Genomic DNA, 55,814 nt, shown 5'->3' with positions numbered 1-55,814 from the left:
CGTCGCCGAGCCGTCCTCGATGCCGCGGAAGAAAGCGTCGACCTCGGCAGGGTCGGTGAGGAGCGCGACCCCCGAATGCTTGGTCTGGAAGTTCGGATCCGCGATCGGCAGCGGGAGGTTCGTGCCGCCGTTCATGGCGCCGCGCATCGTCAGCCCCGCCTGGCCGAGGTCGATCATCCCGGTGCCCGGGTCGGTCGAGAGCGCGGCGGATCCTGCGCCTGCCAACCGCATCTGCGCCACGGGGTTCAGCAGCACGCCGGGGGAGGAGACGCGGTTCATCAGGGCTCCGATGAACTGCTGCTGGCGTCCCTGGCGACCGATGTCGGCGGTGGGGTCGAAGTAGCGGGCGCGCACGAAGGCCAGCGCCTGCTCGCCGCCGACGTCGTGGCAGCCCGCGGTCATCTTCAGCCCCGACTTCTCGTCGTCGACATCCTGGTCGATGCACAGGTTCACGGTGCCGACCGCGTCCACGATCCCGGCGACGCCGTCGAAGCCGACCTCGACATAGTGGTCGATGGTGAGACCGGTGAACTGCTCGACGGTTTTGACCAGGAGTGCGGGGCCGCCGAACGCATAGGCCGCGTTGAGCTTGTACTTCCCCTGCCCGGGGATGTCGACCAGCGTGTCGCGCGGGAGGGAGACGAGGTAGGAGCGGCCTCCCGGCGCCTTGTGGAGGAGCATCATCGTGTCGGTGCGCTGGCCTTCGGTGCCGTCGTCCTGGACCGTGTCGCCGCCGCGGGCGTCGGACCCTGCGATCAGGTACGTGGTGCCGGGAGTGTTCGCTACACCGGAGAGCGCGTCGACGTGCGTGATGCGGGAGTTCGCCCAGAGCAGCAGTCCGCCGGCCCAGCCGATCGAGAGCACCAGCACCAGCACGAGCAGTGCGGAGGCCAGGCGCACGGGGCGCGGCAGTCGGCCCCAGCGGCCGAGCCGGCGCCCGGCGCTTCCCGCGCGATGCGAGCCTGCTGCGCCATGGGAGCGCCGGCGGGTCGGGACCGCTTCGCGATCGGGCCCGCCGAGCTCCTGTCCTTCGTCCGCAGGGCCGAGCCCGCTCGCCGCGCGCGCGGCGGCCGACTGGGTCGAGCGGTGCCGGATCGGCTGCGCGCCTAGGCGCTGGTCCGACGGGGCGCTCCCGCGCGCGATCGGCCGGGCGCTGACACGGGGGTCCGACGGAGCCGCGCTCCGGGCACCCGCAGGAGCGCCCCCGCCGCGGGGGAGCGGACGCGTGGGCGAGGGATCCGAGTCCGCCCGGGCGGACGTGCGCGAGCTGCTCCCTCCGCGCTGCTCGGGCGAGGCCACGGGACGCACGGCACCACCGGTGCGCAGTCGCACGGGTCGGCGCGGCGCGCCCGGGCGCGCCGGACGCGCGGAGGAGGCGGGGGAGTCGTCGGATTCCTCGACCATGGGCAGGTCCTCACGATTCAGGGGCATCGGCGGCGGGCGGACTGCGGGAAGGGGCCGATGCGCTGCGCGAGCCACAGTAGTCCCCCGGCGCTGCGGAGGCAGGGATCCTCCGTAGAATCGAGGGCAACGACCCCGGCCGCGCCAGCGCGCCCACGACAGGAGAGCCACGTGAAGTCCCTCGGAAGCGAAGCCGGCACCCCTCGAGTGCTCGCCGTCGTCGTCGCATTCAACCGGCCCGCGCTCCTCCAGGAGTGCCTCGACGCACTCGCCGCGCAGTCGCGGCGGCCCGACGGCGTGGTCGTGATCGACAACGCCTCGACCGATGACACCGGGGTCGTGGCCGATGCCCACCCGATCGGCGCGGACGTGCTGCACCTGCGCCGCAACGTCGGCGGCGCAGGCGGATTCGCCGCGGGGATCGCGCGCGCCCTCGAGGTCCATGGCGCCGACTGGGTGTGGGTGATGGATGACGACACGGTTCCGCGCCCGGGCGCCCTGGAGGCGCTGCTCATCGCCGAGGCCGCGAGCCCCGTGCGGCTGTCCGTGCTCAGCTCGCGCGCCGTGTGGACCGACGGCCGGGATCATCCGATGAACCGCTCGCGCACGCGCCTCGGGGCGAGCGCGCAGGAGAAGGCCGACGCCGCCGCGGCGGGGGGCCGGCCGATCCGCACCGCGAGCTATGTCTCCGTGCTGCTGCGCGGAGAGGACGTGCGCCGACTGGGGCTGCCGATCGCCGACTACTTCATCTGGTCCGACGACTTCGAGCACACCGGGCGCCTGCTGCGCCGCGGCCGCGGGATCCACGTGCCCGCCTCGGTCGTGGAGCACCGCACAGCGGTGTTCGCCAATGCCCAGGCCTCGCCGGGCGGGCGCTTCTACTACGACGTGCGCAACCGCCTGTGGGCGCTCTTGCGCACGCGCACCTTCACCCCGCTCGAGCGGGCGCTCTACGGCGGACGCACGGCGCTGGGGTGGATCCGCCAGTGCGCACGCCACCCGGAGCTCCTCGGGGTCGGGCGCCGCGGCCTCCTCGACGCCCTGCGGCGCGGGCCTCGCCCCGCGGTGCAGGTCCTCTCCGCCGATCCCGAGGCCGCAGAGGCCGTGCGCCGGATCGAGCGGGCGGCGGCCCGGTGACGGCTCCCGTGCAGCTGCCCGTTCCCTCCGAGGGCGAGGTGACCGTCCTGATGCCCGTGTGGCGCGGCGACCGCCCCGAGCGCTTCGCACAAGCGCTGGCGTCGGCCACGATCGAGCAGACGGAGCCGCCCGCAGAGCTCGTGCTCGTCATCGACGGCCCCCTCGGCGAGGGGCTGGAAGCGGTCGTCGCGCAGGTCGAGGACGGCGCATTCGGCCCGGCCAGGGTGGTGCGCGCGAGCGCGCACGAAGGGCTCGCCCGCGCCCTGCAGCGGGGGCTCGAGGCGTGCCGCACCGACATCATCGCCCGTGCCGACGCCGACGATCTCTGCCGGCCGCAGCGCCTCGCCCTGCAGCGGAGCGCGATGGAGCAGGGAGGACTGGACCTCCTCTCGAGCGCGATGCAGGAGTTCAGCGACTCCACACCGCGCGGGGGCGGGGCGCTGCGCACCCGGCCGCTCGCGCACCAGGAGATCCTCGACTACCTCCCGCGCCACAGCCCCTTCCACCATCCTGCGGTGATGCTGCGGCGCTCCACGGCGCTGGCCGTCGGCGGCTACCGCGCGCTGGACTTCCTCGAGGACTACTGGCTGTGGGAGCGGATGCTGCTGGGCGGGGCGCGCAGCGCGAACCTGCCGGAGGTCCTCGTGGACTACCGGGTGGACGCCGATCTCTTCGCCCGTCGGGGCGGCTGGCGCATGTTCGTCTCCGACCTCCGGCTCCAGCGCATCTTCCGCGCCGACGGGCTCATCGGGCCGGGCATGCTGGCGCTCAATCTCGCCCGGCGCGCCGCCTATCGCTTCGCACCCGGATGGCTGCGGAGGATCGGGTACCGGCTCGTCGTGGAGCGCATGCGCTGAGACGGTTCTCGCGCTCGCGGGCGTGAGGAGCCGTGTCGCGGTCCTGGTGCGGGAGCGCTGGGCTAGGGTGAACGGGTCTGCAGCCCTTGATCGAAAGGCACCCGCGTGTCCTCTCCTGACCTCCTGATCGTCGGATCGGGCCTGTTCGGCCTGACCCTCGCCGAGCGCGCCGCGAACGAGCACGGCGTCAAGGTGACCATCATCGACAAGCGCTCGCACGTGGGCGGCAACGCCTACTCCGAGGCCGATGAGGCCACCGGCATCGAGGTCCACAAGTACGGGGCGCACCTCTTCCACACCTCCAACGAGCGCGTGTGGGAGTACGTCAACCGGTTCACCACGTTCACGGACTACGTGCACAAGGTCTACACGAACCACAAGGGCGTCGTGTACCCCATGCCGATCAACCTCGGCACGATCAACCAGTTCTTCGGCGCCTCCTACAGCCCCGACGAGGCGCGCGCCGCGATCGCCGAGATGGCGGGCGAGCTCGCGGGCAGCGATCCGGAGAACCTCAACGACAAGGGCATCTCCCTGATCGGGCGCCCGCTCTACGAGGCGTTCATCAAGGAGTACACGGGCAAGCAGTGGCAGACCGATCCCAAGGATCTGCCCGCCGGGATCATCTCCCGCCTCCCCGTGCGCTACACCTACGACAACCGCTACTTCAACGACACCCACGAGGGCCTGCCCACGCAGGGCTACACCGCGTGGCTCGAGCGCATGGCGGACCACCCGAACATCGAGGTCCTGCTCGACACCGACTACTTCGACGCCTCGCAGCCGCTCAACAAGGACGCCGTGCGCGGCCAGCTGCCTGTCCTCTACACGGGACCGGTGGACCGCTACTTCGACTACGAGCTGGGCGACCTGAAGTGGCGCACGATCGATCTCGAGACGGAGCACCCGGAGACCGGCGACTTCCAGGGCACCTCCGTCATGAACTACGCCGACGCCTCGGTGCCGTTCACCCGCATCATCGAGCCGCGCCACTTCCACCCCGAGCGCGACTACCCCAAGGATGCGACCGTCATCCAGCGCGAGTACTCCCGCTTCGCCGAGCGCGAGGACGAGCCGTACTACCCGGTGAACTCCACCGAGGACCGCGAGTCCCTCCTGCGCTACCGCGAGATGGCCGACGGCGAGCCGCGCACGCTCTTCGGCGGGCGCCTGGGCACCTACCAGTACCTCGACATGCACATGGCCATCGGCTCTGCGCTCTCCATGGCCGACAACAAGCTCGCCGACCTGCTGCGCCGCTGACCCGCCCTTCCAGGAGGAGAACCCCGTGACCCACCCCGCTCCCGCAGAGGCGACCGCGCCGCAGCGCGTCCTGCAGCGCCTGATCCTGCCCCTCGAGCCCACCCCGGACATCATCCCGCTGTATGTCGAGCAGGAGGCTGCGCGGACCGCATCGGCCGAGTCGGCCGCGGGACTGCGCGGTGAGCAGGATTCGCGGAGGCCCTCCGAGGGCGGTGCCCAGGACGCGAAGGTCACCGTGGCGCCCAAGGGCGTCGACGTCGACGAGGTCGAGGACCGACTGGGCCTGACGATCCCCGGGCACTCGATGCGCTCCTTCGGCACCTACTTCAATGCGTTCCCGGCCGCGTACTGGCGGCGCTGGACCCCGGTGCGCGAGGTGCGCCTGTCCATCACCACGAGCGGCCCCGGCCGGATCATCGTGTACCGCTCCAACGCCCGCGGCGCGAACCAGCGCCACGAGGTGGTCTCCGTCTCGGGGGAGGCGACCACGGTCCTCACCCTGCCCGTGAAGGCCTTCGGCGACGGCGGCTGGTACTGGTTCGATGCGTATGCCGGATCCGAGTCGCTGCAGGTGATCGGTGCCGAGTGGACGGCCGATGCCGACCTCGCCCGCGAGGACGGCCTCATCTCCCTCGCGATGACGACCATGAACAAGGTCGAGTACTGCCTCGAGAACATCGCCACCATCGCGGGCAGCGCGGACCTGCGGAAGGTCATGGACACGCTGTACGTCGTGGACCAGGGCACGGACCGCCTCGCAGACCACCCTGAGCAGCTGCGTCCCCTCCAGGATGAGCTCGGCGACCAGCTCACGCTGATCGAGCAGGGCAACATCGGCGGCTCGGGAGGCTTCTCCCGCGGTATGTACGAGACGGCCCAGGCGGGACGCTCCGCGTACGTCGTGACCTGCGACGACGACATCGTCCTGGAGCCGGAGACGCTGATCCGTCTGAAGACCTTCGCGGACTTCGCCACCAGCCCGATGCTCGTCGGCGCGCACATGTTCGACCTGAACAACCGCAGCGTGCTGCACTCCTTCGGCGAGAAGGTCGACCAGTGGCGGACTGTCTTCGCGCTCGCCCAGGAGGACGGCGAGATGTCGCACGACTTCTCGTACGGCTCCCTGCGCACGACTCCGTGGCTGCACCGGCGCGCCGACGTGGACTACAACGGCTGGTGGATGTGCCTGATCCCCGTTCAGGTCCTGAAGGAGATCGGCCTGTCGCTCCCGGTCTTCATCAAGTGGGACGATTCCGAGTACGGCCTGCGGGCGAAGAAGGCGGGCTATCCCACCGTCAGCCTCCCCGGCGCGGGGGTGTGGCACGTGAGCTGGTCGGACAAGGACGACGCCCTGGACTGGCAGGCGTACTTCCATGAGCGCAACCGCCTCATCACCGCGCTCCTGCACTCCCCGTACCCGCGCGGCGGGCGCATCGTCCGCGAGTCGGCGTTCGGGGACATCAAGCACACGATCTCGATGCAGTACTACACGGAGACCGCGCGTCTGCTGGCCCAGAAGGATGTGATGGAGGGTCCCGAGGGCCTCCATGCCCAGATCGGCACCAAGCTCCCGGAGATCCGCGCGCTCGCGCAGCGGTTCGAGGACGCCCAGGGCGATGCGGATGCCGCGGCGTTCCCGCCGGTCTCGATCCAGAAGCCGCCGAACAAGGGCAGGCCCCTGCAGGAGCCGCGGCGCGCCCGCCTGCCGCTGTGGACCGCCACCTCGCTGGTCAAGCAGCTCGCGGTCGCTCCGCGCGAGAGCGCGCGCAGGAATCCTGAGGCGGCCGTGGCCCAGCAGGATGCTCGCTGGTGGCGCCTGGCGAAGTACGACAGCGCCCTCGTCTCCAATGCGGAGGGCACGCGCGTCTCCTGGTACCGCCGCGATCCCGGCGAGGCGCGGGCGCTGCTCGCCGAGGCCGCCCGCACCCACCTGGATCTCTACCGGCGCTGGCCCGAGCTGCAGGAGCGGTTCCGGAGCGCTGCCCGGGATCTCACGAGCTTCGAGTCGTGGGAGCGGACGTTCCGCGACAACCCCGCCCCGGAGCGCTCGAGCGATCCCGCGAAGCCCGCCGCCGGGAGCCCCTCGAAGTGAGCGCAGACGTCGGGTCCCCGGCGGTCGGCACGATCTCCCGCTCCGAGCGCGCCGAAGGCTGGCGCGCCCCGGGGCAGGACTCGGGCTGGCTGAATCCGCTGAAGGAGCGGTTCCTGCTCGAGCTGCTCGTGCGCAAGGAGCTGCGGGTCCGCTATCGCGGCAGCGCGCTCGGGATGCTGTGGAGCTACGTGAAGCCCGCCGTGCAGTTCGTGGTGTTCTTCATCGCGCTCGGCATCTTCATCGGCCTCTCCCGGGACACGCCCGCGTACGCGGTCTACCTGTTCTCGGGCATCGTCGTGATCAACCTCTTCGGCGAGGTCTTCGGAAACGCCACCCGCTCGATCACCGGCAACTCGGCCCTGGTCTCGAAGATCTACCTGCCCAGCGAGCTGTTCCCCTGGTCGAGCATGATCGTGGCGCTCGTGCACTTCATCCCGCAGCTGCTGGTGCTGCTGACGGGATCGCTGCTGTACGGCTGGCGGCCCTCCGTCACGGCGCTGGTCGCGTTCATCCTGGGAATGGTGATCCTGCTGGTATTCACCATCGGGCTGGGACTGCTCACGGCGGCGATGAACGCCGCCTTCCGCGATGTCGAGAACTTCGTGGACCTCATCGTCATGGTCGCCACCTGGCTCTCGCCGGTGCTCTACCGGGTCACGATGGTGCAGGATGCGATCGGCGGGACGATCTGGTGGTGGCTCTACCAGCTGAACCCGCTGACCATCGTGGTCGAGCTGTTCCACACGGCGTTCTGGCGCTACATCCCCCAGGTCGCAGAGAGGGCCGCCGTCGATCCCTCGCTGTCTGCTCCAGGCGAGCCCTTCGGCCTGTGGTGGGCAGGGCTCCTGATCGCCGCGGCCACGTTCGTCATCGGCACGGTCGTGTTCGAGCGCTCCAAGCGCCGCTTCGCGCAGTCGCTGTGAGAGGAGAGAGCGCATGAGCCCCGCCCTGCACGACGTCCCCGAATCCGCTGCAGTCCCCACCGAGCGCGAGATGGTGCGCATCGAGAACGTCTCCAAGCAGTTCTCGCTGCGCCACAACCGGCGGCTCAAGGAGCTGGTCTTCTCGGCGCTGCAGAAGAAGAAGCTCGCCGACACCTTCATGGCGCTGGACGATGTGAACCTCACCGTCCGCGCCGGCGAGACCGTCGGGCTGATCGGATTCAACGGCTCGGGGAAGTCCACCCTCCTGAAGACCATCTCCGGGGTCCTGTTCCCCGACACGGGCCGCGTGATGCTGCGCGGCCGCGTGGCGGGGCTGATCGAGGTGGGAGCCGGGTTCCACCCGGATCTCTCGGGCCGCGAGAACGTGTACCTCAACGGCGCGATCCTCGGCATGACCCGCGAGCAGATCGATGCGAAGTTCGATGACATCGTCGCGTTCAGCGAGATCGAGGAGTTCATCGACACCGATGTGAAGTACTACAGCTCGGGCATGTTCCTGCGCCTGGCCTTCAGCGTCGCCGTCCACACCGAGCCCGACATCTTCCTCGTGGACGAGATCCTGTCGGTCGGCGACGAGCCGTTCCAGGCGAAGTGCCTCGCGCGGATCCGCGAGCTGCAGGAGGCCGGGCGCACCATGGTCGTGGTCTCCCACGAGCTCGACATGCTCGAGCGGCTGTGCACGCGCATCGTCGTGCTGCGCAAGGGGAAGGTGGTCTTCGACGGGGAGCCCGCCGAGGCGATCCGGGTGCTGCGCGCGAGCTGAGCCTCAGCCCAGCGGCCGGGCTCCCTCTGCGTCTGCCTGGGCGGCGCTGATCGCCGCCCTCGGGCCGACGATCCCTCGGCCCGACTGGAGCGCACCGAGGGTCGCACCGGGCGCTGCGAGGCCGTCGGCCTCGACGAGCAGGCGCGTCCCCGGATCCTCCGCCGCGGGGCCGCTCCAGTACCCGAGCGGCACGGTGAGGGCATCGGCGCACGCGCGCACCTCGCTCACCCAGTCGTGGGCGAGGGCGGGCAGGGGGGAGGGGTGGCGCCGGGAGAGCGAGCGCAGCTCGAGGAGCATCGTCTCCTCCGCTGCATCGACCTGCTGCTGGCCGAGCTGCCCGGGGTCCGATGCGACGAGCAGGTGCGCGGGATCGGCGACGGTCGCGTCAAGCGGGTCAGCGGCCGCGCCGTGCTCGCCGATCACGACTTCTCCGCCCAGCCCCCAGGCCGCGATCGCGATCACCAGGCGCTTCCAGTGCGGATCGAGGGCGAGCACGACGCGGTCGCCTGGGCCCAGGGCGATCTCCTCGGCGAGATGGTTGACGGACTTGATGATCCAGTTGGCCAGCACGTGCCCGGAGAGCTCCACCCGGCCCTCGTCCCCGTGCCAGACGAGCGCCGGGCGCGGTCCGAGGGCTTCGAGCGCGGCGAGAAGCTCCTGCAGCGGGGCGGTGCGGGAGGGGGTCATGTGCTCTCCTCGGTCGTGCGGTCGAGGCCGGGCGGCGCATCGATCCCCACGATAGCGATGGGTATCGCCCCGAGCGGAGCGCCGAGGGCTTCGGCGCCGAGCGCAGTGCGGATCCTCTCGGCGAGAGCGCCGGCATCCGCCCAGTCCCGGGGTGCGTCGCTCGCGGGGTGCACGAGGACTCGCACGCGCGTCCCGACCCGGTCGTCTCGGCCGGCACGGTCGTCTCCTCGGTCTCCTCGGTCTCCTCGGTCTCCGTCGACCCCGGTGCCCCGAGCGGGCCCCTCGGCCGGGCAGCTCTCGAGCGCGGCCCGTGCGCGGAGGCGGGGGAGTGCGAGCGCGGCGATCTCCAGGGCCCGGGCGATGCGGATCGCCTCGGGCTCCGGATCCATCGCGGCCACGGGCTCGCGGGAGGCGGGCACTCCGAGGGCCTCCCACACGGATTCGAGGCTCGGCCTCGGGAACCAGTCCCCGGGGCCGCTGCGGCTGAGGCTGCGGGCGCCCACCTGATCTGCGAGCGCGACGACCGCGCCCGGCACTCCGCGCACGAGCGCCGCAGGGATGCCCTCCGCCTTCCCCTTCACGAGATCGGCGGCGGCCGCGAGCTCGTCGGCCAGCGAGCGCATGGTGATCTGCAGGGCGCGTCCGCTCGCGTCGGGCTGGCCGCGCAGATCCTCGAGGGCGCGGATGCCGGCTGCGCCGAGCGCGATGTCCGAGACCCCCACGCGCCAGATCCGCGAGCTGGTGTCGGTGAGCACCACTGCGATCTGCGCATCCGTCGCCCGGCGCAGCGCGCGGGCGAGGTCGAGTGCCAGCGCGTAGGGGTCCTCCGGGAGGAGCAGCAGGCCGCCGGGAGCGTTGGAGCCGTCGATCCCGGCGGCCGCCATCACCGGCCCAGCCGGCACTTCGACGATCGAGGTGACGACGTCCCCGTGGCGGCGCCGCGCGACGCGCCGCACGCTCTGGCTCTCGATCGCCTCCTGCTTCTGCGCGGGCGGGATCGTCAGGCCGAGGGACTTTGAGACGATCTTGGTGGAGACGCACAGCACGTCGCCGTCCTCGAGAGCGAGCCCGCTGCCGTGCAGCCCCTCCAGGAGCAGGGCGACGAGGTCCGCCCCGGCGGTGACCTCGGCGATCCCGCGCACCGGCAGCACCTGCACGCCGTCGCCGGCTCGCGCCGTCGGGAGACGGGGGGAGTGCTCTGCAGTGGGATCCATCGCGCCTGACCTGATCGGGGGTCCGCGCGCTTGACGCCGCGGAGTTACACAGGTGTATTTTAGGGACAGCCCTGCGGTGCTCCATGCCGCGCGGCGGGGCGCCCGCCCCTTTGACGAACGTGCGCCCTGAGGAAGGATCCATGCCGATGGAACGCAGTCGCGACGAGAGCGAGACCGGCTCGGAGTTCTCGCTCCTGGCTCTGGTGGCCGACGGCGAGGACGCCGAGGTCTCATGGCAGGAGCGCGCGCTGTGCGCGCAGACGGATCCCGAGGCGTTCTTCCCGGAGAAGGGCGGCTCCACCCGCGAGGCGAAGAAGGTCTGCGTCTCCTGCGATGTGCGCTCCGAGTGCCTCGAGTACGCGCTGGAGAACGATGAGCGCTTCGGCATCTGGGGCGGCCTCTCCGAGCGCGAGCGCCGCAAGCTCAAGCGCCAGGCGGTGTGACCGTCCAGGGTCTCCCGGCGCAGGGCCGATCCGTCTCGGCGGTGGTCCTGCTCGGTGAGCTGCATCGGGCCGATTCCCTCGACGCGACGATCGTCGCGCTCGCGCACCAGTCCGAGCCCGCGGACCGCGTGGTCGTCGCGGCGGCCGCACGCCTCGACCAGGAGGTCGAGAACCTCCTCACCGAGGCCTTCGACGCGGGCCGCATCGACGAGGTCCTGCGCATTCCGGATGCCCCCGGAAGCTCCCGTCAGGGCGCCTTCCTCTCCGGCGCGGTGCGCGAGGTCCTGCGCCTGCTGAGCGCACCCGCGGACGCACCGGAATCCGAGCTCCCCGAGCAGCCCGAGCTGCAGGGGGCCCCCGACCTCCCGGACGATCCCGAGCGCAGCGAGGCCGCCGATCCTCTGGCCCCGCCGCGCGCTCGCGGCGGCCACGAGCGCGTCATCGACCCCGAGGTCGCGCTCAAGGAGATGCGGCGGGAGGCCGGCTCGCTCGCCCAGGTCCCCGTGCGGCTGCGCGAGGGCGAGTCCGCGGTGGGCTCCCGCGCGCGCGGCCGTCGGCGCGCCCGCGTCGGCGCGGACAGCTGGCTGTGGCTGCTGACCGCCGACGCGGTGCCCGGCCACGAGTCCCTCGAGCAGCTGCTGCGGGAGCTCGACGGCTCGCCGACCACGGCGGTCGTCGGCTCCAAGCGCCTCACCCCGCGCCCGGACGACGAGGGCCCGCTCTTCGCCGAGGACGATCCCTGGATCGAGCCCGCGGCGGGCTCCGACGAGGCCGACCAGCTCCTGGACGTCGGCCTCACTCTCACGCACACCGGCCGGGTCATCACGGGAATCGATCCCGGCGAGGTCGACCAGGGCCAGGCGGACTGGCGCGAGGACGCCCTCGCGGTCGCGCTGCCGGGAATGCTCGTGCGCGAGCACACCCTGGTCCAGGTGGGCGGCTTCGACCCCGCGCTGCCGACGCCCTGGGCGGAGATCGATCTGTGCCAGCGGGTGTGGCGCAGCGGGGAGCGCGTGGCCGTCGCCGGCCTCTCGCGCGTCCTGGCCGACACGCCGGAGCGCCCGGAGGCGGAGGCGACCAAGGAGTTCCGGCGCGGCCAGATCCTTGCGCGCCTCAAGAGCGCGAGCCTGCCGATCGCCCTGCTGACCCTCGTCGTCCTGGTGCCGCTGGAGACGCTCGGTCGCGTCGTGGCCAGGATCGTCGGCCATCGCCCGGCGCTCGCGCTCGCCGAGATCTCCGGGGTGCTCAGCGCCCTGCCCTCCATCCCCGCGGTCATGGGGCGCGGGATGCGCACCTCGCGTCACTCCCCGGTGCCGCGCCGCCGCCTCGCACCCCTCTACCTCCCCGTCGGCGAGAACCTCCGCCAGCGCGGCGCCGCGCTGTGGACCCGCGTCTTCGCCGACGACGAGCGGTCCCGCCGGATCCGTCGCACGACCTGGGGCATCTCCGGGACCAGCCACGGCGCGGACGACGCCGATTTCGGCCGCCACGGCGTGTGGACCCTCATGCTGCTCGCGCTCTCCGCGATCGTGGGGCTGCTCGCCGTGCGACCCCTGCTCACGCGAGGGCGCCTCGAGGGCCCGCTCCTGCTGCCTCTGTCCCCCGACTGGGAGGAGGCGCGCCAGAGCGCGTGGGCGAGCTGGATCCCGGCAGGCCTCGGGGAGCGCGGCCCGGCCGATGCGCTCGTGCGCCTCGCGGGATTGGCGCCCCTGCCCGGCGAGGGGCTCGTCTCCCTCCTGCTCATACTGGCCATCCCGCTCAGCGCGCTGGGCGCCTGGTGGGCCGCCGGCGCGATCACCCGAGCAGTGGGCGCGCGCCTCGCCCTCGCCGTGGTGTGGGGCGCCGCTCCGCCGCTGCTCGCGGCGCTCATCGCAGGCGCCTGGCCCCTCGTGCTCGTCCACGTGCTCCTGCCCCTGCTGGCGCTCGCCGTCGGGCGGGCCATCGGCCTCGTCCACAAGGTCTCGCAGGCCAGCGTGTCGGCGGCGGCCGCAGCGGGGCTCCTCCTCCTGGTGATCGGCGCCGTGCAGCCCGTCCTCGTGCTGCTGGTCGGGGCGGCTCTCGGCGCGCTCGCACCGCTGGTGCCGGGCAGGCGCCTGCGGCTGCTGTGGGCCGTGATCCCCTCCCTCGCCCTGCACCTCCCGCTGCTCCCGGTCTACGTCGCGCACCCCTCCGCGCTCCTCCATGCGGCGGGGGTGCCCGCCTCCGCGGCGCAGCCCTCGGCTCTGGAGCTGCTGGCCCTGTGGCCGGCCCCGGCACCGCAGTGGAACGGCCTCGGCCCGGTGCTCGGCTCCGGCGCCGCGCAGCTCGCGCCCCTGCTCCTGCTCGTGCCCGTGCTCGCAGCCGCGCTCCTGGCGCCGTTCCTCTACGGGGATGCGGGGCGCGCCGGGCGCTACGGGCTGCTCGTGGCCGCAGGCGCGATCGCGCTCGTGCTGCTGGCGCGCACGGTGCCGACGGCTCTGACCGAGGACGCGCGGGTCTCCGTCCCGGTGCACGCCCTGCTGAGCTGCGTCCTGATCGCCCTGATGATCGCTGCGGCCGCCGCGTACGACGCTCTGGCCCGCTTCGCGCAGCAGAGCCGGCGCCGCCGCATCCTCGCCGCTGTGTCGGGCGCGCTGGTCGCTGCTGTCAGCGTGAGCACGGTGATCGGCTGGGCGCTCGTGCTGCCGAGCGCGCTCCAGGTGCACCGCACCGAAGCGGTCGTCGTCCCGCAGGCGGCGCGCGACGAGAGCGTCTCGCCTGCGCGCACGCGCGTCCTCCTCCTCACGGAGACCGAGGCCGACGCCGCCGCCGGCACCGAGACCGACGGCGAGGTCCTCAGCCCCTCGGCCGGCCGGGTCGATGCCCAGCTCCTGGTCGACGGGGGACCGGTGATCAGCCAGCTCTCCGGCGTCGCCGAGGCGCGGGACCTGGACCAGGTCCTCGCCGGGGCGGCGGTGGACGCCGATCCCGGCTCCGAGGCGCTGCGCGCGGCCAGCAGCCAGCTGCTGTCGGCCGGAGCGCCCGCGGCCCCCACCCAGCTGCGCACCCTCGCGATCGGCTACGTGGTGGTCCCCGGAGCAGCGGAGGACAGTCAGGCGCTCGTGGACGCCCTGGACTCCTCGCCGCAGCTGGAGAAGGTCACCCAGAACGCGTCGGGAGGGCTGTGGCGAGTGGTCGATGCGGGCAGCCGAGCGACCGTGCGACCGCTCGGGGTGGCGCCCGACCCCGCTGCGGATGTCGCGGTCCCCGCCGGCGTCGTGACCGCGAGCGGAGAGATCGCCGCGGCCCCCGAGGAGCGGGTCGTCGTGCTCTCCGAGCGCCGGGACTCCGCGTGGCGCGCCCGCATCGACGGCACGGAGCTCGCGCCGGTCACCGTGGACGGCTGGGCGCAGGGCTGGGCTCTCCCGGCCGGCGCCGCCGGGCAGCTCGAGATCGACCGCCCCTCCCTGATCGCACTGCCCGCCCAGCTGCTCCTCCTCGTCGTCGTCGTGGTGACGGCGCTGGTGGCGATCCCGTGGCGCTCGAGCGGCCCCCGCCGGCGCCGGGACGAGACCTGGTTCGGAGGAGTCCTGTGAACCCTGGACGCAAGCCCGTGCTCGCACTGCTGAGCACCCTGCCCCTGCTCGCCCTCAGCGGCGGCATCCTGATGGCGCCCGAGAACGACGGCACCGGCGGCGGCGCCGCGGTCGAGCGCGTGGTCTCCGCCGCCCAGCGCGGCCCGCAGCTGCTGTCGTGCCCCGGCCCCCTGCAGGTGCCCGATGCCGCCGCCGTCTCCGGCGGTGACGCGCAGCTCGCTCCCGGGGCTCCGAGTCCCGAGGTCGCCGTGCGCGCGATCGCTCTCGAGCCGGAGTCCTCGCTGCTGTTCGGAGTCGTCGCAGGCAGCACGACGCTCCAGGAGGAGGACGGCTCCATCCGCTCTCCCCGGATCAGCGCAGCAGGGGCCGACGGCCAGGATCTCGGCGTCGCCGCCCAGGCCCAGGACCTCGGGGCCTCCGCGACAGCGATCCCGGCTCTGGACGGGGCCGCGACAGTGGACATCCAGGGCTCGCAGGGCACCGGCGCGCTGTCGGACGCCGTCCAGAGCACCACCACCGGGGAGGGGGACTACCGCTCCCTCGCCGTGACCCGCTGCGCGCAGCCCGCCGTCGGGGCGGTCTTCCTCGGCGTCGGCACGAGCGCAGGAGAGAGCGCCGTGCTGGTGCTGCGGAACACGACCGAGCGCCCGGCCACCGCGGCCGTGCAGGCATGGACCGCCGAGGGACCGGCCGACATGTCCGGCCGCAGCCGGGTGGTCGTTCCCGGGGGCGAGGAGGTCCGAGTGCTCCTGGAGTCGATCGTCCCCGGCCAGGACGCGCTCGGAGTCAGCGTGAGCACCGTCGGCGCTCCCCTTGCGATGAACCTGCAGTCCACCGCGCGCGAGGGGCTCGCTCCGGGAGGCGCCGAGGTGCTGAGCTCGGCAGGCGCCCCCTCGACCCGCTCCGTGGTCCCCGGAGTCCTCGCGCCCGAGGGCTCTCCCGCACAGGCCGTCCTGATGAACCCCACCGGCCAGGACGGCACCGCCGAGCTGACGGTGCACGGGGCCGACGGCGCGCTCGCCGCGCCCGCCCCGCAGGAGATCGCGGTGCCCGCAGGCAGCGTGATCACGGTGCCGCTGGACGGCGCCGTCGGCGACCTCGCCGTCGCCGTCCGCTCGGACGTCCCGATGAGCGTCGCCGCGCGATCCACGGTGCGCTCGGAGCAGCCGCTGTCCGGCACCATCGCCGCTCCTGCCGACTTCGCGATCGCGCAGAGCGCCTCCGCGATCGGATCGAGCGCCGTCCTCGCGCTCCCCGCAGAGGGACCGCACGGTGGGCTCAGCCTCTTCAGCGAGACCTCGACCCGCGTGACGATCATCCCGCTCGGCGCCGACGGCGGGGCCGGGACCCCGCTGGTCAAGGATCTCTCCGCGGGTGCCGTGCTGCGGGTGGGGGCGGAGGAGCTGACCGGGACGAACGGGGCTCCTGCGGGACTGAGCATCGTCCCGGACCTTCCCGGCAGCGTCCACGGCGCCTGGGTGCAGACCCAGGCCGATCCCGCGCAGGGCCCCCTGCTCTCGAGCGTCACCGTGCCCGTCGACGGCCCCGAGGCGGCACCGCTCGAGGTGCAGCTGCACTGATCCGCAGCTGCACTGAGGCGCGCGGCGGTCACCCCGCGAGCGGCGGCCGACGATCAGTCGGGCCAGGCGTCCGGGTCGACGTCCTCCGGAGCCATTCCCAGCATCGAGGCGATCTGGTCGCACAGCACCTGGCGCACCATGAGCGCGAGCTCCTCCGGGTCCTCGCTGCGCGTCTCGATGGGGCGGCGGTAGAGCACGAGCCTCGGCGGATGGTCGCGGTCGCTCGGGAAGAGCCGTCCGAGCGTCACGGCGCCTGCCTCCCACGGCGCGGGATCCGTCAGCGGGACGTCCTCCACGGCGATCTCCAGATGCTCCAGCGGGCGGGGGAAGCGCTCGAGGAGCGGCCGAGCCGCATCGAGGACCGCGTCGTCGAAGATGTCGCGGTGGGTGCGGTGCCCCGGGAGATGGCCGGGGACCAGATCGCGGCGCCAGCCCCGCCCGTGCCGGTCCCGGCGGCGCGCGCTGCGCCGCGCGATCGCGCCGGGGGAGGGCTCGACCCCGCCGGGGAGCGGGAGGGGCGGACGGTCTCGGGCGGGGCTCATGGGGGCACCCTAGCCAATGGTCTCGGGGGCAGGATGCAGATCACGCGGGCCCGGTGCGGTCCGTGTCGGGACGGCCGCCTCCCTCCCTGCTCTGCGTAGACTTCACGGGTGCCTGCTCGCGACTGCTCCAAGACCGGATGCTCCCGCCCGGCCGTCAGCTCCCTCACGTTCGTCTACGAGGACTCGACGGTCGTCGTCGGGCCGCTCGGCCGCACCAGCGAGCCGAACGTCTACGACCTGTGCCTGGAGCATGCGGAGCGGATGACCGCCCCGCGCGGCTGGGAGCTGATCCGCATCGCCGGCGACACCGGCGCGGTGGACGACCTCGTGGCGCTCGCCGCCGCCGTCGGCCCGCACGCCGATCCGGCGCCGCATCACCCCGCGCCCGCCTCCGCGGCGGGTCAGCGCGAGCGCACTGCCCCGGGCTCTGCCGCGCATGAGCCCCGCCATCTCCGTGTCGTGAGGACCGAACGTGACTGAGAACCCGACCGAGGACCGCAGCCCTCTCGCCGAGGCCGCCCCCGCCCCTGATCTCTCCCGCATCATCAAGGCGTACGACGTGCGCGGAGAGGCGGGCACCGAGCTCACCGAGGAAGTGGCGCGCGCCCTCGGCGCGGCGTTCGCCGACTTCCTCGACCCGAAGGACATGGTCATCGCGCATGACATGCGGCTGTCCTCGCCGCAGCTCTCGCGCGCCTTCGCCGACGGCGCTGTGCGCCGCGGGGCGACGGTCGCCTTCGCGGGGCTCAGCTCGACCGATCAGCTCTACTGCACCTCCGGCCTGCACCAGGCGGCCGGTGCCATGTTCACCGCCTCGCACAATCCCGCGCCCGACAACGGGATCAAGATGTGCCTGCCGGGCGCGCGCCCCATCAGCCGCAGCACGGGACTGGCGCAGATGCAGGCCCAGGCCGAGGCGTATCTGGCGAGCGGGGAGATCCCCGAGGTCCCGGGCGGGCGCTCGCAGGATCTCGACACCCTCGAGGACTACGTGGCCACCGTGCTGCGCCTCGTCCCGGTCCCGGGCCGGCGCCCGCTGCGGGTCGTGGTCGATGCGGCGAACGCCATGGCCGGGCTGACCGTGCCCGCCGTCGCCGCGCACCTGCCGTTCCTGGACATCGTGCCCCTGTACTTCGAGCTCGACGGCACCTTCCCCCATCACGAGGCGAACCCTCTGGATCCCGAGAACCTCAAGGATCTGCAGGCGGCGGTGCTGCGCGAGGGTGCGGACCTCGGCCTCGCCTTCGACGGCGATGCGGACCGCTGCTTCGTGGTCGACGAGCAGGGCCGCGGAGTGAACCCCTCGGCCATCACCGCGCTGATCGCCCAGCGGGAGATCGCGCGGGCGCGCGCCGCGGGGGAGGAGACCCCCGCCGTCGTCGCGAACCTCGTGTCCTCGCGGCACGTGCAGGAGGCGATCGAGGCCGCCGGCGGGCGGCGCGTGCGCTCCCAGGTGGGCCACTCGCTCATCAAGGCGCTCATGGCCGAGAACAGCGCCGTCTTCGGCGGGGAGCACTCCGCCCACTACTACTTCCGCGACTTCTTCTTCGCGGACTCGGGGATGCTCGCCGCTCTGCATGTGTTGGCCGCGATGGAGGAGTCCGACGGCACCCTGTCCGCGCTCTTCGCCGCCCACGATCCCTACACCGCCAGCGGCGAGATCAACTCCCGGGTCGCCGACGCCGCTGCGGCGCGCGAGCGGGTGCGCGCGCGCATGCAGGACCTCCCCGGAGTGCAGATCGATGATCTCGACGGCATGACGGTGACGCACTGGGACGAGAGCGCGGACGCGGAGGAGAACTGGTGGTTCTCGCTGCGCTCCTCGAACACGGAGCCGCTGCTGCGCCTGAACGTCGAGGCCGCCGCGCCGGAGACGATGGAGCGCGTGCGCGAGGAGGTGCTCGCGATCGTGCGCGGCGAGTCCGAGTGGACGGAGCCCGGGCCGGAGCCGGCCGCTCAGGCCGCCCAGGAGCCTGCTCCGGAGCCCGCCGCGGACCTCGCTCCCGCGCCGGCCTCGGAGCCCGCTGCGGCCGCGCCTCTCCCGAGCCGTGCCGACGTCGTCGGCGGCTCAGCCCTGCCGGACTGGGTGCGAGATGTCCTGCGCTGCCCGCAGTGCGGCAGCGCGCTCGATCTCGAGGCCGCCCGTGTCCGCTGCCGGGACCAGGGCCACGAGTTCGCGATCCACGACGGGATCCCCGTGCTGATCGAGGGCCGCGAGTCCGAAGAGCGGCCCGCGTCCGAGGGCGGCCTCAGGAGCTGAACGGGACGGCCCGCGTCTCGGCGGCGAGCTCGCGCTCGCGGGCATCGGCCGCGCGCAGGCGCACCTCGTCCCGGCGCGAGCGCTCCGCCAGGACAGCCTGGAGGAACTGCTCGGGCTCCGTGCCCGCAGGCGGGGCCGGGGCGACATGCTCGAGGGTGCGCTCGAGCAGGTCGCGCGAGATCGCGCGCCGGGACTGAGGGTTCAGAGCGTCGGCGCGGGGCAGGAGAGCCCGGATGTCCCGCAGGAGCGGAGCGGGAAGCCGGCCGACGTCGGCCGAGCGCGCCCATTCCCGCAGGCTCTCGGGCACCTCGAGGCGCACCGGCGCAGGAGCGCGCATGCGCTCCTGGACCACCATCGTCCCCGCCAGCAGGTCGCCCACCCGCCGGGAGCGGGGATCGATGAGCGCGCAGGTCACGGCGATGACGCCGGTGGTCGCCCAGATCTCGAACATCGCCATGATCGCCCGCAGCAGCGACTGGCGCAGATGCACGGGCCCGCCGTCCAGGCGCACCACGCGCGTGCCGGTGGCCAGGCGCCCGACGCTGCGGCCCCGCAGCAGCGTCTCCGTGAGCACGGGATAGGCGAGGAACCCGGTGATGCTCGAGAGGAGGACGCCGGCCCGGATCAGCCCCGGATCGAGCGCATACCCGGCGCCCAGGATCACCGTGGCCAGCAGCAGCCCGAAGGAGAGCGCGAGGATGATCGCGCCGTCGATGAGGTACGAGAGCATGCGCGTGGCGAACGAGGCGGGCCGCAGGTCCAGCAGCACGGCCTCTCCGGTGACCAGGGCCTCGCGTTCGGGCAGGGCGGCGGCGGGGGGCATGGCCCCAGTCTGACAGGCGTGCGCGCGCTGCTCCATGGACGCAGGGCTGGGCATTCCCATCGCACCGCCGACTTTGGTCGCGGGCGCTGCGCGGAGCGCCGCCCTAGGGTGGAGAGGTGGATACCGATGCCTTCATCGCCGTGCACCAGAGCGACTGGGAGCGGCTGCGCGCGCTCTCGCGCACCCGCGCGCTCGACGGCGAGCAGATCGACGAGCTGATCGCGCTCTACCAGCGCACGGCCACGCACCTGTCCACGATCCGCTCCACCTCGCCGGATCCCGTGCTGACCGCACGGCTGTCGGTGCTGCTGAACCGGGCGCGGCTGCGGATCACGGGTGCGCGCACGCCTCTGTGGGGCCAGGTGCGCCGCTTCTGGTGGGAGGACCTCCCCGCCGCCCTGTACCAGGCGCGCTGGGCAATGGCCCTGTGCGCAGGCCTGTTCCTGCTCACGGCGCTCGTCGCCGGCGTGTGGTTCTGGGCGGACCCGGCAGCGCGGGCGGCGATCCTCAGCGAAGGTCAGCAGCGCCAGCTTGCGCAGCGGGACTTCGTGGACTACTACTTCCAGGGCGAGGCGTCCGGATTCGCCGCCGGCGTGTGGACGAACAACGCCTGGATCGCCGTGCAGTCGGTCGTCCTCGGCGTCACCGGCGTCTGGCCCGTGTGGATGGTGCTGCAGAACGGGCTGAACGTGGGGCTGTCGGCCGGAGTGCTCGCGGCGCACGACGCCCTGGGCACGTTCTTCGTCTTCATCCTGCCGCACGGTCTCCTGGAGCTGACGGCGATCTTCGTGGGCGCGGGCGCCGGGCTGCGCCTCTTCTGGGCCTGGCTGCGCCCGGGGCCCCTGCCGCGCACGTGGGCCCTGGCACGGGCCGCGCGCACCATGATCACCGTCGCGATCGGGCTGGTCGGCGTGCTGTTCGTCTCCGGGCTGCTGGAGGCCTTCGTGACGCCCAGCGCGCTGCCGCCCGCCGTGCGCATCGGCATCGGGCTGATCGCCTGGCTCGCGTTCCTCGCCTTCATGCTGGTGCGAGGGCGCCGCGCGCACCGCAGCGGGATCACGGGCGATCTCGAGGAGGAGCTGGTCGGCGACGCCGTCGCGGTCGCCGCCTGATCAGAGCCGGCCGGCGGCCTTCAGCGCGAGGTACTGATCTGCGAGCAGCTGCGGCAGCGAGCCGGGCTCCGCATCGACGACCACGGCTCCGCTGCGCTCGAGCGCCCGTGCCGCTCCCGCGCGCTCCATCCGGTCCTGCTCGGCCGACGCCGCCCGGTACACCGCAGTGATGTCGCCGCGCTCCCCGGCGAGGGTCTCGAGCGCGGGGTCGCTCACGGAGGCGACGATCAGCGGGTGGTCGGCCGCCACGCGCGCCGCGATGGGCAGCAGCCCCTGCTGCACGGCCGCAGGCTCGATGGGCGTCAGCAGCACCACGAGCGCCCCGCGGCGGGCGCGCCGCCGGATCTGCGCGGCGACCATCTCCCAGTCGGTCTCCACGAGAGCGGGCTCGACGGGCGCCGTCGCCGCGACGACGTCGTGCAGCACCGTGCGCGCCGAGGCGCCGGAGACCGAGACGTGGGGGATCCGGTCGGCGCACAGCACGTCGACCCGGTCTCCGGCCTGGGCGCACAGCGCCGTCAGCAGCAGGGCCGCGTCCATCTCCGCGTCGAGGCGGGGGGCGTCTCCCACTCGCGAAGCGGAGGTGCGGGAGGTGTCCACCACGATGAGCACGTGCCGGTCGCGCTCCGGCCGCCAGGTGCGCACCACGACGCTGCGACGCCGAGCGGTGGCCCGCCAGTCGATCGAGCGCACGTCGTCGCCGTCCACGAAGTCGCGCAGGGAGTCGAACTCGGTGCCGGCGCCGCGTTGGTGCACGGCGGCGAGACCCTCGATCTCCCGCAGCCGCCGCACGCGCGAGGGGAGGTGACGGCGGGAGGCGAAGGCGTGAAGGGCGAGGAAAGTGCCGGGCACGGGCAGGGAGGAGGCGCGTCGCGTGAGCCCGAGCGGCCCCCGCACCGCGCACACGAGGGCCCGGCTGGAGTGCACCCCGCGTCGCCAGGGAGTGAAGTCCTGGTCGACGGCGCGGCGCTCCTGGGCCGGAAGGCGCAGCTGCGCCCGCTGGGCGGTGAGGCCCGCGCTCGGATTCCACGCATCGCGCACCTCGATCCGCAGTGCGCGGCCGGTGGTGTTCGTCAGCAGCAGCCGGCCTGTCGCGCTCGTCCCGAGACGCGTCTGCCCGGGAGCGCGCCGCGTGATCCGCACGCGGCGCGGAGCGGGGGTGAGCAGCACATCGAGGGCGAGCACGAGCAGCCAGGCCGCGCCGCACAGCGCCACGGTGAGTCCGCTGGGCAGCAACACGATCGGCAGCAGCGCCAGCAGGCCCACCAGGGCCCCGCGCACGGTCAGGGACAGGCGCATCAGCGCGGGACCGGGACGCCCGCGAGCGTCGCGGCGAGCACCGAGGAGACGGCGGAGCCCTCGAGCTCGGCCTCGGTGGTCAGCCGCACCCGGTGCGAGAGGGTCGCCGGGGCCATCGTCTTGACGTCGTCGGGAGTGACGAAGTCGCGGCCCGTGAGGTAGGCCCAGGCGCGGGCGGTGCGCAGCAGCGCGATCGCTCCGCGCGGAGAGACGCCGAGGGCGAGGCTCGGGGAGCGCCGGGTCGCGCGGCACACGTCCACGATGTAGGCGAGCACCGGCTCCTCGGCGCGCACGCGCAGCACCTCGGCCTGCGCCGCGTGGAGGGCCTCGGCATCGGCCACGGTGCGCAGTCCCGCGGCGGCGAGGTCCCGCGTGTCGAAGCCGTCCGCGTGACGGCGCAGCACATCGACCTCGTCGTCCCGCTCCGGCAGGGGCAGCACCGCCTTCAGCAGGAAGCGGTCCAGCTGCGCCTCGGGCAGCGCGTAGGTGCCGTCGAACTCGATCGGGTTCTGGGTGGCGATGACCATGAACGGATCGGGGAGCGCGCGCGGGCGGCCGTCCACCGTCACCTGGCGCTCCTCCATGGCTTCGAGGAGCGCCGACTGGGTCTTCGGGGGCGTGCGGTTGATCTCGTCGGCCAGCAGGAGGTTCGTGAAGACGGGGCCCTCGCGGAAGACGAGGTCGGAGGTGGAGTTGTCGTAGATCAGCGATCCGGTGACGTCTCCCGGCATCATGTCGGGGGTGAACTGGACGCGCCGCATCTCGAGGTCGAGAGAGGCGGCGAGGGAGCGCACCAGGAGGGTCTTCGCCACTCCCGGCACGCCCTCGAGCAGCACGTGCCCGCGGCACAGCATGCCCACGACCAGGCTCGTGACCGCCGCGTCCTGGCCGACCACCGCCTTGTGGATCTCCGCGGCGACGGCCTGCAGGCGATCGCGGGCGCCCGCGGCGACGGGGGAGGAGGAGCCGTCGGCGAGGGGCGCGGGCAGAGGGGCGGCGTCGGGGCCGTAGGGCTGATCGCTCATCGGTCGATCTCCTTCTCGAGGTGGGTGAGGTCGCTGGCGAGCCGCATGAGCGCGGCGTCGCTCGTGATCGGGGTGGGGCCCAGCAGCGCACGCAGCTGGGCGTCGGTGGCATCGGTGTGCCCGCGCAGAGCGGCGATCAGCGCGTCCAGCGATTCCTCGCGGCGCACGCCCAGTCGCCCCGCGAGGCGCACGGCGGTCGCGGCGCGCAGCGAGCGCGCGGCGCGGTCCCGGGCGCTGCTGCGCTGGAACAGCGCAGCCCGGCCGAGCGTCAGCTCGCGGGCGCGCACCCGCACCGGGAGCGGCTCGACGACCACCGGTCCGAGTCGGTGCGAGAGCGCGAGCAGGAGGGCCGCGGAGACCAGGACGATCCACAGTCCGATCGGCAGCAGCCAGGAGGGAAGGCGCTCCAGCAGACCCGGGCGCACCTCGGCCATGGGGTCGGAGGCCGAGGGCAGGTACCAGGTCACCGGGGCGGACCGGTCGATGCCGAGAGCGTTGAGCGCGACGGCCGCGTTGTCGCGCTCGCCGACGGTCTCGTTGGCCAGCAGCGTCGCACTGCCGAGGACGGTGATGCGGTCGCCCTGGACCACGACGCCGTCGAAGCAGACGCCGCTGCCGCTCTCGGTGCGATACCGGGTCGCGGCAGGCGCGAGGGAGTCGACCGGACCGGCGGTGATCATGCGCGCGCGCAGGGACGCCGCCCCGCAGCTCCCGTCGGCGCTGAGCTCGGTGGAGTCCGGAAGGATTCCCGCGGGCGCGATGCCCGGGGCGAGCGCGCGCAGCGCGAAGAAGTCGGGCCGCACGAGGACGAGGCGGCCGGTGCCGGCGGCGTGGGCCTGGTGGAGGCTCCCGAGCTGGGCGGAGCCGAGGGCGGAGGGATCGGTGACCAGGACCGTCCGCCCTTCCTCGAGGGCGCCCGCGGCGTCGAGGGTCGAGCGCCGGACCTGGACGTCGCTCCCCGCATCCTGCAGGACCTCCACCACCGCTCTCGAACCGGTGGGGGTGGGGGAGGAGGGCTCGAAGGGACCCTCGCGGTAGGCGCCGCGCATCACGCCGATCCCGACTGCGGCCGCGACGGCCAGCACCAGCAGCGCGACGAGCAGGCGACTGCGGCGTGCGCGCGAGGCGGCAGGATCCTGCGGCCGCTGCGCGATCGGCCTCGCGAGGGTCGTCGCGCCGCTCATGCGTCCGCCAGCTGCGGAGTCGCATCCGAGAGGTACTCCGCCAGGCGCACCAGGTCCTCGGCCTGCTTGGGCGAGACGGTGTGCCGCGAGTACGCGGCGGCGTCGAAGGTCTCCGCCGCGCGCAGGAGCCGGGCGCGCAGATCCGGGAAGGGGCGCGCGGCGGACTGCGCGGCCTCGTGGGCGGTCATGCCCTCGCTGACGTCGAGCAGAGTGCGCTCTTCGAGGTCGCGCACGAGCGCGCGCATCCCGAGCACGGCGGCGTCGTTCCAGCGGCGGGCGTCGACCGCGGCGCGGGCGCGATCGCGAAGCTCCGCTCCGGAGAGCACCGGGTCGGCCGTGAGCGAGGAGGCGACCCGCACCGCACGGTCGCGACGGATCAGCCCGGTGCGCCGCAGCACGAGCACGGCGACCAGCAGGACGACCGCGCCGAGCGCGACGAGCACGGCGATCAGCGTGCCGGAGCCGCCGCTGTCCACGCGCAGGACGGAGGCGATCCAGGACTCGATCTGTCCGAGCAGCCAGGCCAGGAAACCCTCTGAGCGTCGGTACTCGCGGCGGGACAGCTCCTCCAGCACCCGGCGGCGCGCCTCATCGGGATCCATCGCTCAGCCCGCCGCGACGGGCATCGGGGAGGCGGGCATCGCGGCCGTCCGCGCACGCTCCTCCTCCTGGCGCAGCACGATGTCCCAGGACTCCTGGCGCATGCGCAGATCCGCGTACAGGGCCGTCAGACCCCCTCCCCAGAACGGAGCGGTGAGGATGGTCGCGATGCAGGTGCCGAGCATGGTGATCGCGGTGAGCAGCAGCATCCCCGCCACCATCCCCTCCATGTTCGTGCCGACGAGGATGGCCATGTATCCCATGAAGCCGACCATGCCGAAGACGCTGCTGACAGCCTGCTGCGCCAGGGAGAAGAGCAGCATGAGCAGCAGGAGGATGCCGAGCGGCCGCCACACCCGATTGCCGGCCGTCAGCGCGAAGGAGCGGCGCAGGCCGGCGATCACGCCGATGTCCTCGGTGACGATCGCGGGAGTGGCGAACGCAGTGCGCACCCACAGGTAGAGCATCCCCAGGAGCCCGAGCCCGACCATCACCAGCAGGGCTGCGATGCCCCAGCCGATGCGCTCGCCCTCCAGCAGCAGGACGAACAGGCCGACGCCGGCACCCGTCAGCAGCACGAACGGCACGGACGTGACAATGCTGGTCAGGAGCCCGCTGAGGACCGCGCGCACCCCGAAGGTGCGCATCGCTGCGCGCAGCTCCGCATCGCTCACCGGATTGCCGACGGCCTCGACCACGGCCACCCGCGCCAGCAGCACGAGGACGAGCTGCATCGCGACCATCGTGACGAGTCCTGTGACCAGGCTGCCGCCGATGGTCGTGAGCATCTCGCCGACGGAGCCGAGTTCGAGAGTCTCGGAGGTCTCGGGGCTCTCGAGCGTGCTCTGCATCGAGACCAGGGTGGGGGCGAGGCTCGCGCCGGTGGCGAGCGTGACGATCGCGAAGCTGATGGCGAAGACGATCGCGGAGACGCCCAGCACCAGTCGGGGGCGGCGGCGGTAGATCGCGACCGCTGCGCCGAGGATCTCCCCGAGGCCGAGGGGGCGCAGGGGGAACAGACCGGTGGGCGCGGTCAGCTCGCGCGCGAGCCCGCCGCCGGCGGGTGCGGGACGCTCCCCGGAGGCCGGAGGTGCGGCCTCCGCGGCGGGGACCCCCCACTGCTCCGCTGCCGGGACGCCCTGGGGCGCGGGCCCGGAGGACTGGGAGAAGTCCGGCAGGGCCCCGCCCGTGAGCTGCCCGTCGGCCCTGCGCTCGCGGGCCCCGCCGCTCTCGCTGCCCGGTGCCGTCCATCCGCTGTCGCTGCTCATCTGCGCCCTCGTCTCTGCTGGATCCGTGCCGGTCGTGATCGGGGACCTGCCGTCCCGCCTCCACGCTACGCGTCGCCGCGTCCGGGCAGATCCGACGATCGTCGATGACGCGCTCCGCCTTCGGCACCCCCGCGGGCCCCCGTGCGCGGTCGCGATGGCAGACTAGAAGCATGACGACAGCCCGCATCCTGGTGGTCGATGACGACCAGGCGATCGCCGAGATGGTGAGCATCGTGCTGCGCGGCAAGGGGTTCGGCGTGGTGACCACCGCGGACGGCGCCTCCGCGCTCGATGCCTTCGACCGCCTCCACCCCGACCTCGTCCTGCTGGACCTCATGCTCCCGGGCATGGACGGCATCGAGGTGTGCCGCCGCCTGCGCCGCAGCTCCGGGGTGCCCATCATCATGCTCACCGCCCGCTCGGACACGGCCGACGTGGTCGAAGGGCTCGAGGCGGGAGCGGACGACTACCTCACCAAGCCCTTCGAGCCCGACGAGCTCGTGGCGCGGATCAAGGCCCGGGTGCGGCGCAGCGAGGCGCCCACCACGGAGCGCCTGAGCATCGGGGACCTCAGCATCGACGTGGACGGCCACGAAGTGCGCCGCGGCGAGGAGATCATCGCGCTGACCCCCCTCGAGTTCGAGCTCCTCGTGCAGCTCGCGCGCAAGCCCTGGCAGGTCTTCACCCGCGAGGCGCTGCTGCGCGAGGTCTGGGGATACCGGCACAACGCCGACACCCGACTGGTGAACGTCCACGTGCAGCGCCTGCGCTCCAAGGTGGAGCTGGATCCGGACAATCCTGCCGTCGTCGTGACCGTGCGCGGAGTCGGCTACCGGGCAGGCGGAGCAGGCTGAGCCGCCGCCTGGGCGCCGACCCCCGGCAGTGGCCCCTCGCCGCCCGGGTCGTCCTGCTCACCACCGCGCTGTCGACGCTCGCCGTGCTGGCCGTCGGCGCCTACCTCACGTCGGTGATCTCCGACGGGCTGTACGAGCAGCGGCGCGACCAGGCGCTCGAGGAGTCGGCGTCCGCGCGCGGCGACCTCGTCGCCGCACTCGGACCTGTCTCTGGTGCGACCAGCACCCAGACCCAGGACGCGGCAGCAGCGTTCGTCCAGTCCCTGCGCACCGCGGAGGGCTCCAGCCGCCGCGACGCCGCCGTCGTCCCCGTCGATGCGAGCGCGCCGATCTCCGCCGTCGCCTCGGACCGCGCCGTGCTGGATCTGGTCGATGCGGACTTCACGGCGGCGCTCGCCGAGGATCCCGACACCCTGGTGTGGCGCAGCGTGAGCCGCGAGGACGACTCCGGTCGCGCGCAGCCGCAGCTCCTGGTGGGCACGCGCGTCGTGCTCCCCGGCTCGGGGAGCTTCGACCTGCTCATGCTCTACTCCCTGCGCCAGGAGCAGCAGACGCTCACCCTCGTGCAGCGCGCGATGGCGGGCGGGGCGCTCGTGCTGCTGGGGCTGGTCGTCGGCATCGCCATCGGCGTGGCGAGGCTGGTCACCGTCCCCCTGCAGCGCGCCGCGAGCGCCGCGGAGCGCATCGCCGACGGGGACCTGTCCAGTCGGATGGAGGTCTCGGGGCGCGACGAGCTGGCGAAGGTGGGGCGCTCCTTCAACGCGATGGCCGAGAACCTCGAGCAGAAGGTCCTGGACCTCACCGAGCTCTCGCGGGTCCAGCAGCGCTTCGTCTCGGACGTCTCCCACGAGCTGCGCACGCCGCTGACGACGATCCGCATGGCCACGTCCGTGCTTGACGAGCACAGCTCAGGTTTCGAGCCGGACCTGCGGCGCACCACCGAGCTGCTGTCCACGCAGGTGCGGCGCTTCGACACCCTGCTGGCCGATCTCCTGGAGATCTCGCGGTTCGATGCGGGCGCCGCGACTCTCGAGGCGCGCAGCGCGGACCTGTCCTCGCTGGTCGAGCGCGCGGCGGAGAACGTGCGGCCCCTCGCCCTCAGCCGCGGCACCCAGCTCGAGCTCCTGGGGCGGACCGGGGAGTGCGAGGCGGTCATGGACCCGCGCCGCATCGACCGGGTGCTGCGGAACCTTCTGGTCAACGCGATCGAGCACGGGGCCGGCGGTCCGGTGCGCGTGCGCACGGCGGCGAACGAGGAGGCGGTCGCCGTGACGGTGCAGGATTTCGGCACCGGCATCGACCCGGAGGACGCCGCGCGCGTCTTCGACCGCTTCTGGCGCGCGGATCCCTCGCGGGCGCGCACCCTCGGAGGGACAGGGCTCGGGCTCGCGATCTCGGTGGAGGACGCCCATCTGCACGGGGGATGGCTGCAGGCCTGGGGTCGCAGGGGCGAGGGGGCCGTCTTCCGCCTCACGCTCCCGCGCCGGCCGGGGGCACCGATCTCGCGCTCCCCCCTCCCGCTCGAGCAGTCCTTCTCCGAGGCGCCCCTCGAGGGCGCCGAGCCCCCTGCCGTCACCGGATCCATCCCCGCGGTGCGTCCCGATTCCCTCCCGCAGATCGGAGGCGACGATGCCCAGCCGTGAGCAGCGCACCTTCGACCCTGTTCCGCTCGCCGGGCGGGCAGCCGCCTCCCGCCGCGCAGTGCTGCGGGTCGCGGGGGCGGGAGGGGCGGCTCTCGCCGTCTCTGCCTGCGCCCGGATCCCCCTGACCGGGCCGCTCGGCCGCGAGGCGCTGCCCGGGGATGTGCGCCCCGACGTCCCCTACGTGCAGCCCCGCCCGCCCGCCGAGGGCGCGGGCCCGGAGGAGACCGTGCTGGGATTCGCGCTCGCCGGCGTCGGACCCGCCGACGACTACGGCGTCGCCCGCCAGTACCTCACTCCCGAGGCCCGGCTGTCCTGGGACCCCGGGGCAGGAGTGACCCTCTACTCAGCCGATGCGGAGATCGAGGCGACGCCGCTGGACGAGAGCACCGTGCGCCTGCGGCTGCAGTCGATCGGGAGCGTGGACGCCCACGGAGTGCGCGTGCGCCAGAGCACCCCCGCGGCGCAGGAGCTGGAGGTCGGCGTGGAGCAGACTGCGCAGGGCTGGCGCGTCTCAGAGCCCCCGCCCGGCATCTTCCTGTCCGACTCGGCGTTCGCGCTCCTGTTCAGCGCCGCCCGCGTGTACTTCCTGGATCCTCGCCGCCTCCACCTCGTCCCCGACCTGCGCTGGTTCTCCGCGCACCGCGCCGCCGCCGTGGCTCTGGCCGCTCTGGGGGCGGGACCGGCGCCTCTGCTCGCTCCCGCGGTGGTGAGCGAGGTCCCCGCGGGCATCGCGGCGGATCCCCTCGCCGCCGACGTCCTCACGCGCGCCGACGGAGGGCTCGAGCTCGAGCTCCCCGACGCGGTGGCCGCGCTGCCGGGCCCCGCGCAGTCGCTCGCGATCGCCCAGATCCAGGCGACTCTGCGCTCGATGCCGGCGCTCAGCGAGCTGCGCGTGGTCCGCGGCGGCGAGCCGCTGCAGGTCGACGGGGCCACGGGCCCGGGCCGCGCGCTGCCCGGCCACCGCCCCATCGCGGCCGGTCCCACCGGGGTCATCTCGCTGGTCGGCGCGTCGGGGGCAGGAGAGCCGCTGCAGCTCGTGCCCGACCTCCAGTCGGAGCGCGTGCTCGCTCCCGTCATCAGCCAGAGCTCGCCCCTGGCCGCCGCCCTGCGCGAGGACGGCGGGGCGGTGATCATCGCCTCCACCGACGGCTCCGTCCCTCGCAGGGACGCGGCCGTCGGCCCCGCGCTCATCGCCCCGCGGATCGATGATGCGGGATACGTGTGGACCTCGAGCCCGGCCAGCGCGGGCGCGATGGTGGCGCTCTCGCAGCGCAGCAGCGACGCCGATGCCCGCATCGACGCCGCGTGGCTGAGCGATCGCACGATCCTCGCCCTCGACGTCTCCCCGGATGCGACCCGCGTGCTCGTCCTCTCCCGCGATCCCAACGGTGCGCGACTGGACCTGTGCGCCGCTGTCCGGGACGAGACGGGCGTGCCGCGCGCGCTCACGGAGCCCGTGCCGATCAGCACCGGGCTGCGGGATCTGCGGCTCGGCGGCTGGTTCGACGAGACCGCCGTGATCGTCCTGGGCACCGACGCGGTGAGCGGCGGGAGCCGGGCGCTCGTGGTGGACCTGCAGGGCGAGGGCGAGCGCCTGCCGGCCCCGCCCGCCGGGACGGACTGGATCGCAGGGACGGCGGTCTCCGATGCCGTCTGGTCGAGCACGCAGGACGAGCGCCTCTACCGCGTGGAGGGCGCCGACTGGGCCGAGGTGGACCTGCCGGCGCGCCAGCCCTCGTTCTACTGACGGGGGCGGGGGCCGAGGGCGGGGGCCGATGAGAAGCGGGGGCCGACGAGGGATGGAGCGCCCGCTCGGCGCCTGTCTCGGCGTCTGTCTCGGCGCCTGCCTCGGGGCGTGCGCGCGGGGGGGGGGGGGGGGGGGCCTGCCCGTGGGGACGAATCCTCCTCTTCAGCGAGTCATCCCCACGGGAGCGGTGCCGGGAGCGGGGAGCAGGCAGTCCGTGGTGCGGTCAGGCCATGGCCCGCGCTCCCGCACCTCCCATGCCGCACGGATCTCCGTCACCCGGATCTGCGGCCCGGCCCCGCTCCCGCGCGAGCGCGCTGTCCCTCATGCGTCATATCGCCTCGGAGACCAGCGGGCTGATCGTGCCCCGCGAATGCCCGTGCGGGAGGGAGGGCGCCTTCCTGTGCACGCGCTGCGCGGGCCTGCTGCGCGTCCCCCCGGTGCGCGTGGACGCGGTGTGCGATGCCCTGCAGATCGTGCACCGCAGCCGGCTGCGGGAGACGCCCGAAGGGCCGGCGGGAGTGGACCACCGTGCGCTGCTGCCGGTGCTTGCGCTCGGCGAGTACAGCGGAGATCTGCAGCGTCTCGTGCTCGGGTGGAAGAACGGAGGCCTCGCCCATCTCGCCCGGCCCATGGCGCAGGGCCTCGCTCCGGCGGTCGCGATGCTCTGCTCGGGCGCGCAGGCCCCGGTGCTGGTGCCCGTGCCGTCGCGACTCGAGGCGCAGCTGCGCCGCGGGGAGCACCACACCGGCGAGCTCGCCCGTGCCCTCGCCCGCTGCACCTCCGCCCGTTCGAGCACCGTGGGTCTGCGCCTCGGGCACGGGCAGCGGGGCCACGGTGCGCGCGAGCGCCGGGGACGCAGCGCCGTCCTCACCGGGACTGTGCCGGGCGGAGGCCCGCTGATCCTGGTGGACGACGTCGTCACCACCGGCTCCACGCTGCGCGCCGTGGTGCAGGCGCTGAGGGCCGGCGGCGCGGAGGTGCGCGGGGCCGTCGTGGTCGCCTCGGCCCGGCTGCCCGCTCCCGCCGCGGTTCCAGGAAGCTCCAGGTGAGCGTGGCATGCTGTACGTCACATTCCGCAGCAGCGGTCCCGTCGCGGCAGAGGGGAGATCGTCGAAGACCAGCCAGAGCGGCCGGGCTGAGAGACGGCCGCACCCGTGCACATGAGGAGGACCCCATGGAGATCAATGTCGTCGGGCGTCATATGGACGTCCCCGAGCGCTTCCGCCGTCATCTGGAGGAGAAGCTCGAGAAGATCAGCCAGCTCGCGCCGCAGGCGCAGCGCGTGGATGTCGAGCTGTCCGAGGAGAGCAATCCTCGCCAGTCGGACTCGGCCGCGCGCGTCGAGCTCACGGTGCACGATGACGGCGCCGTGATCCGCTCGGAAGCGCGGGCCGACGATCTTTACGGCGCGCTCGACGTCGCGCACGGGAAGCTGCTGGAGCGACTGCGCCGCGCGCGGGATCGCCGGAAGGACCGCGGCCGCGGTCGCAGCCGCAGCCACCAGGACATCCCCAGCGTGCGCACCATGGCGCCGCTCGGGGAGGGGATCGAGGCCGGTTCGGTGCCGGGGGCCTCCGCGCCGTCGGACCAGGGGCCTGCGGAGCCGGGGCTCTCCGATCCCGAGCAGACGGATCCGCTCGGCGGGGCTGATCGCGCCGCAGGGGAGGCGTCGGAGGAGGGCGGCGACGAGGCAGGCGATGCCTTCGCCGACAGCCCCGTGGTGATCCGCGAGAAGAAGCACCGCGCGCAGCCGATGAGCATCGACGATGCGCTCTACCGGATGGAGCAGGTCGGCCACGACTTCTTCCTGTTCGTGGACGAGGCCACCGGCAACCCGAAGGTGGTCTACAGGCGCAAGGGGTGGAACTACGGTGTGATCGAGCTGGAGCAGGCCGCCGGCGGAACCGCCTGAGCACAGCACCTGCAGGATTCGGCCGCCCGCAGCCCTGCGGCTCAGGGCTGCGGGCGGCTCTTCGCCTCTTCGCCGCGCGCACGCCGTCCCTGGCGGCGCGCCGCGGCTGAGCCGGGATCCCGCTCCGCAGCGGTGCCGCGATCGGGTGCCCCGTCGGCCCGCGCCCCAGCACGGACCGGGTGCGGCGGCGTGCAGGCGGCGGCACGTACGATGGGGCGGCGCCTCTGCTTCGCGGCAGGGGCCCAGTCCACGGGCACGCTGCCAGCGGCCCGCCGCACGGATGCCCGCCCCCGGGGCGAGCGCAAGGGCTCGGGCCGGTGTGCACCGGCCCGCCACCTAGGAGCACGAGTGGTCAACCTCTTCGACAGGATCCTGCGCGCCGGTGAAGGACGCGAGGTGCGCCGGCTCGCCGATATCGCCGAGCGCGTGGAGGCGGCCGAGGGCGCATTCAGCGACCTCAGCGATGCCGAGCTGCGCGAGGAGACCGTGCGCTTCCGCGAGCGCCTGGCCGACGGCGAGACGCTGGACGACATCCAGGTCGAGGCCTTCGCGGCGGTGCGCGAGGCAGCGCGCCGCACTCTGGGCCAGTTCCCGTACCCCGTGCAGCTCATGGGCGGCGCCGCGCTGCACCGCGGCAAGATCGCCGAGATGAAGACCGGCGAGGGCAAGACCCTCGTCGCCACCCTCCCCGCCTACCTCAACGCCCTGGCGGGCGAGGGCGTGCACGTGGTGACGGTCAACGACTACCTGGCCTCCTACCAGAGCGATCTCATGGGCCGCGTGTTCCGCGCCCTGGGCCTCACCACCGGCTGCATCGTGGCCGGCCAGACCCCCGCCGAGCGCCGCGAGCAGTACGCGGCCGACATCACCTACGGCACGAACAACGAGTTCGGCTTCGACTACCTGCGCGACAACATGGCGCAGTCCATCGACGAGCGGGTCCAGCGCGGGCACTTCTTCGCGATCGTCGACGAGGTCGACTCGATCCTGATCGATGAGGCGCGCACGCCGCTGATCATCTCCGGTCCCGCCTCGGGGGATGCGAACAAGTGGTACGGCGAGTTCGCCAAGGTCGTCACGCTCCTGCGCAGGGACCGCGACTACGAGGTCGACGAGAAGAAGCGCACCGTCGGCGTGCTCGAGAGCGGCATCGACGCTGTCGAGGACCACCTCGGCATCGAGAACCTCTACGAGTCCCTGAACACGCCCCTGATCGGTTTCCTGAACAACGCCATCAAGGCCAAGGAGCTGTTCAAGAAGGACAAGGACTACGTCGTCCTCAACGGCGAGGTGATGATCGTCGACGAGCACACGGGCCGCATCCTCGCGGGCCGGCGCTACAACGAGGGCATGCACCAGGCCATCGAGGCGAAGGAGGGCGTCAAGGTCAAGGCGGAGAACCAGACGCTCGCCACGATCACCCTGCAGAACTACTTCAAGCTGTACTCGAAGCTCTCGGGCATGACCGGCACCGCCGAGACCGAGGCCGCTGAGTTCATGAACACCTACAAGCTCGGCGTCATCCCCATCCCCACCAACAAGGAGATGAAGCGGACCGACCAGGTCGACCAGGTCTACCGCACCGAGAAGGCGAAGTTCGCGGCGGTGGTGGAGGACATCGTCTCGCGCCACAACTCCGGCCAGCCCGTGCTCGTGGGCACGACGAGCGTCGAGAAGTCCGAGTACCTCTCGACCCTGCTCGCGGCGCAGGGGGTCCCGCACGAGGTGCTGAACGCGAAGAACCACGAGCACGAGGCCGCGATCGTGGCGATGGCCGGTGCGAAGGGCGCGGTCACCGTGGCGACCAACATGGCCGGGCGCGGCACCGACATCATGCTCGGCGGCAACGTCGAGTTCATGGCGCACGCGGATCTCGCCGCGCGCGGCCTGGATGCCGAGGAGAGCCCGCAGGAGTACGAGGCGGCATGGGACGAGGCCATCGAGTCGGCGAAGGCGAGGGTCGCTGCCCAGCACGAGGAGGTCACCGAGCTCGGCGGGCTCTACGTGCTGGGAACGGAGCGCCACGAGTCGCGCCGCATCGACAACCAGCTGCGCGGCCGCTCGGGCCGACAGGGGGATCCGGGCGAGTCCCGCTTCTACCTGTCCCTCCAGGACGACCTGATGCGCCTGTTCAACTCGGGGGCTGCCGCCTCGCTCCTCGCACGCGGCGGCGTGGACGAGAGCGTCCCGCTCACGGGACGGATGGTCTCCTCCGCGATCCAGCGCGCCCAGGGATCGATCGAGTCGCGCAACGCGGAGATCCGCAAGAACGTCCTGAAGTACGACGACGTCCTGACCAAGCAGCGCCAGAAGATCTACGAGGAGCGCGGGCGGATCCTCGAGGGCGAGGACCTGCGCCCCCACGTGGAGCGCTACATCGATGAGGTCATCGGCGGGGCGGTCGATCAGACCACTCGCGGCGTCACGCCCGAGGACTACGACCTCGAGGAGCTGTGGGGGCGGCTGCGCCCGAGCTACCCGGTCTCCATCACCGCCGAGGAGCTGATCGCCGAGGTCGGCGGCAAGGAGAACCTCGACGCGCGCACCCTGCGCACCGAGATCCTCTCCGATGCGCACCTGGCCTACGAGGCGCGACGCGAGGAGCTCGGCGACGCAGGGATCGACGAGCTGCAGCGCCGGGTGCTGCTCTCGGTGATGGATCGCCGCTGGCGCGAGCACCTCTACGAGATGGACTACCTCAAGGAGGGCATCGGCCTGCGGGCGATGGCGCAGCGCGATCCGCTGATCGAGTACGAGCGCGAGGGCCACCTCATGTTCCAGGACATGGTCGAGGGCATCAAGGAGGACGCCGTCGGCTACATCTTCAATCTCGAGGTCGCGGTGCAGCCCGCCCCGATCGTGCCCCAGGCGGTCTCCGATCTGCTGAAGAGCGCGAAGACCGTCGGCCCGGCCGAGGGCGGCGGCCTCGTGGTCGCCGATGCGGACGGTGCAGAGGCCGGGTCGGAGCCCTCGGACACCCCAGAGGCCAGCGCGCCCGCGCCGGTGCGCCTGGAGGGCAAGGGCCTGCAGGAGGGGCCGAGCAGGAGCGACCTGCGCTATTCCTCGGCCGAGGGGGCGCAGTCGCAGGATCCGGCGACCCTTTCGCGCGCCCAGCGCCGTCAGCGCGAGCGCCAGGAGCGGAAGGCCGGGGGAGAGAGCCCTCGCAGCGGATCGGGCCGCGGCCCCCGCAGCGGGAGCTGACTCCTCCGAACTTCGGGACACTCGAAGGGGTGGCCGCGCGACCGCGCGGCCACCCCTTCAGCGCTGTGAGCTGCGCCGGAAGAGACGAGACCGCACTCTCTCGTCTCGCATGACGCAGCTCGCCGAAGCCGGCGAGCCCTGCGAAGTGCCGCTCAGCCGATCTCGAGCACAGTGATCCGCCAGCCCGTGTGCCGCAGTTCCCAGCGCATCGCGATGAACCGGGCGCGGTCGGGCTCCCGCACGACGGCGCTGGCCTCCACCACCTTGGGATTCACCACGCAGGTGCGCACGCCGGTGATGGCAAGCCGCACCCGCGGGGGCCGCCCGCTGATCCCGCGGATGCGGCGGGTCAGGTTCGCACGGCGGGCCAGGCTCGCGGTGACCTCGGGGATCGCGAGCCGGGAGAGGGCGGTGACGGGCCGTGCGTCGCGCACGATCTCGACCGCATACCGGGCGACGCTCTCGACGAGACGCGCGGCGACCAGCGGGTCCGTGGGGTCCCCTCCGGCGGACTGCGGCTGCGTGGGGACGCGATGGTCGGTGGCGGTCATGGGGTCTCCTCGGGAGCAGTGATGGAAGCGGGGATGGTGAGGATCTGGCCGGGCTCGATCTGATCGGGGTCCGCCCCGATCACGGCGCGGTTCGTCTCGTACAGATCGGGCCAGAGCGCGGCGATGGCCGCGGGAGAGTCGACTCCCGGGCCGAGCAGGTCATCGGTGATGCTCCAGAGGCTCTCGCCCTCTGTGACCGTGACCGTGCCCATGCGGCCGGCAGACGGGCCCGCGGGGCCCTGGCGGGACGGCCTCGCTCCGGAGGGAGCGGCGGGAGGCGTCGCGCTCGGCTGCTCGCTCCACCCCAGCGAGGGAAGCGGGCGGGCAGTGCCCCCGGCGGCTGCATCGGACGTCGGCGGCGCGGGGGTCTCCTGCGCAGTGATCGGCTGTCCAGGGACAGTCGGTTCAGCCGCAGTCGGCGTCGCGGAGGAGGGCTCAGTGGTCGGCGGAGCAGTCGGCCCGGCGGGCCGAGGAGTCTCAGGCGAACCGGCAGGCGGGCGCGGCGAGGCGAGGTCCGGGTCGCGATCGCCGGCGGAGGGAAGCAGAGCCGGGAGCGCCGCCGCATGGGTCGACGCACCGCGGGAGGACGCGATCGCGGCGCTGCGCCCTGACGCGCGCTCGTTCCCGGGGGTCTGCGCGGCCGAGGTGTCGACGGGAGGCGGGAGGACATCGGGGAGACGATGAGCCGGCGCGCCGCCCCCGATGGGCGTGGCGCCCGTCGTGCCCGTGATGCCCGAGAGGGCCGCGGTCGCCGAGATCGGCGCCGCTGCCGCAGCCGGTGCCCCGATCGCAGGGCTCGCCGCGGCGGGTGCGGCGGCCGAAGCCGGTCCCATCAGCAGCCCTGCCGAGACCGTCGTCAGCGCGAGTGTCGCTCCCACGCGCGAGGCCAGCCGCGGAGCGAGTGCTCGCAGCGTGATCAGCAGGAGCCTGCCACCCGAACGAGAGGGGCCGATGCACAGCACTGCGGCGGCGAGGGCCCAGATCGCGCAGAGATACGCGCACAGCGCGGCCGCGATCACGGCCACCGCGGCCAGTGCCATGGCCGTGAGAGCGGAGGTGCCCCAGGCGTCGGAGCCGGGCCACAGTCGGCCTGCGCCGAGCGCGAGCGCGGCAGCGGCGAGCCCTGCGGCCGATGCTCCGATGAGATGGAGCAGAGCGAGCATCGCTGCGCTGGGACTCTGCACCTGGTTGCTGCAGGCACGCTCGTCCGCTTCCGGAGCGACGGGCGCAGGGAGGCCCGGCTCTGCGCTCCTCAGCTGCGTGGTGTGCATTTCTCCCCCTTGGGCTCTGCGCTGCTCCAGGTGCTCCTGGCTGCTTCCATCTCAGTCCATCGATGGATGCGGTTGATGCAGTTTGATGTCGATAGAGGCAATCTAGACCGTGTTGACGCGATCGGCAAGAGGTTCAGCGATCCGCCGAGCGCCTACAGTGGCCGCCATGGACATCGAGGGCATGTTCGAGGACCTTGAAGGGCGCATGCGCCATGCCGAGGACGAGGAGCGGCGGGCGGTCACCGAGGAGCTCACCAGGGCGGAGCGCGCGCAGATCACGATCGCCGACCGACTGCGCGCGAGCGCGGGCGCGCCCCTGGCCCTGCGTCTGCGCGCAGGGCATCGTGCCGCCGGCACCGTGGAGGAAGTGGGCGGCCAGTGGGTCCGGCTCGCACGAGGGCGCGGGAGCCTCAGGATCTGGGTGCCGCTCGCAGGCATCGAGATGATCGAGGGGCTCCCTCAGCGCGCTCGTCCGGCCCCCGCGTCCCGGCTCTCACCGGCGAGCCTGCAGCACGAGCTGCGGGCGCTCAGCCGGGATCGTGCGCTCGTGCGCATCGAGACGGCCTCGGCCCAGGCGATCGGGACGATCGCCGGCGTGGGGGAGGACATGCTGGATCTGCGCTCCGTGCCCACCGGTGAAGCGAGCGGGGCGCGCGAGGGCGCAGTGATGGCGATCGCCCTCGAGGCAATCGTGATGGTCGCCGCGGAGGCGGGCGGCTGAGTCCGCCCGAGGGGCTGCGCCCGTGATGTCTGGCAGACGCGCGCCCGCAGGCGGGTCACCCCGTGGGCTTCTGCGGGCTGAGGGATCCTGCGCCCCCGGGGGAGCGTGCTCTCAGCGGCGAGTGCGTGCCGCCTGCGCGCTCTCGGCCTGCTCCAGCTCCTGCTCCTGGGCGAGGAAGGTCTCCGTCGCCGCGTAGGAGCGCTCGATGTAGGCCTCCAGCTCGCTGACCTCGACGCGCCACTGGCCGCGCCCGCCCACCTTGATCGCGCGCAGGTCGCCCGAGCGCACCAGGGCGTACGCCTGGGAGGCTGAGATCGAGAGCTGCTCAGCGACATCGGCGAGCGGGATGAAGCGGGGTGCCATGGGTCTCCTCGTGGACGGGTCGCAGCCATTGTTCCACTGCGCGCGCTCGCCGAGGACCGCCGAGCGGAGCATGTGGAGAACTCCTTCCGGCTCGTGTGAACGCACGTTTCCACAGAATCGCGCATGCGCCTCCGCCGGAGCGCCCCGTCCCGTACGCTCTGCCGGGAAGGCCCGTTCCGTCCCATCGCCCGGAGGAGTCACATGAGCGCACCACCAGCACTGATGAGGCTGCGCCGGCCCCGATGGAAGGATCCGCGCCTGATCGTCGGCATCGTCCTGGTGCTGATCAGCGTGCTGCTGGGGGCGCTCCTCGCCGCGCGCATCTCCGCCACGACCACCGTGCTCGTCGCGCGGAGCGACATCGTGGTGGGGGATCCGATCAGCGCCGATTCGTTCAGCGCGACCGAGGTGCGACTGGGCGATCAGGAGCGGCTCTACGCCTCGAGCCCCCAGCAGATCCCCGAGGGCTCGACCGCGATGCAGAGCGTGCGCGCCGGCGAGCTCCTTCCGGTCTCCGCGATCGGCCAGGGCGGCGGAGCGGACCTGCGCCCCGTGGTCATCCCTGTCGACCGCGCGGTCGCGGACTCCGTCACCACGGGCAGCGCCGTCGAGCTGTGGCGCACCGAGGAGGGCGACGGCGAGACCGGGGCCGCGGCCGAGCTCCTCGTCGAAGGGGCCATCGTGCGCTCCGTCGAGGAGGGCAGCTCGCTGGGGATGCGCTCCCAGAGCGTCGAGGTCCTGGTGCCCTCCGCCAGCCTTCCCGCCGTGCTCGAGGCGATCGCGCAGGAGGACAGGCTGGATGTGATCGGTGTGCCCGGCGCCGCCGGGGTGAGCCCGTGATCGATCTGGTCCTGTGCGCGAGCGGCGCCGATGAGGTGCGCATCGCCCACGACGTCGCGCGCGATCCGCACAGGCGCGCACGGATCGTGCGGCGTTGCGCGGATCTCCCGGAGACCCTCGCGGTCGCGGCGGCCGGCATCGGCGACGTGGTGCTCATCGATATCGGGGTGCGCGGCATGGACCGCGAAGCCGCTGCCGAGCTGGCGCGCACGGGCACGGCTGTCGTCGGCCTGCGCCCTCCGGATGCCGAGCCCGCAGCCTCGGCCGCCGCGATGGGGATCTCCGCGATCATCGACTCCGCCTCACCGCTCCAGGAGCTGCTCGAGGCCTGCGAGAGCGCCCTCGCCCCGGGCGCGGAGGGCGACAGTACCGCGTGGCTGGAGAACCCGCTCGAGCCCACTGAGCAGCGCGGGACCCTCGTGGCCCTCTGGGGTCCGACGGGCTCGCCCGGCCGCTCCACGCTCGCGGTCAACCTCGCGGCGGAGGTCGCAGCCCTGGGCTCCGAGAGCATCCTCGTGGATGCCGACACCTACGGTCCGTCGCTCACCCAGGTGCTCGGCGTGCTCGACGAGGCGCCCGGCCTGGTCGCCGCGAGCCGCGCCGCCTCACGGGGCACGCTCGATGCGGCGACCATCCAGAGCCTGCTGCCCCTTGTCCGCGAGCGCCTGCGGCTGCTCAGCGGGATCGGGGTCGCGAGCCGATGGGCCGAGGTGCGCTCCGCATCGCTCGATCTGGTCTGGAGCAGGCTGCTCGAGCGCGACGCGGTGCTCTTCGCGGACGTCGCCGCCCCCCTCGAGGAGGACGAGGAGCTCAGCTACGACACGGCCGCGCCGCAGCGCAATGCGGCGGCGCTGAGCGCTGTGCGCCGTGCCGATCTCCTCCTCGCCGTGGTCGCTGCGGATCCCGTCAGCATCACCAGACTGGTGCGGGAGCGGGAGCGGATCGAGGAGCTCCGCACCGGTGAGCTGCAGGTGGTCGTCAACAGGCTCGGTGCTCCGGTCCCGGAGGCGAGGGTGCGGGAGCTGATCCTCTCGCACCTGCCGGCCTCGGCCGTGCACGTGCTGCCCGACGACCCGGCGACCTGCCGCCGCAGCGCATGGGACGGGACGCTCCTGCTCGAATCCGCCCCGCGCTCGCCGCTGCGCACAGCGATCCGCGCGCTCGCCGCGCAAATCAGCGCCGCGCACCGTGACAGGATTGCGCCATGAGGATCTTCGCCCCTGCTGCCCCTTCAGACGAGGCCCCGCTGCGCGCGGGAGCGGCCCGGATCGACCTGGAGGCGGGACGGCTCGCATGGGGCGTGAGCGCGCAGACCCTCGCGGAGAACCCGGGAGCGGACCTTGAGGACCTCGAGTACGAGGCGATCCAGGATGCCGCCTACGCCGCCTTCCAGGAGGAGGGCGCCTCCGACCGTCGAATCATCATCCTCGCGGGCGACGTCCCGGATTCCGCCGTCGAGGAGCGCTCTGCTGAGGGCGGGGCCTTCGGACTGCGCCTGCGCGAAGGGGCGCAGATGCTGCTGGCGAGCGCGCACGTGAGCGAGCTCGTGGGTGCGGACGCCGCGGCGGACGACACCGATCCTGCGCTGCTCTGGTTCGACCGCAGCGAGGGAGCCTCGGCGCTGGCCTTCGCCGAGGGCGAGGACGCAGCCGGAAGCTGAACGGAGTTCCGGTCGGAACCGGCCCACCGGCTGCGGCAGGCCCGAGGGCCGACCCCAGCCCCGGCCGCGTGCTGGAGCGGGCTCAGTCGGCTGTGCGCGCAGCGTACGTCGCGGCGGAGCGCTCCTCGGCCCGCAGGATCTTCGAGACATAGGGGAGAGCCGCCTTCTCGAGCCGACCGCCCACCAGGGGGACCTTGGCCACGAGATCGCCGGCGATGCGCACCAGCGTGCCGCCCTCGCCCTCGGGCATCATCTCGAGCTGCGCGCTCATGCTCGCGGGTGCGCCCTCGACCTGGATGTCCATGGTCCCGGTGCGCCGTCCGCCGTCCTGGGGAGCCGACCAGCTCTGCGTCTCGCGCACGGTGACCGTCTCTCCCACGAACCGGCGGGCGATATCGGGCACGCCGGCGGTGGGCAGGGACAGTCGCGTGGTCGCGGTGAATGCTCCGGCGGGATCGCCGGTGATGTCGCTGCTCGAGTCCGCGGCGTGAAGAGTCTCGGCGCGCACGGCGGCGTAGGCGGGGTCGGCGTACATGGCCGCGACCGCATCGGGGCGGAGGGGCAGGTGCAGGGTCTCATCCAGGCGCATGCCGCCCATGATGCCACTGCCCGCCTATCCTGGGGAGATGCCGAGCCTTGCGAAGTACCTCTCCGACGTCCCCGGCTTCGATGTGAAGGCCTCCGAGTGGCTGCAGCTGCTGGTCGGTGACTGGTCGCTCCTGTCGGACCTTCTGCGCTCGGATCTCGTGCTGTGGGTGCTGACGGACGCGGGGCCGCTCGCGGTGGCGCACTGCCGGCCCACCACGGGGCCGACGGTCTACTACGAGGATCCGGTGAGCCTTCTGGTGACGGAGGAGGAGGATCCTCAGCTGGTCGAGGTGCTGCGCGGTCGCAGCGCCAGCAGCAGCGCAGCGGTCGTCCAGCGCGAGGAGAGGGAGGCGCTGCGGATCCTGGCCCCGGTGCGCACGGACTCCCGCACTGTCGCCGTGGTCGCCGTCGAATGCCCGGTCCCGCTCGCCCCGGCCAGCCTGAACGACGCGCGGCAGGCCGAGCTGGGCCGCCACCTGCTGCGCATGATGGCCACGGGCGCCTACCCGATCGTCGGAGCGCCGATCGCCCCGCGCCGCGGCGCCCCGCGCGTGGTCGACGGCATCGTGGAGCTCGACGAGCAGGGACTGATGCTGTGGGCATCGCCCAATGCGCTCTCGGCCTTCCACCGCTTCGGGGTCGACGGCGACCTCAGCGGCCGCTCCCTCGCCGAGCTGAGCACAGAGCTGATCCAGTCGCGCTCCCCGGTGGACGAGTCCCTGCCGCTGGTGCTGATGGGACGCGCGGCGTGGCGCTCGGACATGCAGGCCCGCGGCGGCACGCTGTCCCTGCGCGCCGTGCCGCTGACCGAGCAGGGAGCGCGAGTCGGCGCGATCATCCTCGTGCGGGACGTCAGCGAGCTGCGTCGCCGGGAGCGAGAGCTGATGACCCGCGACGCCACGATCCGCGAGGTTCACCACCGGGTGAAGAACAACCTCCAGACCGTCGCCGCGCTGCTGCGCCTGCAGTCCCGCCGCATGAGCAGCCCTGAGGCGCGCGATGCGCTCGGCGAGGCGATGCGTCGGGTCTCCACGATCGCTCTGGTGCACGAGTCCCTCCTGCAGGGCAGCGAGGAGGCGGTGTACTTCGACGAGGTCATCGACCGCTGCCTGCGCCTCGCGGTGGACGCCGCCAGCGCGACCGTGCGCAGCGAGGATGCGCCCGAGACGGGCGCGCCCCAGGTGGAGGTGCGCACCGAGAAGATCGGCAAGGCCGGGATGGTGCCGGCCGAGCAGGCCACTCCGCTGGCGCTGGTCATCACCGAGCTCGCCACCAACGCGGTGGAGCACGGCCTGTCCTCGACGGGCGGCACGCTCACGATCCGCAGCGAGCGCACGGGGAGCCGCCTGCGGATCCATATCGAGGACGACGGCGCGGGGATGGGCTCGACCCCGCCGACCGGTCTCGGCACGAACATCGCGCAGACCCTCGTCCAGGGCGAGCTCGGCGGCACCCTGACCTGGGAGGATCGGCCCGACGGCGGCACTCGCGCGACGGTCGATGCCTATCTCGATCCGGTCGGTCGCTGAGCTCGGACGGGCTGGACCGCCCCGGGAGTGCAAGAAGGCCCGCCCTGGCGAACCGGGGCGGGCCTTCTGACTGCGTGGGGAGCGTCAGCTCGCGCGGCGGGCGCGAGCGTTGCGGCGCTTGAGCGAGCGGCGCTCGTCCTCGGAGAGGCCTCCCCACACTCCGGAGTCCTGTCCGGTCTCCAGCGCGAACTTCAGGCATGCGGTCATCACGTCGCAGCGCTGGCACACGGCCTTCGCCTCTTGGATCTGCGTAATCGCGGGGCCGGTGTTCCCGATCGGGAAGAACAGCTCAGGATCCTGGGTGAGGCATTCCGCGCGGTGGCGCCAATCCATCGTGACTCTCTCTTTCAATGCACCTCGTGACGGCTCGGAAGCCGCGACGAGGCGGTGTCGCGCCCGCCGGGGGCAGGCGGTGCTGTGTCGTGGCGCCGTCGCGGAGGTCGTCCGCTCCGGGCCGTGTCCTATTCTCCGAGGCGCTCGCCGCCGTCACAAGAGTGCGCGCGGACGGCTTCGGTGGTTCTTCCCACAGGGGTGAGGCGATGCACGGATGCTTGACGGCGGCCCGAGGCGCTCGAACGGCACTCCATCGCGACGGGGCGGGCCTGCGGGGCGCGGACCGTCCGGCTGCGGCGCCTGGGCGCAGGCGCGCTCGTGCGCGACGCGGATACAGTGCAGTCCATGTCGTCCACACGAGCCTCCTCCGCCCCCGCCCCTTCCGGCGCCGACGAGAGCGGCCTGCCGCCGGAGCCGCCGCGCCTGCGCCCCCTCGGTGTCATCCTGCTCGCGCTCGAGGCCGCCGCGCTGGCCGTGCTCGCCGTGCTGATGCTGAGCCGGGCGGGTTCCGGGGACATGGGGGAGAGCTTCGCGATCGCCCTCGGCGTGTTCATCGCGGTCTTCGCCCTGGGGGTCGCGCTCGCCGCCCGCTCGCTCGCGCGGCGGGGCCGCTTCGGCACCGGGTTCGGCATCACCTGGCAGCTCTTCCAGGCGCTCGTCTCCGCGAGCATGCTCAACTACGGCATCTACGTGCCGGGCGCGATCGGCCTGGTGCTCGCGATCGCCGCGTTCGTGGTGCTCCTGCAGCTCGTGCGCACCACGCCGCTGCCGTATTCCGAGGAGGAGAACGGCCAGCGCCGTCGCGAGAGCGACAAGGCGGCGCTCATCGAGGAGCTGCGCGGGCGCTGACCGCGGGCCTCTGCAACCCTTCGGCTCCGGACCCGGTCACTGCCCGGGCTGGACGAGCCCCGCCTCGAAGGCGACGATGACCGCCTGCACGCGGTCGCGGGCGCTGAGCTTCGCGAGCACCCTGCCGACGTGCGTCTTCACGGTGGCCTCGGCGACGAAGAGCTGGGCGCCGATCTCCTGGTTCGAGCAGCCCTTGGCCATGAGCACGAGCACCTCCCGCTCGCGCTCGGTAGGGGCGCTGAGCACGGCATCGTCCCGGGCGGGCGCGGGGTCGCGGGCGACCATCTGCGCGAGCAGGCGCCGCGTCGCCGACGGCGCGATCACCGCATCGCCGCGGTGGACGGTGCGGATGGCGCTGAGGAGCTCCTCGGGCTGGGCGTCCTTGAGCAGGAATCCGCTCGCCCCGGCGCGGATCGCGGCCACCACGTAGTCGTCGACGTCAAACGTCGTCAGCACGATCACTCGCGGCGCGCGCTCTCCGGCCTGCTCGAGGATCGCGCGCGTCGCCTCGATCCCGTCCATGCGGGGCATGCGCACATCCATCAGGACCACGTCGGCGCGCGTAGCGCGCAGGGCCTCGAGCGCTTCGCGCCCGTCGGACGCCTGCAGCACGACGGAGAGGTCCTCCTGGGAGTCGATGACCATCGAGAACCCGGTGCGCACAAGGGGCTGATCGTCGACGAGCGCGATGCGCAGCGGCGCCTGCGCGGAGCCGGAGGAGGGGAGCTGGGGGTGGGTCATGGGGTGCCTCTCGGGTCAGGGAGGGGGAATCCGGCGCTCACGCGGAAGCCGCCGGAGGGAAGGGGGCCGGTGCGCAGGGTGCCGCCGAAGAGGGCGACGCGCTCGGCCATTCCGGTGAGGCCGTGGCCCCGGCCGTCGGAATCAGCGTCGGAGCCCTGGCCGTCATCGATGATCTCCAGCTGGAGGGAGCCGGGCCGCCGGTCGATGCGCACCAGGGCGCTGGCATCGTCGCCGGCGTGCTTCACGACATTGGTGAGGGCCTCCTGCACGATGCGGAAGCTGGTGAGGGAGAGGCCCTGGGGGACGCCCGCCAGCTCGCCGCTGCGCGTGAGATCGACGGAGAGGCCGGCGCTGCGCACCCGCTCCACGGGATCCTCGATGGACTCGAGTCCTGGCTGGGGACCGAAGCTCGTCTCCTCCTCCTGCCGCAGGACTCCCAGGAGGCCGCGCATGTCGGCCAGCGCCGAGCGTCCGGTCTCCCCGATGGTGGCGAGCACCTCGGCGGCGCGGTCCGGCTGCTGGGCGGCGATGAAGCGGCCGCCGTCGGCCTGGGCGATGATCACCGACAGCGAATGGGCGACGACGTCATGCATCTCGCGGGCGATGCGAGCGCGCTCATCGGCGACGGCGATGCGCGTGCGCTGCTCGCGCTCCAGCACTGCCTGCTCGGCGCTGCGGCGGGCGAGCCGGAGCTGGTCCACGCGCACGCGCTGGTAGCGCGCGATCACCCACACGGCTCCGATCGGGAGCGTTCCGAATGCGGCGAGGGCCGCGAAGAGGAGCGCGGACTCGAAGATCGAGGAGCCGCTCCAGATCCAGTCGGTGATGACGAGCGCCGCCGCCAGGACGAGGTCGCCGAAGAGCGCAGCGCCTGTCGCCGCCCTCGCCACCGCCTGCGAGCCGTGGACGTTCGCGCAGTACAGCGCGTAGAAGATCATGACGTCGCCGAGGACGATGACGTGCCCTGTCAGCGCGTGGGCGAGAGCGAGGCAGGCGATCGCGAGCGTCGCCCATCCCGGGTGGCTGCGCAGAGCGGTCCCCGCGGCGATCATCGGGATCGACCACAGGGCCCAGAGCGGCACGCTGCCGATCATCAGCAGGGGCAGGCAGCCGAGGATCAGCAGCGCAGTGGTGGTCCCGAAGACGACGGCGTCCACGATCCGCGGATGCTCCGAGATCCAGCTGAAGGCGCCGTCCAGTCTCCCGACCGGAATCGCTGAGCTCGCGGCGTCCCCGGCAGGGCGCGCGGGAGCGCGCTGCGCTGCCGAGGGGATCGTCATGGCTGCGAGCCTAGCGAGAGGGCGCCAGCCTGCGCGTCCCCCTGGAGTCGGATGCTGAGGCAGGAGACATGGCCCTGGAGGGGGGCGGGGATGCTGTTGTGTCTGTGGTGCTTGTGAATACGATGGGCGCATGGAGAGGCAGTGGATGACGACCGGTCAGGCGGCGCAGGCCCTGGGCACGTCCCGGCAGCACGTGGTCAACATGTGCGAACGAGGCGATCTCGCGTGCGTCCGCCGAGGATCCCACCGCCGGATTCCTCGATCGGAAGTCGAGGCGCGCATCGCCCCTCCGCTCACGCGGGAAGCCCGCAAGAGCCTGTGGCTCCATCGCGCCGTGCTCGGAGCTCTGGCGTCGAGGCCGGAAGCTGTGCTCGCAACCGCCCGCGCGAACCTCTCTGCGTGGAAGCTGGTCCATCGCGGGGACGGCATGTCGGCGCAGTACCTGGCGGAGTGGGAAGGAATCCTCGACTCCGGGGTCGACGCCGTGGCGCAGACCCTCACGAGCACCGCCGGGCGATCTGTCGAGCTGCGGCAGAACAGCCCATTCGCCGGAGTGCTGGCAGAGGAGGAGCGCAGGGAAGTCCTGCGAGCGTTCCGCTCCCACGAAGAGCTCAAGGACGGGAGCTCGTGAGGCGCCAGGATCTGGCGCACCTCCTGCGCGCTGCGTGCGACATCGCGGGCGACCACGAGGTGCTCGTCCTCGGATCCCAATCCATCCTCGGAGCATTCGACGAGGATGATCTCCCGCCCGCAGCGACTGCTTCCATGGAGGCCGACATCGCGTTCCTGGACGATCCGGACCGGTTCAAGGCCGATCAGGTCGAAGGGGCGATCGGGGAGCTCTCGACCTTCCACCTGAACAACGGGTTCTATGCGGAGGGCGTGCACATCGAGACGGCGATGTACCTGCCGGAGGGCTGGCGCACACGTCTGATCAGCTGGCCGCTGCGTGCCTCAGAGCCTGCAGAGCCGCGCTTCCTGGAGCCCCACGATCTTGCGATCGCGAAGCTGGGAGCGGCGCGCGAGAAGGACCGCGCGTTCGTGGAAGCGCTCGTGGAGGCTCGGATCCTGTCTGTCTCCGCACTTATCGACCGGTGCGCACAGCTGCCGGAGAAGCACGCCGCCGTGCGAGCACATATCGCTGCCTATCTCACGCATCTGCAGGGGTAGCTGCTCTCAGAAGAGCGGTTCGACGGGGTCGATGAGCTCCGGGCCGGCGCTGCGGGTGTTCCCGACGGCGCTGCCGACCGGCCGAATCTCCAGGTGCTCTCCGGTGAGGCTGTTCGCGTCATCGAGGAGCCAGGACTGCACCTCGACCTTGTCGTCCATCGCAGGGTCGAGGTATTCGTCGACCTTCTCGCGGGTGAGCATCACGGGCACGCGGTCATGGATCGCGGCGAGCGGGCCGCTCGCCTCCTTGGTGATGATCGTGGCGCTCAGCAGCCAGGCGCCGTCGCTGCTCGCCGCGGGCCCCTGGTGGCAGCCAGGCACCTTCCACCAGGAGACGAGCCCGGCGAGATAGAGCGGCGCACCGGAGGGATGGCTGATGAAATGCGGCTGCTTCGTCTTCCCGCCCAGCGGGTCCTTCTGCCACTCGAAGTACCCGCTGATGGGGATGATCGCCCGGTAGCGGGCGAGGGAGCCCCGGAAGCTGGGCTTCTCGGCGAGAGTCTCGCGGCGGGCGTTGAAGGTGCGGGCGCTGAACGCGGCATCCTTGGCGAACGGGGGCAGCAGGCCCCAGCGCGCGGTACGCAGAGCACGGATGATCTCCCCGGTCCTCTCGCCGTCCTCGCCCTTCTCGACCGACTCCGTGACCACGTAGATCGGTGCCGTCGGCGCGATGTTCCAGCGCGCTCGGAGAGCCGGGTCGGAGAGGTCCACAGCCGCGAGGTCGTCGACCAGCGGTTCGATCTCCAGGAAGAACGCGAAGCGCCCGCACATGGCTCAGCCCTTGCGCCGTCGGGGATCGTGGGCGTCGGGGAGCTCGCCGTTCGGGACGGCCTCGGCCGGCGGGATCTCGGAGGAGGTCGGGGTGGGGTTGCCGAGCTCCTCGACCGGAGTGCGGGTCGCGGGGGCGGGGGAGGAACCGGTATCGCGATCGGCGCCGAGACGGGCGCCGGTGCCGGTGTAGGAGGCCTGGTCACGGGTCAGGTTCGACAGGCGGATGTCGCGGGCCTCGTCCACGATCTTCTCGTACTTGGCCTCCTTCTTCTCCGCGCCCTTCTCCTCGCGCAGGGGGATCGTCAGGGAGTCCTCCGCGGGCCTGCCCGCCTCGAGCTCCTTCGCGCGCTCGTACTCGGCATCGACCTCGGCGCCCATGATGATGACGATGTTGATCACCCACAGGGCGAACAGGATCGCCATGATCGAGCCGATCGCGCCGTAGCTCGAGTAGCTCGCGAAGGTGCTCATGTAGATCGCGAGAGCGACGGCGGCGACGCCGATCCCGAGGATCGCGAAGATGCCGCCGGGCGAGACCAGGCGGAAGGGCTTCTTCAGGTTCGGTGCCGCCCAGTACAGCAGGGACACCACCACGAACAGCAGCGCCACGATCACAGGCCACTTGACCCACGCCCAGATCGGGAGGAACGACTCGGTGAGGAAGGAGACCAGGCCCGTCAGGCCCAGCGGCCCAGCGATAGGGGCGAGCAGGGAGTTCGCGATGGACTCGCTCAGCAGCAGGGAGATCGCCACCAGCACCAGGCTGATCACGATCGCGAGGGTGACCAGCAGCATCGTGAGGTTCAGCTTGACGAAACCGCGCCCCTCCGGCACGTCGTACATCTGGTTCGAGACGCGCGAGTACGCCTTCACATAGGCCGAGGCCGACCACAGGGCGGTCGCCACACCGATGATGAGCGCGATCGTGCCGCCGCCGGTCGAGCCCATGAGGGAGTCCAGGGTGGATTTCACGACAGTCTCCGGGTCGCTCATGCTGCTCGCCACGCCGGAGCGCATGACAGCTTCGGTGATGAGAGCCGCGAGCTGGTCGGTGATGTCCGACAGGACGAGGGTGATCAGGGAGAACACCGCCAGGAGCGTGGGCGCGAGGGACAGCACCATGAAGTAGGTGAGCCCCGCGGCCTGATCGGTCCCGGCGTCGCGGCCGAACTCGGCCAGGACGCGCTTGGCCATGTACTTCCAGGTGCGGCCGGAGAGCTTCTCCTTCTGGGCCTCCTTCGACTTCTCGTCAGCGCTCGTGGTCTGGGTGGCGGGCGTGGCCATGGTCTGCTCCGGAGGGGGGAGGGGGAACGGGGTCAGCACATGATCCCACGGGCGCCTCGGGGGCGCCTGCGGGGATTGGAGAGAGTGCGTGCTGCGGATACCAGAAGGGGAATGCAAAGGGGGGGCAGAGAGGGAAGAGCGAAGGGATCGCGAGCGCAGTTATCCACAATTCGACGCAATCGCGACGATGTGCGCGGATCATCCCGTACTCTGACGCCGAACTGCGATGCGCATCACAATCCGGGGTGCCGCTTCGCATCGGAAGGAGCCGGCGCGGTGCTGGCGGCCAGGAGGGGGTGTGCGCATGGAGGCTGCGGCGATCATCGAGGCCGACGCCCGCGAGCTCATCCGTCGGCGCGGCCTCGACGCGCGCGCCGATCAGCTCGAGCCGCTGCTCCGCGAGGTCGTCGCCGACTACGAGCACCGCTCCGAGGCCGGCTCCCTCCCGCCGCTGCGCGACCCGGGCACCGTGATCGCAGAGGTCGGCGCGGCGATCGGGGGCTTCGGGCCGCTCCAGGAGCTCCTGGATGACCCCGAGGTCGAGGAGATCTGGATCAACGGGCCGTCAGAGGTGTTCTGCGCGCGATCCGGCCGCAGCGAGCTCACCCCGCTCGTGCTCTCCACCGACCAGGTGCGCAGCATCGTCGAGCGGATGCTCGTCACCTCCGGCCGGCGCCTGGATCTCAGCACCCCGTTCGTGGATGCGCTGATGCCCGACGGCAGCCGGCTGCACGTGGTGATCCCTCCCGTCGCCCAGCGCCACTGGTCGGTCAATATCCGCAAGTTCGTCGCCCGTGCGCACAGTCTCAGCGACCTGGTGGGGTTGGGGTCCCTCTCGCCGCAGTCCGCGGCCTTCCTGGACGCGGCGGTCGCCTCCGGGCTCAACGTCATCGCCAGCGGCGCCACCGGCGCCGGGAAGACGACGATGCTGAACTGCCTCGCCGCCTCCATCGGTCCTCGCGAGCGCGTGGTCACCATCGAGGAGGTCTTCGAGCTGGACCTCCGCCTGCGCGACGTCGTCGGCATGCAGACCCGGCAGGCGAACCTCGAGGGGATCGGCGAGATCTCGATGCGGCGCCTGGTGAAGGAGACGCTGCGCATGCGCCCCGGGAGGATCATCGTGGGCGAGGTGCGCGAAGCGGAATCCCTGGACATGCTCATCGCCCTGAACAGCGGCCTGCCCGGCATGGCCAGCCTCCACGCGAACTCCGCTCGCGACGCCGTCACCAAGCTCTGCACGCTTCCCCTGCTGGCCGGAGAGAACGTCTCCAGCCGGTTCGTGGTGCCGACGGTCGCGAGCTGCATCGACATCGTCGTCCACCTCGACATCCTCCCGTCGGGTCAGCGCGCGGTCCGCGAGATCGTCGCGCTCCCGGGCCGAGTGGAGGAGGACGTCATCGAGCTCGCTGAGCTCTTCCACCGCCGAGGCGGCCAGCTGGTCCGAGGGGAGGGCTTCCCGCCCCACCCCGAGCGCTTCGAGCGGGCGGGCTTCGAGCTCTCGAAGCTCCTCGCGCACTCGTCCTCCCGCGGGGGCCTCCACCGCGAGGCGGCGACATGATCGACGGCGCTTTCGTGGGGACGATCGCCGGGATCGGGCTGCTCCTGGTGTGGCTCTCGTTCTGGGAGGGGAGCGCCCCTCGGGTCCGGCGCACCGGGCCGGTGAGCGCCTGGCTCGAGCAGGTGCGCGATGACCTGGTCGCCGTCGGCCTCGGAACGCTGCCCGCGGCGGCGGTCCCGGCCATCAGCCTGGGGGCAGGTGCCGGGATGCTCATCATCATCTGGTCGATCTCCGGCGCACTGATCCCCGCCGCAGCGATCGGTGCGGTCATCTCGCTGGTGCCGCCGCTCGTGCTCCGGTCTCTGGCGAGGGCGCGCCGGTCGGCCCTGCGCGACGCATGGCCCGAGGTCGTGGACCACCTGACCTCGGCGATCCGCGCGGGCATGTCCCTCCCGGAGGCGCTCGGCCAGCTGGGGGAGCACGGGCCCGAGCAGCTGCGTCCCCAGTTCTCCGAGTTCGCCCGGGACTACCAGGCCAGCGGGAGCTTCGCCTCCAGCCTCGATCGCCTGAAGGATCGACTGGCCGACCCGGTGGCTGACCGCATCGTGGAGGCGCTGCGGATCACCCGGGACGTCGGCGGCACCGATCTGGGCGTCCTGCTGCGCACGCTCTCCGCGTTCCTGCGCGAGGACGCGCGCACTCGAGCCGAGCTCGAAGCGCGGCAGTCCTGGACCGTCAACGCCTCCCGTCTCGCGCTCGCCGCACCCTGGATCGTGCTCGCGCTCATGTCCACGAGGCCTCAGGCTGCCCAGGCCTACGACACCCCCGCGGGACTGCTCGTGATCATCGTGGCGGCGGTCGTCTCCGTGATCGCCTACCGGGTCATGCTGGCGATCGCCCGCCTGCCTCAGGACGAGCGGGTGCTCCGATGAGCGGCGCGGACCCGGTGCTCGTCGGAGCCTGCCTGGGACTCTCCCTCGGCATCGGGCTGGTGCTGATCCTGCTCGGCAGCCCCTGGACCAGGCCGCGCGATCTCGAGGCGCGCATCAGTCCGTATCTGCGGCGCGATCGCGGCAGCAGCCTTCTGCGCCCCCGCAGCGCCCCCGGACGGCGCACCGTGCTCCTGCTCCTCATCGGTCCGATCGCCCGGCATCTCCTCGGACTGCTGGAGCGGCTCACAGGAGATGCCGAGCAGCTCGAGAGGCGCCTGCGGCTCTCCGGCAGCGCGTCGGGCGCGGAGACCTTCCGAGTGGAACAGGTCCTGTGCGGCATCGCCGGGGCGGTCCTCGGGGCGGTCCTCGCCGTCGGCGTCGTCGCACTGCGGGGGGCGAGTCCGCTCCTGGGCCTGCTGATCATCGTCCTCGGCGCGGTGATCGGCATCATCGGGCGCGACTATCTCCTCCAATCCTCGATCCGGCGGCGGTCAGTCCGCATGGCCCGGGAGTTCCCGACGGTCGCAGACCTCCTCGCGCTGGCCGTGGCCGCCGGGGAGAGCCCCGTGGCCGCGATGGAGCGCGTCGCACGCAGCAGCACGGGAGCCCTGCCCGACGAGTTCGCGGCCACCGTCGCAGAGATCCGGGCCGGCTCCACGGTGTCCCAGGCGCTCCTCGCGCTCGGCGACCGCACGCCGCTCGCCGCGCTCGGCCGCTTCGGCGAAGGAGTAGCAGTCGCCATCGAGCGCGGCACGCCGCTCGCCGACGTCCTGCGCGCGCAGGCCCAGGATGCGCGCGAGGCCTCCAAGCGCGACCTGCTCGAGATCGCAGGGCGACGCGAGATCGCGATGATGGTCCCCGTCGTGTTCTTCGTGCTTCCCCTGGTGATCGTCTTCGCGATCTTCCCCGGGCTCGCCGTCCTGGACATCGCGATGTGAGACGCCGATGCCCCCGAGCCCTCCCCGTTCCCCATCCGCAGCTTCCACCCGCACGATCTCAGGAGAGAGACATGACCGTTCACCGCGAATCCCGGCTGCACCCCACAGCCCGCAGTCACCGCCCGATGCTCCACCGAGGGGCTGCCGGGCAGATCGGACCCCGGCACCGACGGGCCTCGGCGCGATCGCCGTTCGCCCGGGCGGTCGCCCAGGATCGGGGCGACGTGCCGGGGTGGGTGCTGATCACGCTGATGACAGCCGCGCTGGTCGTGGCGATCTGGGCGGTCGCGAGCGACCAGCTCGTCGCCATCTTCGAGAGCGCCCTGGCGCCCTTCAGCGACGGACAGCCCTGAGCGCACGACTCCCCGGGCGCTCCCCGCTCCGCGAGCGCCTGCGCAGCGATTCGGGATCCGCGGTGGTGGAGTTCCCGCTGGTGGGCTTCCTGATCGTGGTGATCGCCCTCGCCGTCATCCAGACGGCCCTGATCATGCACACGCGCAACGTGCTCACCGATGCTGCCGTGCAGGGCGCTCTCGTCGCCTCGCTCGAGGGCAATTCGGTCGAGGACGGGCGCGAGCATGCGGAGCGGCTGATCCACCAGCAGCTCGGCTCCCGCTACGCCGCCAGCGCCACCGCGGAGGAGAGCGGGGACGGGGAGATCCGCGTCGAGATCACGGCGACCTTCCCGCTGGTGGGCCTGCTCGGCCCGGCCGGCACCTTCACCGTCGACGGGCATGCGACTGATGAGAGCGTCTGGACAGGCGCCGGGGCGGAGGAGAGGTCGTGAAGCGCCTGCAGGCGACCGTCCGCGGTGCGGCGGCTCAGGAGCGCGGCAGCGCGCTCATCGAGTTCGTGGTGCTGGCGGTGGTCCTCCTCATCCCGTGCCTGTACCTCGTCATCACTCTGGGGTCGGTGCAGAGCGCGGTCTTCGCCGCCGACGTCCTGGCGAGAGACGCCGCGCGCATCCACGCCACGCAGAGCGACCCGGTCCAGGCCGATGCGCGCGTCCAGCGCCTGCAGTCGCAGCTGCTCGAGGACTACGGCCTCGATCCGGACCAGAGCCTCGAGGTCCTCTGCAGCGCGTCGCCCTGTGCGACCCCTGGAGGGCAGGTGACCGTCTCGGTCTCGATCTCGGTGCCGATCCCTGGGCTCGGACCGCTGCTCGGGGAGGGCGGCCCCTTCCGAGTGCGCTCCAGCCATCTGGTCGAGGTCGATCAGTTCCGCGCCTCCGGCGGCGCGCGATGACCGTGCCGGGGCGCGCGTACGCGAGGCTGCGCGGCGAGAGCGGCACCATGACGATCCTGACCGTGGGCGTCATCATCGTGATCCTCATGGTCCTCGCCGTCGGCACGGCGATCACCGGCGTCCACCTCGAGCGCAATCGCCTGCAGAGCACCGCCGACGGCGCGGCCCTGGTCGCGTCCCAGGCCTACGACCCCCAGTCGCTCTACGGCAGCGGCGGCAGCGAGGTGCGAGTGAGCGAGCGCGACGCGCGAGCCGCGGCCGAGGCCTACCTCGCGGCCTATCCGGTCGGCAGCGCGCGCACGCGGGATGTTCGCATCGAGCAGGTGGACGTGGGGGCCGACGGCACTGTGCGGGTCGTCCTCGCCGCGCAGACCGACCCGCCGCTGATCGGCTGGGTGACGCGCATCGGCTGGGTCAGCGTGGGCATCTCGGCGACCGGCAGCGCCCGCTCTCGCTAGCCTCGCCACGTGACCAGCGCGCCCCGCATCCTCATCGCCCCCGACAAGTTCAAAGGCTCCCTCAATGCCGCCGCTGTCGCCCGCGCGCTCGCGCGCGGGATCAGCGCAGGCTCCCCGCTCGCCCGGATCACGCTGCTGCCGATCGCCGACGGCGGGGACGGCACCGTCGATGCGGCGCTCGCTGCGGATTCCGGCTTCTCGGAGCGCACAGTCACGGTCACCGGGCCCACCGGCCACCCGATCCCGGCACGATTCGCCCTCCGGGACGGAACCGCAGTGCTCGAGCTCGCGGAGAGCTCGGGTCTGCGACGACTGCCCGGCGGCCGCCTCGCGCACGGCATCGCGCAGACGCGGGGTCTCGGCGAGACGATCCTGCACGCACGGGATGCCGGGGCCCGCACCCTCGTCATCGGGCTCGGCGGCAGCGCCTCGACCGACGGGGGAGCGGGGATGCTCCGCGCCCTCGGTGCGCAGCTCCTGGACGAGAACGGCGCATCGATCCCCGAGGGCTCCGACGGCCTCGAGCACGTGAGCGCCGTCGACCTGAGTCCTGCACGAGATGCGGTCGCGGGCCTTGCGCTGATCGCCGCCTGCGACGTCACGAGCCCCTTGCTCGGGCCGGACGGCGCGGCCGCTGTCTTCGGGCCGCAGAAGGGCCTTGCTGCGAAGGACCTCGAGCAGGCCGACGCTCGGCTGCGGCGCCTCGCCGATCTCGTCGAGGCCGACGCCTCGGCATCTGGCTCTCGCCCTTCCGGACTGCAGGAGCCTCGCGGAGCAGACGCGGCTTCGTCGGGACCCCACGCGCTGCAGCTGCGGGACCTCCCTGGCGCGGGCGCAGCCGGCGGAACCGGCTTCGCGCTGCTCGCGCTCGGGGCTCGGTTCCTCTCGGGCGCTGACGCCGTCTTCGACCTCCTGCGCGTCGACGAGCGCATCGCCGCAGCAGATGTCCTCATCACAGGGGAGGGGCGGCTGGATGCGCAGACCCTCGCGGGCAAGGGGCCTGCGGAGGCCGCGCGCCGGGGGCGCGCCGCCGGGTGCCGGGTGATCGCTGTCGCAGGCGCCATCGACCTGGATGGGCGCCAGATCGCCGGCGCCGGCATCGACGAGGCCTTCGACCTCCTCTCCCGCGCCGCCGCTGAACCGTCGGCCGAGGATGACGAGCGCACCGCCGCGGCCATCGCTCAGGCGGAGGAGCTGCTCGAGCGCGTCGGCCGCGAGATCGGGGAGCGCCTGAGCGCGGCGCGGTGATGGAGCGGGAGTCGCTGTGCGCGGCAGGGACGCGGGGGGGGAGGTGAGGCGCGTCGCCATCAGGAGGCGATCCGTCCCCACCGCCCTGCGCTCGCGCAGGGCCCTCCCGTAGACTCCCCTCCCGTGGCTACCATCGACT

The 55,814-nt window shown here is 72.7% G+C and carries 54 protein-coding genes (2 of these 54 only partly in view); 35 read left to right on the top strand and 19 right to left on the bottom strand.

The features are described from left to right. Positions 1-1,404, bottom strand: the 5' portion of a protein-coding gene (locus Bequi_RS11325) for an LCP family protein (protein ID WP_249738044.1). It extends 33 nt beyond the left edge of the window; only the first 1,404 of its 1,437 coding nucleotides appear in the window; the start codon lies at positions 1,402-1,404; its stop codon lies beyond the left edge, outside the window. A gap of 168 nt (positions 1,405-1,572) precedes the next feature. On the opposite strand from Bequi_RS11325, the gene Bequi_RS11320 reads away from it, so the two are divergent. The 6 genes from Bequi_RS11320 to Bequi_RS11295 all read left to right on the top strand — a co-directional run bounded on the left by Bequi_RS11320 (position 1,573) and on the right by Bequi_RS11295 (position 8,457). After that, complete coding sequence (locus Bequi_RS11320; protein WP_249738043.1) at positions 1,573-2,538, top strand: glycosyltransferase; 966 nt, start codon at positions 1,573-1,575, stop codon at positions 2,536-2,538. Further along, the gene (locus Bequi_RS11315) at positions 2,535-3,395 is read left to right on the top strand and encodes a glycosyltransferase (protein WP_249738042.1); all 861 of its coding nucleotides are present in this window, start codon (positions 2,535-2,537) and stop codon (positions 3,393-3,395) included. The genes Bequi_RS11320 and Bequi_RS11315 overlap by 4 nt, the downstream gene beginning before the upstream one ends. 105 nt (positions 3,396-3,500) lie before the next feature. Next, positions 3,501-4,658 (top strand): UDP-galactopyranose mutase, encoded by a 1,158-nt coding sequence (glf, locus tag Bequi_RS11310; protein ID WP_249738041.1) that lies wholly within the window; start codon positions 3,501-3,503, stop codon positions 4,656-4,658. 25 nt (positions 4,659-4,683) lie between these two features. Then, positions 4,684-6,750 carry a glycosyltransferase gene (locus Bequi_RS11305; RefSeq protein ID WP_249738040.1) on the top strand — a complete coding sequence of 689 codons (2,067 nt, stop codon included), beginning with the start codon at positions 4,684-4,686 and terminating at the stop codon, positions 6,748-6,750. Then, positions 6,747-7,673: an ABC transporter permease gene (locus Bequi_RS11300; RefSeq protein ID WP_249738039.1), complete on the top strand. Its 927-nt coding sequence runs from the start codon at positions 6,747-6,749 to the stop codon at positions 7,671-7,673. Before Bequi_RS11305 ends, Bequi_RS11300 begins: the two co-directional genes overlap by 4 nt. Positions 7,674-7,686: 13 nt before the next feature. Continuing rightward, positions 7,687-8,457, top strand: a complete 771-nt coding sequence (locus tag Bequi_RS11295) for an ABC transporter ATP-binding protein (protein ID WP_249738038.1) — start codon at positions 7,687-7,689, stop codon at positions 8,455-8,457. A 3-nt stretch (positions 8,458-8,460) separates the two neighbouring features. On the opposite strand, the gene Bequi_RS11290 is transcribed toward Bequi_RS11295, so the two are convergent. Next, complete coding sequence (locus Bequi_RS11290) at positions 8,461-9,144, bottom strand: TIGR03089 family protein (RefSeq protein WP_249738037.1); 684 nt, start codon at positions 9,142-9,144, stop codon at positions 8,461-8,463. Then, positions 9,141-10,358 (bottom strand): coenzyme F420-0:L-glutamate ligase, encoded by a 1,218-nt coding sequence (locus tag Bequi_RS11285; protein ID WP_249738036.1) that lies wholly within the window; start codon positions 10,356-10,358, stop codon positions 9,141-9,143. Before Bequi_RS11285 ends, Bequi_RS11290 begins: the two co-directional genes overlap by 4 nt. A gap of 146 nt (positions 10,359-10,504) precedes the next feature. Here Bequi_RS11285 and Bequi_RS11280 point away from each other — a divergent pair, with 146 nt between their 5' ends. From Bequi_RS11280 to Bequi_RS11270, 3 genes are read left to right on the top strand one after another with little or no spacing between them, the layout of a single operon-like run. Further along, entirely contained in the window at positions 10,505-10,801 is a 297-nt protein-coding gene (locus tag Bequi_RS11280) for a WhiB family transcriptional regulator (protein ID WP_249738035.1), read from the top strand. Beyond that, positions 10,798-14,355 (top strand): hypothetical protein, encoded by a 3,558-nt coding sequence (locus Bequi_RS11275; protein WP_249738034.1) that lies wholly within the window; start codon positions 10,798-10,800, stop codon positions 14,353-14,355. The genes Bequi_RS11280 and Bequi_RS11275 overlap by 4 nt, the downstream gene beginning before the upstream one ends. Then, complete coding sequence (locus Bequi_RS11270) at positions 14,352-15,935, top strand: DUF5719 family protein (RefSeq protein WP_249738033.1); 1,584 nt, start codon at positions 14,352-14,354, stop codon at positions 15,933-15,935. The genes Bequi_RS11275 and Bequi_RS11270 overlap by 4 nt, the downstream gene beginning before the upstream one ends. Positions 15,936-15,988: 53 nt before the next feature. On the opposite strand, the gene Bequi_RS11265 is transcribed toward Bequi_RS11270, so the two are convergent. Further along, the gene (locus Bequi_RS11265) at positions 15,989-16,477 is read right to left on the bottom strand and encodes a metallopeptidase family protein (RefSeq protein WP_249738032.1); all 489 of its coding nucleotides are present in this window, start codon (positions 16,475-16,477) and stop codon (positions 15,989-15,991) included. Between the two features lie 108 nt (positions 16,478-16,585). Between Bequi_RS11265 and Bequi_RS11260 the strand changes: the two genes are divergently transcribed. After that, the gene (locus Bequi_RS11260; RefSeq protein WP_249738031.1) at positions 16,586-16,957 is read left to right on the top strand and encodes a DUF3499 domain-containing protein; all 372 of its coding nucleotides are present in this window, start codon (positions 16,586-16,588) and stop codon (positions 16,955-16,957) included. Next, positions 16,950-18,737 carry a phosphomannomutase/phosphoglucomutase gene (locus Bequi_RS11255; protein ID WP_249738030.1) on the top strand — a complete coding sequence of 596 codons (1,788 nt, stop codon included), beginning with the start codon at positions 16,950-16,952 and terminating at the stop codon, positions 18,735-18,737. Before Bequi_RS11260 ends, Bequi_RS11255 begins: the two co-directional genes overlap by 8 nt. Here Bequi_RS11255 and Bequi_RS11250 read toward each other — a convergent pair. Beyond that, on the bottom strand, positions 18,727-19,560 hold the full coding sequence (locus Bequi_RS11250; protein ID WP_249738029.1) for an RDD family protein: 834 nt from the start codon (positions 19,558-19,560) through the stop codon (positions 18,727-18,729). The genes Bequi_RS11255 and Bequi_RS11250 overlap by 11 nt on opposite strands. Positions 19,561-19,676: 116 nt before the next feature. Between Bequi_RS11250 and Bequi_RS11245 the strand changes: the two genes are divergently transcribed. Continuing rightward, positions 19,677-20,672 (top strand): stage II sporulation protein M, encoded by a 996-nt coding sequence (locus Bequi_RS11245; RefSeq protein ID WP_249738028.1) that lies wholly within the window; start codon positions 19,677-19,679, stop codon positions 20,670-20,672. Here Bequi_RS11245 and Bequi_RS11240 read toward each other — a convergent pair whose 3' ends face one another. The 5 genes from Bequi_RS11240 to Bequi_RS11220 are packed head-to-tail and all read right to left on the bottom strand — an operon-like array spanning position 20,673 to position 26,048. Next, positions 20,673-21,971, bottom strand: coding sequence for a DUF58 domain-containing protein (locus Bequi_RS11240; protein ID WP_249738027.1), 1,299 nt, complete (start codon positions 21,969-21,971; stop codon positions 20,673-20,675). It abuts the gene before it with no gap. Then, the gene (locus Bequi_RS11235) at positions 21,971-22,996 is read right to left on the bottom strand and encodes an AAA family ATPase (protein WP_249738026.1); all 1,026 of its coding nucleotides are present in this window, start codon (positions 22,994-22,996) and stop codon (positions 21,971-21,973) included. Before Bequi_RS11235 ends, Bequi_RS11240 begins: the two co-directional genes overlap by 1 nt. Then, positions 22,993-24,180 (bottom strand): DUF4350 domain-containing protein, encoded by a 1,188-nt coding sequence (locus tag Bequi_RS11230; RefSeq protein ID WP_249738025.1) that lies wholly within the window; start codon positions 24,178-24,180, stop codon positions 22,993-22,995. Before Bequi_RS11230 ends, Bequi_RS11235 begins: the two co-directional genes overlap by 4 nt. Beyond that, positions 24,177-24,782: a DUF4129 domain-containing protein gene (locus tag Bequi_RS11225; RefSeq protein WP_249738024.1), complete on the bottom strand. Its 606-nt coding sequence runs from the start codon at positions 24,780-24,782 to the stop codon at positions 24,177-24,179. Before Bequi_RS11225 ends, Bequi_RS11230 begins: the two co-directional genes overlap by 4 nt. Before the next feature lie 3 nt (positions 24,783-24,785). After that, on the bottom strand, positions 24,786-26,048 hold the full coding sequence (locus tag Bequi_RS11220) for a DUF7847 domain-containing protein (protein WP_249738023.1): 1,263 nt from the start codon (positions 26,046-26,048) through the stop codon (positions 24,786-24,788). Between the two features lie 170 nt (positions 26,049-26,218). Between Bequi_RS11220 and mtrA the strand changes: the two genes are divergently transcribed. The 6 genes from mtrA to secA all read left to right on the top strand — a co-directional run bounded on the left by mtrA (position 26,219) and on the right by secA (position 35,405). Next, positions 26,219-26,902: an MtrAB system response regulator MtrA gene (gene mtrA / locus Bequi_RS11215; RefSeq protein WP_249738022.1), complete on the top strand. Its 684-nt coding sequence runs from the start codon at positions 26,219-26,221 to the stop codon at positions 26,900-26,902. Continuing rightward, positions 26,899-28,545: an MtrAB system histidine kinase MtrB gene (mtrB, locus tag Bequi_RS11210; RefSeq protein ID WP_347272002.1), complete on the top strand. Its 1,647-nt coding sequence runs from the start codon at positions 26,899-26,901 to the stop codon at positions 28,543-28,545. The genes mtrA and mtrB overlap by 4 nt, the downstream gene beginning before the upstream one ends. Continuing rightward, positions 28,532-30,292 carry an LpqB family beta-propeller domain-containing protein gene (locus Bequi_RS11205; RefSeq protein WP_249738020.1) on the top strand — a complete coding sequence of 587 codons (1,761 nt, stop codon included), beginning with the start codon at positions 28,532-28,534 and terminating at the stop codon, positions 30,290-30,292. The genes mtrB and Bequi_RS11205 overlap by 14 nt, the downstream gene beginning before the upstream one ends. A 323-nt stretch (positions 30,293-30,615) precedes the next feature. Continuing rightward, positions 30,616-31,341, top strand: coding sequence for a ComF family protein (locus Bequi_RS11200; protein ID WP_249738019.1), 726 nt, complete (start codon positions 30,616-30,618; stop codon positions 31,339-31,341). 125 nt (positions 31,342-31,466) lie between these two features. After that, complete coding sequence (gene hpf, locus Bequi_RS11195) at positions 31,467-32,204, top strand: ribosome hibernation-promoting factor, HPF/YfiA family (RefSeq protein ID WP_249738018.1); 738 nt, start codon at positions 31,467-31,469, stop codon at positions 32,202-32,204. Positions 32,205-32,552: 348 nt separating this feature from the next. Further along, positions 32,553-35,405, top strand: coding sequence for a preprotein translocase subunit SecA (gene secA / locus Bequi_RS11190; protein ID WP_249738017.1), 2,853 nt, complete (start codon positions 32,553-32,555; stop codon positions 35,403-35,405). A gap of 152 nt (positions 35,406-35,557) precedes the next feature. Here the strand turns inward: secA and Bequi_RS11185 are convergent, their stop codons facing one another. Then, positions 35,558-35,956 (bottom strand): Rv3235 family protein, encoded by a 399-nt coding sequence (locus Bequi_RS11185; RefSeq protein WP_249738016.1) that lies wholly within the window; start codon positions 35,954-35,956, stop codon positions 35,558-35,560. Next, positions 35,953-37,227, bottom strand: coding sequence for a LysM peptidoglycan-binding domain-containing protein (locus tag Bequi_RS11180; protein WP_249738015.1), 1,275 nt, complete (start codon positions 37,225-37,227; stop codon positions 35,953-35,955). Before Bequi_RS11180 ends, Bequi_RS11185 begins: the two co-directional genes overlap by 4 nt. A gap of 166 nt (positions 37,228-37,393) precedes the next feature. On the opposite strand from Bequi_RS11180, the gene Bequi_RS11175 reads away from it, so the two are divergent. Continuing rightward, a complete protein-coding gene (locus Bequi_RS11175; protein WP_249738014.1) occupies positions 37,394-37,948 on the top strand; it encodes a hypothetical protein in 555 nt (184 codons plus the stop codon). A gap of 111 nt (positions 37,949-38,059) precedes the next feature. Here the strand turns inward: Bequi_RS11175 and Bequi_RS11170 are convergent, their stop codons facing one another. After that, entirely contained in the window at positions 38,060-38,311 is a 252-nt protein-coding gene (locus Bequi_RS11170) for a helix-turn-helix transcriptional regulator (RefSeq protein ID WP_249738013.1), read from the bottom strand. A 201-nt stretch (positions 38,312-38,512) separates the two neighbouring features. On the opposite strand from Bequi_RS11170, the gene Bequi_RS11165 reads away from it, so the two are divergent. Genes Bequi_RS11165 through Bequi_RS11155 form a run of 3 tightly spaced genes read left to right on the top strand, consistent with a single transcriptional unit; the run spans position 38,513 to position 40,811 of the window. Further along, on the top strand, positions 38,513-39,151 hold the full coding sequence (locus Bequi_RS11165; protein WP_249738012.1) for an SAF domain-containing protein: 639 nt from the start codon (positions 38,513-38,515) through the stop codon (positions 39,149-39,151). Continuing rightward, positions 39,148-40,359, top strand: a complete 1,212-nt coding sequence (locus Bequi_RS11160; protein WP_249738011.1) for a CpaE/TadZ family protein — start codon at positions 39,148-39,150, stop codon at positions 40,357-40,359. Before Bequi_RS11165 ends, Bequi_RS11160 begins: the two co-directional genes overlap by 4 nt. Continuing rightward, positions 40,356-40,811 carry a DUF6912 family protein gene (locus Bequi_RS11155; RefSeq protein WP_249738010.1) on the top strand — a complete coding sequence of 152 codons (456 nt, stop codon included), beginning with the start codon at positions 40,356-40,358 and terminating at the stop codon, positions 40,809-40,811. Before Bequi_RS11160 ends, Bequi_RS11155 begins: the two co-directional genes overlap by 4 nt. An 82-nt stretch (positions 40,812-40,893) precedes the next feature. Here the strand turns inward: Bequi_RS11155 and Bequi_RS11150 are convergent, their stop codons facing one another. Beyond that, positions 40,894-41,400: a DUF2505 domain-containing protein gene (locus Bequi_RS11150; protein ID WP_249738009.1), complete on the bottom strand. Its 507-nt coding sequence runs from the start codon at positions 41,398-41,400 to the stop codon at positions 40,894-40,896. A gap of 37 nt (positions 41,401-41,437) precedes the next feature. On the opposite strand from Bequi_RS11150, the gene Bequi_RS11145 reads away from it, so the two are divergent. Next, entirely contained in the window at positions 41,438-42,928 is a 1,491-nt protein-coding gene (locus tag Bequi_RS11145; RefSeq protein ID WP_249738008.1) for a sensor histidine kinase, read from the top strand. Positions 42,929-43,012: 84 nt separating this feature from the next. Here Bequi_RS11145 and Bequi_RS11140 read toward each other — a convergent pair whose 3' ends face one another. Beyond that, the gene (locus Bequi_RS11140) at positions 43,013-43,261 is read right to left on the bottom strand and encodes a WhiB family transcriptional regulator (RefSeq protein WP_249738007.1); all 249 of its coding nucleotides are present in this window, start codon (positions 43,259-43,261) and stop codon (positions 43,013-43,015) included. A gap of 345 nt (positions 43,262-43,606) precedes the next feature. Here Bequi_RS11140 and Bequi_RS11135 point away from each other — a divergent pair, with 345 nt between their 5' ends. Beyond that, entirely contained in the window at positions 43,607-44,110 is a 504-nt protein-coding gene (locus Bequi_RS11135; RefSeq protein ID WP_249738006.1) for a hypothetical protein, read from the top strand. 36 nt (positions 44,111-44,146) lie between these two features. Here Bequi_RS11135 and Bequi_RS11130 read toward each other — a convergent pair whose 3' ends face one another. Together Bequi_RS11130 and Bequi_RS11125 are read right to left on the bottom strand one after the other, a co-directional pair. Next, on the bottom strand, positions 44,147-44,851 hold the full coding sequence (locus Bequi_RS11130; protein ID WP_249738005.1) for a response regulator: 705 nt from the start codon (positions 44,849-44,851) through the stop codon (positions 44,147-44,149). Next, a complete protein-coding gene (locus Bequi_RS11125) occupies positions 44,848-46,131 on the bottom strand; it encodes a sensor histidine kinase (RefSeq protein WP_249738004.1) in 1,284 nt (427 codons plus the stop codon). The genes Bequi_RS11130 and Bequi_RS11125 overlap by 4 nt, the downstream gene beginning before the upstream one ends. Before the next feature lie 130 nt (positions 46,132-46,261). Between Bequi_RS11125 and Bequi_RS11120 the strand changes: the two genes are divergently transcribed. After that, positions 46,262-46,762: a helix-turn-helix domain-containing protein gene (locus Bequi_RS11120; protein ID WP_249738003.1), complete on the top strand. Its 501-nt coding sequence runs from the start codon at positions 46,262-46,264 to the stop codon at positions 46,760-46,762. Further along, complete coding sequence (locus Bequi_RS11115; protein ID WP_249738002.1) at positions 46,759-47,301, top strand: DUF6036 family nucleotidyltransferase; 543 nt, start codon at positions 46,759-46,761, stop codon at positions 47,299-47,301. Before Bequi_RS11120 ends, Bequi_RS11115 begins: the two co-directional genes overlap by 4 nt. A gap of 6 nt (positions 47,302-47,307) precedes the next feature. On the opposite strand, the gene Bequi_RS11110 is transcribed toward Bequi_RS11115, so the two are convergent. Both Bequi_RS11110 and Bequi_RS11105 read right to left on the bottom strand, forming a co-directional pair. Next, positions 47,308-48,072, bottom strand: a complete 765-nt coding sequence (locus Bequi_RS11110; RefSeq protein ID WP_249738001.1) for an SOS response-associated peptidase — start codon at positions 48,070-48,072, stop codon at positions 47,308-47,310. A 3-nt stretch (positions 48,073-48,075) separates the two neighbouring features. Next, a complete protein-coding gene (locus Bequi_RS11105; protein WP_249738000.1) occupies positions 48,076-49,356 on the bottom strand; it encodes a YihY/virulence factor BrkB family protein in 1,281 nt (426 codons plus the stop codon). A 304-nt stretch (positions 49,357-49,660) separates the two neighbouring features. Between Bequi_RS11105 and Bequi_RS11100 the strand changes: the two genes are divergently transcribed. From Bequi_RS11100 to prfB, 9 genes are all read left to right on the top strand, one after another. After that, positions 49,661-50,914 carry a TadA family conjugal transfer-associated ATPase gene (locus tag Bequi_RS11100; RefSeq protein WP_249738051.1) on the top strand — a complete coding sequence of 418 codons (1,254 nt, stop codon included), beginning with the start codon at positions 49,661-49,663 and terminating at the stop codon, positions 50,912-50,914. Further along, entirely contained in the window at positions 50,911-51,786 is an 876-nt protein-coding gene (locus tag Bequi_RS11095) for a type II secretion system F family protein (RefSeq protein WP_249737999.1), read from the top strand. The genes Bequi_RS11100 and Bequi_RS11095 overlap by 4 nt, the downstream gene beginning before the upstream one ends. Then, the gene (locus Bequi_RS11090; RefSeq protein ID WP_249737998.1) at positions 51,783-52,724 is read left to right on the top strand and encodes a type II secretion system F family protein; all 942 of its coding nucleotides are present in this window, start codon (positions 51,783-51,785) and stop codon (positions 52,722-52,724) included. The genes Bequi_RS11095 and Bequi_RS11090 overlap by 4 nt, the downstream gene beginning before the upstream one ends. Positions 52,725-52,795: 71 nt before the next feature. Beyond that, on the top strand, positions 52,796-53,077 hold the full coding sequence (locus Bequi_RS11085; RefSeq protein ID WP_249737997.1) for a hypothetical protein: 282 nt from the start codon (positions 52,796-52,798) through the stop codon (positions 53,075-53,077). A 62-nt stretch (positions 53,078-53,139) separates the two neighbouring features. After that, on the top strand, positions 53,140-53,511 hold the full coding sequence (locus Bequi_RS11080) for a TadE/TadG family type IV pilus assembly protein (protein ID WP_249737996.1): 372 nt from the start codon (positions 53,140-53,142) through the stop codon (positions 53,509-53,511). Beyond that, on the top strand, positions 53,508-53,969 hold the full coding sequence (locus Bequi_RS11075) for a TadE/TadG family type IV pilus assembly protein (RefSeq protein ID WP_249737995.1): 462 nt from the start codon (positions 53,508-53,510) through the stop codon (positions 53,967-53,969). Before Bequi_RS11080 ends, Bequi_RS11075 begins: the two co-directional genes overlap by 4 nt. A 47-nt stretch (positions 53,970-54,016) precedes the next feature. Next, positions 54,017-54,427, top strand: coding sequence for a Tad domain-containing protein (locus tag Bequi_RS11070; RefSeq protein ID WP_249737994.1), 411 nt, complete (start codon positions 54,017-54,019; stop codon positions 54,425-54,427). Positions 54,428-54,436: 9 nt separating this feature from the next. Then, complete coding sequence (locus Bequi_RS11065; RefSeq protein WP_249737993.1) at positions 54,437-55,675, top strand: glycerate kinase; 1,239 nt, start codon at positions 54,437-54,439, stop codon at positions 55,673-55,675. A 123-nt stretch (positions 55,676-55,798) separates the two neighbouring features. Then, on the top strand, positions 55,799-55,814 hold the 5' end (the start) of the coding sequence (prfB, locus tag Bequi_RS11060) for a peptide chain release factor 2 (RefSeq protein WP_249737992.1). It continues 1,106 nt past the right edge of the window; 16 of the gene's 1,122 nt are visible here — the first part of the coding sequence; the start codon lies at positions 55,799-55,801; its stop codon lies beyond the right edge, outside the window.

This window comes from Brachybacterium equifaecis, assembly GCF_023509525.1.
Classification (GTDB): domain Bacteria; phylum Actinomycetota; class Actinomycetes; order Actinomycetales; family Dermabacteraceae; genus Brachybacterium; species Brachybacterium equifaecis.
This window is presented reverse-complemented; position numbering and strand designations above follow the sequence as displayed.

Coding starts and splice junctions, on each gene's coding strand:
- Bequi_RS11295 (WP_249738038.1), top strand. CDS start 7,687: ATGAGCCCCGCCCTGCACGACGTCCCCGAATCCGCTGCAGTCCCCACC.
- Bequi_RS11290 (WP_249738037.1), bottom strand. CDS start 9,144: ATGACCCCCTCCCGCACCGCCCCGCTGCAGGAGCTTCTCGCCGCGCTC.
- Bequi_RS11285 (WP_249738036.1), bottom strand. CDS start 10,358: ATGGATCCCACTGCAGAGCACTCCCCCCGTCTCCCGACGGCGCGAGCC.
- Bequi_RS11280 (WP_249738035.1), top strand. CDS start 10,505: ATGGAACGCAGTCGCGACGAGAGCGAGACCGGCTCGGAGTTCTCGCTC.
- Bequi_RS11265 (WP_249738032.1), bottom strand. CDS start 16,477: ATGAGCCCCGCCCGAGACCGTCCGCCCCTCCCGCTCCCCGGCGGGGTC.
- Bequi_RS11250 (WP_249738029.1), bottom strand. CDS start 19,560: ATGCCCCCCGCCGCCGCCCTGCCCGAACGCGAGGCCCTGGTCACCGGA.
- Bequi_RS11240 (WP_249738027.1), bottom strand. CDS start 21,971: ATGCGCCTGTCCCTGACCGTGCGCGGGGCCCTGGTGGGCCTGCTGGCG.
- Bequi_RS11235 (WP_249738026.1), bottom strand. CDS start 22,996: ATGAGCGATCAGCCCTACGGCCCCGACGCCGCCCCTCTGCCCGCGCCC.
- Bequi_RS11230 (WP_249738025.1), bottom strand. CDS start 24,180: ATGAGCGGCGCGACGACCCTCGCGAGGCCGATCGCGCAGCGGCCGCAG.
- Bequi_RS11225 (WP_249738024.1), bottom strand. CDS start 24,782: ATGGATCCCGATGAGGCGCGCCGCCGGGTGCTGGAGGAGCTGTCCCGC.
- Bequi_RS11220 (WP_249738023.1), bottom strand. CDS start 26,048: ATGAGCAGCGACAGCGGATGGACGGCACCGGGCAGCGAGAGCGGCGGG.
- mtrA (WP_249738022.1), top strand. CDS start 26,219: ATGACGACAGCCCGCATCCTGGTGGTCGATGACGACCAGGCGATCGCC.
- Bequi_RS11205 (WP_249738020.1), top strand. CDS start 28,532: ATGCCCAGCCGTGAGCAGCGCACCTTCGACCCTGTTCCGCTCGCCGGG.
- Bequi_RS11200 (WP_249738019.1), top strand. CDS start 30,616: ATGCGTCATATCGCCTCGGAGACCAGCGGGCTGATCGTGCCCCGCGAA.
- hpf (WP_249738018.1), top strand. CDS start 31,467: ATGGAGATCAATGTCGTCGGGCGTCATATGGACGTCCCCGAGCGCTTC.
- Bequi_RS11185 (WP_249738016.1), bottom strand. CDS start 35,956: ATGACCGCCACCGACCATCGCGTCCCCACGCAGCCGCAGTCCGCCGGA.
- Bequi_RS11180 (WP_249738015.1), bottom strand. CDS start 37,227: ATGCACACCACGCAGCTGAGGAGCGCAGAGCCGGGCCTCCCTGCGCCC.
- Bequi_RS11175 (WP_249738014.1), top strand. CDS start 37,394: ATGGACATCGAGGGCATGTTCGAGGACCTTGAAGGGCGCATGCGCCAT.
- Bequi_RS11170 (WP_249738013.1), bottom strand. CDS start 38,311: ATGGCACCCCGCTTCATCCCGCTCGCCGATGTCGCTGAGCAGCTCTCG.
- Bequi_RS11165 (WP_249738012.1), top strand. CDS start 38,513: ATGAGCGCACCACCAGCACTGATGAGGCTGCGCCGGCCCCGATGGAAG.
- Bequi_RS11155 (WP_249738010.1), top strand. CDS start 40,356: ATGAGGATCTTCGCCCCTGCTGCCCCTTCAGACGAGGCCCCGCTGCGC.
- Bequi_RS11150 (WP_249738009.1), bottom strand. CDS start 41,400: ATGCGCCTGGATGAGACCCTGCACCTGCCCCTCCGCCCCGATGCGGTC.
- Bequi_RS11145 (WP_249738008.1), top strand. CDS start 41,438: ATGCCGAGCCTTGCGAAGTACCTCTCCGACGTCCCCGGCTTCGATGTG.
- Bequi_RS11140 (WP_249738007.1), bottom strand. CDS start 43,261: ATGGATTGGCGCCACCGCGCGGAATGCCTCACCCAGGATCCTGAGCTG.
- Bequi_RS11135 (WP_249738006.1), top strand. CDS start 43,607: ATGTCGTCCACACGAGCCTCCTCCGCCCCCGCCCCTTCCGGCGCCGAC.
- Bequi_RS11130 (WP_249738005.1), bottom strand. CDS start 44,851: ATGACCCACCCCCAGCTCCCCTCCTCCGGCTCCGCGCAGGCGCCGCTG.
- Bequi_RS11125 (WP_249738004.1), bottom strand. CDS start 46,131: ATGACGATCCCCTCGGCAGCGCAGCGCGCTCCCGCGCGCCCTGCCGGG.
- Bequi_RS11120 (WP_249738003.1), top strand. CDS start 46,262: ATGGAGAGGCAGTGGATGACGACCGGTCAGGCGGCGCAGGCCCTGGGC.
- Bequi_RS11110 (WP_249738001.1), bottom strand. CDS start 48,072: ATGTGCGGGCGCTTCGCGTTCTTCCTGGAGATCGAACCGCTGGTCGAC.
- Bequi_RS11105 (WP_249738000.1), bottom strand. CDS start 49,356: ATGGCCACGCCCGCCACCCAGACCACGAGCGCTGACGAGAAGTCGAAG.
- Bequi_RS11100 (WP_249738051.1), top strand. CDS start 49,661: ATGGAGGCTGCGGCGATCATCGAGGCCGACGCCCGCGAGCTCATCCGT.
- Bequi_RS11095 (WP_249737999.1), top strand. CDS start 50,911: ATGATCGACGGCGCTTTCGTGGGGACGATCGCCGGGATCGGGCTGCTC.
- Bequi_RS11090 (WP_249737998.1), top strand. CDS start 51,783: ATGAGCGGCGCGGACCCGGTGCTCGTCGGAGCCTGCCTGGGACTCTCC.
- Bequi_RS11085 (WP_249737997.1), top strand. CDS start 52,796: ATGACCGTTCACCGCGAATCCCGGCTGCACCCCACAGCCCGCAGTCAC.
- Bequi_RS11070 (WP_249737994.1), top strand. CDS start 54,017: ATGACGATCCTGACCGTGGGCGTCATCATCGTGATCCTCATGGTCCTC.